General features: G+C 72.0%; 54 protein-coding genes and 4 tRNA genes (1 of these 58 cut by a window edge). 34 read left to right on the forward strand and 24 right to left on the reverse strand.

The genetic code is table 11. The features are described 5' to 3' along the window. Positions 1–179: 179 nt before the first annotated feature. The 6 genes from ACO03V_RS07175 to ACO03V_RS07200 form a co-directional block, all read right to left on the reverse strand. Positions 180–662, reverse strand: coding sequence for a DUF2017 family protein (locus ACO03V_RS07175; RefSeq protein ID WP_367726660.1), 483 nt, complete (start codon positions 660–662; stop codon positions 180–182). Next, on the reverse strand, positions 659–958 hold the full coding sequence (clpS, locus tag ACO03V_RS07180) for an ATP-dependent Clp protease adapter ClpS (RefSeq protein WP_414685758.1): 300 nt from the start codon (positions 956–958) through the stop codon (positions 659–661). The genes ACO03V_RS07175 and clpS overlap by 4 nt, the downstream gene beginning before the upstream one ends. After that, entirely contained in the window at positions 958–1335 is a 378-nt protein-coding gene (locus ACO03V_RS07185) for a metallopeptidase family protein (protein ID WP_423137495.1), read from the reverse strand. The genes clpS and ACO03V_RS07185 overlap by 1 nt, the downstream gene beginning before the upstream one ends. A 150-nt stretch (positions 1336–1485) precedes the next feature. Continuing rightward, positions 1486–1561, reverse strand: a tRNA-His gene (locus tag ACO03V_RS07190). A gap of 36 nt (positions 1562–1597) precedes the next feature. Next, a complete protein-coding gene (gene orn, locus ACO03V_RS07195) occupies positions 1598–2224 on the reverse strand; it encodes an oligoribonuclease (RefSeq protein WP_367726662.1) in 627 nt (208 codons plus the stop codon). A gap of 38 nt (positions 2225–2262) precedes the next feature. After that, positions 2263–2335, reverse strand: a tRNA-Arg gene (locus ACO03V_RS07200). Positions 2336–2438: 103 nt separating this feature from the next. On the opposite strand from ACO03V_RS07200, the gene ACO03V_RS07205 reads away from it, so the two are divergent. Beyond that, positions 2439–2648 carry a methyltransferase gene (locus ACO03V_RS07205; protein WP_367726663.1) on the forward strand — a complete coding sequence of 70 codons (210 nt, stop codon included), beginning with the start codon at positions 2439–2441 and terminating at the stop codon, positions 2646–2648. A gap of 8 nt (positions 2649–2656) precedes the next feature. Here the strand turns inward: ACO03V_RS07205 and ACO03V_RS07210 are convergent, their stop codons facing one another. Continuing rightward, positions 2657–3265 carry a YczE/YyaS/YitT family protein gene (locus tag ACO03V_RS07210; RefSeq protein ID WP_423137135.1) on the reverse strand — a complete coding sequence of 203 codons (609 nt, stop codon included), beginning with the start codon at positions 3263–3265 and terminating at the stop codon, positions 2657–2659. A gap of 61 nt (positions 3266–3326) precedes the next feature. Here ACO03V_RS07210 and ACO03V_RS07215 point away from each other — a divergent pair, with 61 nt between their 5' ends. Beyond that, positions 3327–4751, forward strand: coding sequence for a PLP-dependent aminotransferase family protein (locus ACO03V_RS07215; protein WP_367726665.1), 1425 nt, complete (start codon positions 3327–3329; stop codon positions 4749–4751). Between the two features lie 103 nt (positions 4752–4854). Here the strand turns inward: ACO03V_RS07215 and ACO03V_RS07220 are convergent, their stop codons facing one another. Then, positions 4855–5112: a hypothetical protein gene (locus ACO03V_RS07220; protein WP_367726666.1), complete on the reverse strand. Its 258-nt coding sequence runs from the start codon at positions 5110–5112 to the stop codon at positions 4855–4857. Between the two features lie 204 nt (positions 5113–5316). Here ACO03V_RS07220 and ACO03V_RS07225 point away from each other — a divergent pair, with 204 nt between their 5' ends. The 4 genes from ACO03V_RS07225 (at position 5317) to ACO03V_RS07240 (ending at position 8684) form a co-directional block, all read left to right on the forward strand. Further along, positions 5317–5880 (forward strand): single-stranded DNA-binding protein, encoded by a 564-nt coding sequence (locus tag ACO03V_RS07225; protein ID WP_423137136.1) that lies wholly within the window; start codon positions 5317–5319, stop codon positions 5878–5880. A 32-nt stretch (positions 5881–5912) separates the two neighbouring features. Continuing rightward, complete coding sequence (locus ACO03V_RS07230; RefSeq protein WP_423137137.1) at positions 5913–6398, forward strand: DUF6993 domain-containing protein; 486 nt, start codon at positions 5913–5915, stop codon at positions 6396–6398. A 52-nt stretch (positions 6399–6450) separates the two neighbouring features. Beyond that, a complete protein-coding gene (ettA, locus tag ACO03V_RS07235) occupies positions 6451–8130 on the forward strand; it encodes an energy-dependent translational throttle protein EttA (RefSeq protein WP_367726669.1) in 1680 nt (559 codons plus the stop codon). Between the two features lie 92 nt (positions 8131–8222). Continuing rightward, a complete protein-coding gene (locus ACO03V_RS07240; RefSeq protein WP_423137496.1) occupies positions 8223–8684 on the forward strand; it encodes an acyl-CoA thioesterase in 462 nt (153 codons plus the stop codon). Between the two features lie 49 nt (positions 8685–8733). On the opposite strand, the gene ACO03V_RS07245 is transcribed toward ACO03V_RS07240, so the two are convergent. Beyond that, positions 8734–9573, reverse strand: a complete 840-nt coding sequence (locus ACO03V_RS07245; RefSeq protein ID WP_423137497.1) for an acyl-CoA thioesterase — start codon at positions 9571–9573, stop codon at positions 8734–8736. 83 nt (positions 9574–9656) lie between these two features. Between ACO03V_RS07245 and ACO03V_RS07250 the strand changes: the two genes are divergently transcribed. Then, positions 9657–10328 (forward strand): hypothetical protein, encoded by a 672-nt coding sequence (locus ACO03V_RS07250; protein WP_423137138.1) that lies wholly within the window; start codon positions 9657–9659, stop codon positions 10326–10328. Between the two features lie 183 nt (positions 10329–10511). Then, positions 10512–11369, forward strand: coding sequence for a cation-transporting ATPase (locus ACO03V_RS07255; RefSeq protein ID WP_423137139.1), 858 nt, complete (start codon positions 10512–10514; stop codon positions 11367–11369). Positions 11370–11460: 91 nt separating this feature from the next. Here the strand turns inward: ACO03V_RS07255 and ACO03V_RS07260 are convergent, their stop codons facing one another. The 3 genes from ACO03V_RS07260 to pepN all read right to left on the reverse strand — a co-directional run bounded on the left by ACO03V_RS07260 (position 11461) and on the right by pepN (position 15791). Then, entirely contained in the window at positions 11461–11910 is a 450-nt protein-coding gene (locus tag ACO03V_RS07260; protein ID WP_387054099.1) for a globin, read from the reverse strand. Further along, entirely contained in the window at positions 11907–13142 is a 1236-nt protein-coding gene (locus tag ACO03V_RS07265) for a mechanosensitive ion channel domain-containing protein (RefSeq protein WP_423137140.1), read from the reverse strand. The genes ACO03V_RS07260 and ACO03V_RS07265 overlap by 4 nt, the downstream gene beginning before the upstream one ends. Positions 13143–13244: 102 nt before the next feature. Then, positions 13245–15791, reverse strand: coding sequence for an aminopeptidase N (gene pepN, locus ACO03V_RS07270; protein ID WP_423137141.1), 2547 nt, complete (start codon positions 15789–15791; stop codon positions 13245–13247). A 127-nt stretch (positions 15792–15918) separates the two neighbouring features. Between pepN and ACO03V_RS07275 the strand changes: the two genes are divergently transcribed. From ACO03V_RS07275 to ACO03V_RS07290, 4 genes are all read left to right on the forward strand, one after another. Beyond that, on the forward strand, positions 15919–17106 hold the full coding sequence (locus tag ACO03V_RS07275; RefSeq protein WP_367726674.1) for a ferrochelatase: 1188 nt from the start codon (positions 15919–15921) through the stop codon (positions 17104–17106). 152 nt (positions 17107–17258) lie between these two features. Continuing rightward, positions 17259–17807: a ribose-5-phosphate isomerase gene (locus tag ACO03V_RS07280; RefSeq protein ID WP_367726675.1), complete on the forward strand. Its 549-nt coding sequence runs from the start codon at positions 17259–17261 to the stop codon at positions 17805–17807. Beyond that, positions 17807–18796 carry an Fpg/Nei family DNA glycosylase gene (locus tag ACO03V_RS07285; protein ID WP_423137142.1) on the forward strand — a complete coding sequence of 330 codons (990 nt, stop codon included), beginning with the start codon at positions 17807–17809 and terminating at the stop codon, positions 18794–18796. The genes ACO03V_RS07280 and ACO03V_RS07285 overlap by 1 nt, the downstream gene beginning before the upstream one ends. After that, positions 18784–20289, forward strand: coding sequence for an amidohydrolase (locus ACO03V_RS07290; RefSeq protein WP_423137498.1), 1506 nt, complete (start codon positions 18784–18786; stop codon positions 20287–20289). The genes ACO03V_RS07285 and ACO03V_RS07290 overlap by 13 nt, the downstream gene beginning before the upstream one ends. 85 nt (positions 20290–20374) lie before the next feature. Here the strand turns inward: ACO03V_RS07290 and ACO03V_RS07295 are convergent, their stop codons facing one another. The 5 genes from ACO03V_RS07295 to ACO03V_RS07315 form a co-directional block, all read right to left on the reverse strand. Next, on the reverse strand, positions 20375–20860 hold the full coding sequence (locus ACO03V_RS07295) for a Dps family protein (RefSeq protein WP_367726677.1): 486 nt from the start codon (positions 20858–20860) through the stop codon (positions 20375–20377). 110 nt (positions 20861–20970) lie between these two features. Beyond that, entirely contained in the window at positions 20971–22329 is a 1359-nt protein-coding gene (locus tag ACO03V_RS07300) for a signal peptidase I (RefSeq protein WP_423137143.1), read from the reverse strand. Continuing rightward, the gene (locus ACO03V_RS07305; protein WP_423137144.1) at positions 22326–22817 is read right to left on the reverse strand and encodes a hypothetical protein; all 492 of its coding nucleotides are present in this window, start codon (positions 22815–22817) and stop codon (positions 22326–22328) included. The genes ACO03V_RS07300 and ACO03V_RS07305 overlap by 4 nt, the downstream gene beginning before the upstream one ends. Beyond that, positions 22814–23344 carry a hypothetical protein gene (locus tag ACO03V_RS07310; RefSeq protein ID WP_423137145.1) on the reverse strand — a complete coding sequence of 177 codons (531 nt, stop codon included), beginning with the start codon at positions 23342–23344 and terminating at the stop codon, positions 22814–22816. Before ACO03V_RS07310 ends, ACO03V_RS07305 begins: the two co-directional genes overlap by 4 nt. Before the next feature lie 12 nt (positions 23345–23356). Next, positions 23357–23977 carry an alternate-type signal peptide domain-containing protein gene (locus ACO03V_RS07315; RefSeq protein ID WP_423137146.1) on the reverse strand — a complete coding sequence of 207 codons (621 nt, stop codon included), beginning with the start codon at positions 23975–23977 and terminating at the stop codon, positions 23357–23359. A gap of 179 nt (positions 23978–24156) precedes the next feature. Between ACO03V_RS07315 and ACO03V_RS07320 the strand changes: the two genes are divergently transcribed. From ACO03V_RS07320 to ACO03V_RS07330, 3 genes are read left to right on the forward strand one after another with little or no spacing between them, the layout of a single operon-like run. Continuing rightward, on the forward strand, positions 24157–24726 hold the full coding sequence (locus ACO03V_RS07320; RefSeq protein ID WP_423137147.1) for a gamma carbonic anhydrase family protein: 570 nt from the start codon (positions 24157–24159) through the stop codon (positions 24724–24726). 58 nt (positions 24727–24784) lie between these two features. Beyond that, complete coding sequence (locus ACO03V_RS07325; RefSeq protein WP_423137148.1) at positions 24785–25150, forward strand: A1S_2505 family phage non-structural protein; 366 nt, start codon at positions 24785–24787, stop codon at positions 25148–25150. A gap of 42 nt (positions 25151–25192) precedes the next feature. Beyond that, positions 25193–25825, forward strand: coding sequence for a hypothetical protein (locus tag ACO03V_RS07330; protein WP_423137149.1), 633 nt, complete (start codon positions 25193–25195; stop codon positions 25823–25825). A gap of 227 nt (positions 25826–26052) precedes the next feature. Here ACO03V_RS07330 and ACO03V_RS07335 read toward each other — a convergent pair. Together ACO03V_RS07335 and ACO03V_RS07340 are read right to left on the reverse strand one after the other, a co-directional pair. Beyond that, positions 26053–26126: transfer RNA gene (locus ACO03V_RS07335), tRNA-Gly, on the reverse strand. 100 nt (positions 26127–26226) lie between these two features. Beyond that, positions 26227–27690, reverse strand: coding sequence for a DUF222 domain-containing protein (locus tag ACO03V_RS07340; protein WP_423137150.1), 1464 nt, complete (start codon positions 27688–27690; stop codon positions 26227–26229). 344 nt (positions 27691–28034) lie between these two features. On the opposite strand from ACO03V_RS07340, the gene ACO03V_RS07345 reads away from it, so the two are divergent. From ACO03V_RS07345 to ACO03V_RS07375, 7 genes are all read left to right on the forward strand, one after another. Beyond that, a tRNA-Pro gene (locus tag ACO03V_RS07345) sits at positions 28035–28108 on the forward strand. Positions 28109–28181: 73 nt separating this feature from the next. Continuing rightward, positions 28182–29666, forward strand: coding sequence for a trigger factor (tig, locus tag ACO03V_RS07350; RefSeq protein WP_423137151.1), 1485 nt, complete (start codon positions 28182–28184; stop codon positions 29664–29666). Positions 29667–29820: 154 nt separating this feature from the next. Beyond that, positions 29821–30309 (forward strand): tetratricopeptide repeat protein, encoded by a 489-nt coding sequence (locus tag ACO03V_RS07355; protein ID WP_423137152.1) that lies wholly within the window; start codon positions 29821–29823, stop codon positions 30307–30309. Between the two features lie 78 nt (positions 30310–30387). Next, entirely contained in the window at positions 30388–30975 is a 588-nt protein-coding gene (locus ACO03V_RS07360) for an ATP-dependent Clp protease proteolytic subunit (RefSeq protein ID WP_367726690.1), read from the forward strand. A gap of 23 nt (positions 30976–30998) precedes the next feature. Next, a complete protein-coding gene (locus ACO03V_RS07365; RefSeq protein WP_367726691.1) occupies positions 30999–31661 on the forward strand; it encodes an ATP-dependent Clp protease proteolytic subunit in 663 nt (220 codons plus the stop codon). Between the two features lie 283 nt (positions 31662–31944). Next, positions 31945–33213, forward strand: coding sequence for an ATP-dependent Clp protease ATP-binding subunit ClpX (gene clpX, locus ACO03V_RS07370; protein WP_367726692.1), 1269 nt, complete (start codon positions 31945–31947; stop codon positions 33211–33213). A 31-nt stretch (positions 33214–33244) separates the two neighbouring features. Continuing rightward, positions 33245–33757, forward strand: coding sequence for a GNAT family N-acetyltransferase (locus ACO03V_RS07375; protein ID WP_423137153.1), 513 nt, complete (start codon positions 33245–33247; stop codon positions 33755–33757). Between the two features lie 47 nt (positions 33758–33804). Here ACO03V_RS07375 and ACO03V_RS07380 read toward each other — a convergent pair whose 3' ends face one another. From ACO03V_RS07380 to valS, 3 genes are all read right to left on the reverse strand, one after another. Further along, positions 33805–35862, reverse strand: a complete 2058-nt coding sequence (locus ACO03V_RS07380) for a M3 family metallopeptidase (RefSeq protein ID WP_423137154.1) — start codon at positions 35860–35862, stop codon at positions 33805–33807. Positions 35863–36041: 179 nt separating this feature from the next. Next, positions 36042–36290 carry a hypothetical protein gene (locus ACO03V_RS07385; protein ID WP_423137155.1) on the reverse strand — a complete coding sequence of 83 codons (249 nt, stop codon included), beginning with the start codon at positions 36288–36290 and terminating at the stop codon, positions 36042–36044. Next, complete coding sequence (gene valS, locus ACO03V_RS07390) at positions 36290–38881, reverse strand: valine--tRNA ligase (RefSeq protein WP_423137156.1); 2592 nt, start codon at positions 38879–38881, stop codon at positions 36290–36292. Before valS ends, ACO03V_RS07385 begins: the two co-directional genes overlap by 1 nt. A gap of 158 nt (positions 38882–39039) precedes the next feature. Here valS and ACO03V_RS07395 point away from each other — a divergent pair, with 158 nt between their 5' ends. The 8 genes from ACO03V_RS07395 to ndk all read left to right on the forward strand — a co-directional run bounded on the left by ACO03V_RS07395 (position 39040) and on the right by ndk (position 49911). Beyond that, positions 39040–40653: an ABC transporter substrate-binding protein gene (locus ACO03V_RS07395; RefSeq protein ID WP_423137157.1), complete on the forward strand. Its 1614-nt coding sequence runs from the start codon at positions 39040–39042 to the stop codon at positions 40651–40653. Between the two features lie 13 nt (positions 40654–40666). Then, positions 40667–41650 carry an ABC transporter permease gene (locus ACO03V_RS07400; protein ID WP_423137158.1) on the forward strand — a complete coding sequence of 328 codons (984 nt, stop codon included), beginning with the start codon at positions 40667–40669 and terminating at the stop codon, positions 41648–41650. Between the two features lie 35 nt (positions 41651–41685). Beyond that, positions 41686–42516: an ABC transporter permease gene (locus ACO03V_RS07405; protein ID WP_367726698.1), complete on the forward strand. Its 831-nt coding sequence runs from the start codon at positions 41686–41688 to the stop codon at positions 42514–42516. Beyond that, positions 42513–44150, forward strand: coding sequence for a dipeptide ABC transporter ATP-binding protein (locus ACO03V_RS07410; protein WP_423137159.1), 1638 nt, complete (start codon positions 42513–42515; stop codon positions 44148–44150). The genes ACO03V_RS07405 and ACO03V_RS07410 overlap by 4 nt, the downstream gene beginning before the upstream one ends. Before the next feature lie 198 nt (positions 44151–44348). Continuing rightward, entirely contained in the window at positions 44349–47732 is a 3384-nt protein-coding gene (ileS, locus tag ACO03V_RS07415; protein WP_423137160.1) for an isoleucine--tRNA ligase, read from the forward strand. Next, complete coding sequence (locus ACO03V_RS07420; protein ID WP_423137161.1) at positions 47729–49081, forward strand: bifunctional folylpolyglutamate synthase/dihydrofolate synthase; 1353 nt, start codon at positions 47729–47731, stop codon at positions 49079–49081. The genes ileS and ACO03V_RS07420 overlap by 4 nt, the downstream gene beginning before the upstream one ends. Further along, positions 49078–49491 (forward strand): DUF4233 domain-containing protein, encoded by a 414-nt coding sequence (locus ACO03V_RS07425; RefSeq protein WP_367726702.1) that lies wholly within the window; start codon positions 49078–49080, stop codon positions 49489–49491. Before ACO03V_RS07420 ends, ACO03V_RS07425 begins: the two co-directional genes overlap by 4 nt. A gap of 3 nt (positions 49492–49494) precedes the next feature. Continuing rightward, entirely contained in the window at positions 49495–49911 is a 417-nt protein-coding gene (gene ndk / locus ACO03V_RS07430) for a nucleoside-diphosphate kinase (RefSeq protein WP_367726703.1), read from the forward strand. A 98-nt stretch (positions 49912–50009) separates the two neighbouring features. Here the strand turns inward: ndk and ACO03V_RS07435 are convergent, their stop codons facing one another. After that, positions 50010–50609, reverse strand: a complete 600-nt coding sequence (locus tag ACO03V_RS07435) for a vitamin K epoxide reductase family protein (RefSeq protein ID WP_423137162.1) — start codon at positions 50607–50609, stop codon at positions 50010–50012. Between the two features lie 293 nt (positions 50610–50902). On the opposite strand from ACO03V_RS07435, the gene ACO03V_RS07440 reads away from it, so the two are divergent. Then, positions 50903–53464: an Rne/Rng family ribonuclease gene (locus tag ACO03V_RS07440; protein ID WP_423137163.1), complete on the forward strand. Its 2562-nt coding sequence runs from the start codon at positions 50903–50905 to the stop codon at positions 53462–53464. A gap of 54 nt (positions 53465–53518) precedes the next feature. On the opposite strand, the gene ACO03V_RS07445 is transcribed toward ACO03V_RS07440, so the two are convergent. After that, positions 53519–53794: a DUF4031 domain-containing protein gene (locus ACO03V_RS07445; RefSeq protein ID WP_367726706.1), complete on the reverse strand. Its 276-nt coding sequence runs from the start codon at positions 53792–53794 to the stop codon at positions 53519–53521. A gap of 216 nt (positions 53795–54010) precedes the next feature. Here ACO03V_RS07445 and rplU point away from each other — a divergent pair, with 216 nt between their 5' ends. The 3 genes from rplU to obgE all read left to right on the forward strand — a co-directional run. Beyond that, positions 54011–54319 carry a 50S ribosomal protein L21 gene (gene rplU, locus ACO03V_RS07450; protein WP_138172328.1) on the forward strand — a complete coding sequence of 103 codons (309 nt, stop codon included), beginning with the start codon at positions 54011–54013 and terminating at the stop codon, positions 54317–54319. Positions 54320–54337: 18 nt separating this feature from the next. After that, entirely contained in the window at positions 54338–54598 is a 261-nt protein-coding gene (rpmA, locus tag ACO03V_RS07455; RefSeq protein ID WP_367726707.1) for a 50S ribosomal protein L27, read from the forward strand. Between the two features lie 94 nt (positions 54599–54692). Continuing rightward, positions 54693–54916 carry the start of a GTPase ObgE gene (gene obgE, locus ACO03V_RS07460; RefSeq protein ID WP_423137164.1) on the forward strand. It continues 1321 nt past the right edge of the window, so only the first 224 of its 1545 coding nucleotides appear in the window; its start codon is at positions 54693–54695; its stop codon lies off the right edge, out of view.

Below are 54916 nucleotides of genomic sequence, written 5' to 3' on the forward strand. Positions count from 1 at the left end.
GGGAGGAGATGTCGCGGCGGGAGGATCCCGGGGCCTGGATGCCGCCTCCTCAGGCCGCATCCCCTCCCTTCCCCGACGCGGGTCGGCGTCGGCCGAGGGAGGAGATGTCGCGGCGGGAGGATCCCGGGGCCTGGATGCCGCCTCCTCAGGCCGCATCCCCTCCCTTCCCCGACACGCGTTCAGCGCTCGTCGAGCACGCGGACGAGGCCGTCCAAGCGGTAGCCGACCCAGTCGTAGATCCCGAAGCGGGGGTCGTCCGGACGGTGATCGTCCTCGTCCTGGATGCCGAGCCGCTCGGCCAGCACGAGGCGCACGGCCGAGAGCGTCCGCATCCAGGCCATGGCCTCCAGTTCGCTGAGGGCGACGGCGATCGTCGTGTCCGCATCGCTGTCGGGGTCGACGGCGACCCCGTCCGTCGCGAGCGTGGACAGCAGGGTCCGCGCGTCCTCCGCCCGGCGCGCGAGCATGTCGTCGCCGGTGAGGCGGCGGAACTCGCGGCTCGCCTCCGGGTCGTCGGGGTAGGCGTCGGGGAGCAGGCGCGCGACCGCCGGGTCGTCGGTCTCGCGGGTCGAGCCCACGAGGTCGGCGAACTGGCCGACCAGGCCGGCGAGGTGGAGCGCCTCGAGATGACTGATCTCGAGGACGACGATGCGGTCGTTCATGCGGGGTCCTTCCGGACGGTGGCCCAGAGGCCGTAGTCGTGCATCGCGTGCACGTGCGCCTCCATAACCTCGCGCGGTCCGCGGGCGACGACGGCGTGCCCGTCGTGGTGCACGGCGAGCATCAGCCGCTCGGCCGTGGCGGCGTCGAACCCGAAGTAGGTGCGGAAGACGTGCGAGACGTAGCTCATGAGGTTGACGGGGTCGTTCCAGACGACGGTCTGCCACGAGGAGGGCGGGACGGATGCCAGCTCCTCGAGATCGTCGACCTCGATGTCCGGTGTGGCCAGGCCGGCCATCACGCCCACCCAAGCTCGTGCAGTCGGGCGTCGTCGATGCCGTAGAAGTGGGCGATCTCGTGCACGAGGGTGGTGTGCACCTCGTCGCGCAGCTCGTCCTCGTCGTCGCAGGCGGCGAGATGCGGCTCGCGGTACACGATGATGCGGTCCGGCAGCTCGCCGCCGCCGTAGCGCTCGCGCTCGGTGAGCGCCCACCCGTCGTACAGCCCGAGCAGGTCGAGCGAGCCGTCCTCGGGCCGGTCCTCGACGACGAAGACGACGTTGTCGAGACCGGCGACCATGTCCTCGGGCAGACGGTCCAGCTCGTCCGCGACGAGACGCTCGAACGCATCGGCATCCAGGTCCAGGCCCGGGCGCTCTGCGACCTCGTCGTCCATGCGAGCCCTTTCACGGCCGATCTGCGGGAGGGATGCCACGGCCCCGACGCGGCGGAACACCCTCCTGATTCTACGGGGGTGGGAGGGGGTGGCATCCGGAGACGACGAAGGCCCGGCGAGACGGATCTCGACCGGGCCCTCGTACAAGGTTGGGGTGGCTAACGGGACTTGAACCCGCGACCCCCGCGACCACAACGCGGTGCTCTACCAACTGAGCTATAGCCACCATGTTCCCGCTCGCGCGGACAACTGAACGATTATGTCACACGTTCGAGGAGAACGACGACACGACGGCGCTGGCCGCGGCGCGCGCCTCGTCGCTCGTGGGGCCCGGCTGCGGCACGAACACGGCCTGCCGGTAGTAGGCCAGCTCGCGGATGGACTCGCGGATGTCGGCGAGGGCGCGATGGCCGCCGTTCTTGGCGGGGGCGTGGATGTAGGCGCGGGTGTACCAGCGGCGCGAGAGCTCCTTGATGCTCGACACGTCGATGCTCCGGTAGTGCAGCCACCGGTCGATGCGGGGCATGTACTTGGCCAGGAACATCCGGTCGGTGCCGATCGTGTTGCCCGCCAGCGGCGCCTTGCCCTCGAGCGGGGCGAACCTCTGGATGTACTCCAGCGCCTGGAACTCGGCGTCCGCGAGGCTGACGCCGTGCGGGATCTCGTCGAGGAGTCCGGAGGACCGGTGCATCTCGGTGACGAACTCGCCCATGTTCGCCAGGGCGGAGTCGTCGGGCTTGATGACGATCTGGAAGCCGGGGTCGAGCACGTTCAGCTCGAAATCGGTGACGACGATCGCGATCTCGACGAGCTCGTCGACGTCGAGGTCGAGTCCCGTCATCTCGCAGTCGATCCAGACGAGCCGGTCGTTCTCGGAGGGTCCTACCATCCCGCCATCCTATCGACGGGGGTGCGGCGGGGGATCGGTCCCCCAGACACGATTCGAACGTGTGACCGGCGGATTAGAAGGCCGCTGCTCTATCCACTGAGCTACTGGGGGTCATCGACAGGATATCGCGACCGCGACGCCCGTCCGGGAACGCCCTGGCGGGAGCGCGATCGACGGCGTAGCCTCCGGCCATCACCGAAGGAAGGAGCAATCGATGTCGCAGACCGCCACCTCCCGCGTCTGGGTCGCCTACGGCCCGGCGGGCGTCGTCGGGAAGATCCAGAGGGATGCCGAGGGCTACGCCGTCCACATGGCGGGCAAGCCCGACCGGCTCGGGGTGTACCCGACGATCGAGATCGCGAAGAGCGCCCTGCACGCGCACCTCAAGCCGGGCAGCGACCGGCCGGAGTTCCGCGCGCACTGAGCGCCGCGTCAGACCCGGGCCGGACGGCGAGGACGCCGCGCCGGCTCGGGGATGGCGAGCAGCGGCAGGGCCACGTGCACGAGCGGGCCGATGCCGAGTGCGAACACCACGGTCCCGATCCCGACCGTGCCGCCCAGCAGCCAGCCCAGCGCGAGCACGGACCCCTCGACGACGAGGCGGCACGCCCAGATGGGCCAGCCGAACCGCCCGTGCAGTCCGGTCATCAGCCCGTCGCGCGGCCCCGGCCCGAAGCGTGCGCCGATGTAGAGACCGGATGCCGCCGCCACCAGCACGACCCCGGCGACGAGCATCGCGGCCTGCATCCACAGCTGGTCGGGTCTCGGCAGAACGCCGAGGGCGACCTGCATGCTCGTGCCCACGAGGAGGATGTTGGCGATCGTGCCGACGCCCGGCTTCTGCCGGAGCGGGATCCACAGCAGCAGCACCCCCAGGCCCACGATGTTCGTGATCCACCCCACCCCGACGCCCGTGACGCGCGACAGCCCCTCGGCGAAGACGGTCCAGGGGTCGACGCCGAGTCCGGCGGCGACGGTCAGGGCGCATCCGGTGCCGTGAAGGACGAGTCCGACGACGAGATGCAGGATGCGGCGGGTCATGAGAGAAGCCAATCAGAGGATTGGCTTTCCACATGGATGCCAATTCCCCTAGCGTGGCCGCATGGACTCCCGCATCTCGGCTCGATCGCTCGGCGCGCACCTCGGGGGGTGGCGGGGGAGCGGCCCCGCCTACGAGGCGCTCGCGGACGCGATCCGTCTGCTGTGCCTGGACAACCGCATCGCCCCACGGACCGTGCTGCCCGCGGAGCGGGAGCTCGCCGCAGCCCTCGGCGTGAGCCGCACCACGGTCGCGGCGACCTACCGCAGCCTGCGCGACACGGGCCACATCGAGAGCCTGCGCGGCAGCGGGAGCGTCACGCTTCCCCTCCGGCGGTCCGGGCCGGTCCGCAACACGCCCGGACTGGATGCCACCGCGATCGACCTGCAGCAGGCGAGCCCGGCCGCCTGGCCCGGTCTGCCCGCGGTGATGACGGAGGTCGCGCAGCAGGCGGCGTCGCTGGTCTCGCGCAGCGGCTACGACGTCATCGGCGCCCCCGCCCTGCGGGACGCCGTCGCCGCGCGGTACAGCGCCCGTGGCATCCCGACCTCTCCGGACGAGGTCCTCATCACCACGGGTGCGCAGAGCGCGATCCATCTGCTCGCGTCGGTGCTCGTCGGGCGCGCCGACCGGGTGCTGATGGAGACGCCGACGTATCCCCACGCCGCGGAGGCGTTCCGACAGGGCGGGGCGCGCCTGGTCGGCGTACCCGTGGACGTCGACGCCGGGTGGGACCTGGACCGTGCGACGCAGGCCTTCGCCCGCACCCACCCGACGCTCGCCTACCTGATGCCCGACTTCCAGAACCCCACCGGACGGTCGATGTCGGCGGCGGAGGTCGATGCTTTCGTCGCCGGAGCCGAGGCGTCCGGGACGGTCCTCGTCCTCGATGAGACCACCGCCGATCTCGCGATCGACCGCCCGAGCGCCCCGGTGCCGTTCCCGACCGGGGTCCGGACGGTGCGGATCGGCTCGCTGGGCAAGACCGTGTGGGGCGGGCTCCGCGTCGGGTGGGTGCGCGCGGACGCCGACGTCGTCCGCCGCCTCGCGAGCGGCAGGCCCGTCCACGACCTGGGGACGCCGGAGTTCGAGCAGGCGGTCGCGACGGCGCTGCTGCCCCGCCTCGACGAGATCACCGCCCAGCGCGGGCAGGTGCTGCGCGAGGGCCGCGACGCCCTCCGCTCGGCCCTGCAGCGCCGGTTCCCCGAGTGGACCGTGCCGTCCGCGGCGGGCGGGGTGTCGCTGTGGGTCAACATCGGCGAGCCTGTCAGCGGCCCGCTCGTGATGAACGCCCGCAGCCGCGGCCTGTACCTCTCGGCGGGGTCGCGCTTCGCGATCGACGGCGGCCACGACCGGCGGCTGCGAGTGCCGTTCACCGCCCCCGCCGAGACGCTCGTGCGCGCGGTGGACCTGCTGCGGGACGCGTGGGACGACGTCCGTGCCGGCAGTCGCGCCGGCGCGCCGGACGATCTGGCGGCGGTGGTCTGACGGGCGCGGCGGTGGTCTGACGGGCGCGGCGGTGGTCTGACGGGCGCGGCGGTGGTCTGACGGGCGCCGCGCTGCCGGGTGCCGCGGTGGGTCGTCGCCGCCGTCAGCGTGTGTAGCGCAGGCACTCCAGCGCGTCCGAGGACGACCAGAACTCGCCGAGCGCACGGAACCGTCCGCTGGCCGAGTGGAAGCGCTCGGCGGCGTAGCGCCAGTCGCCGTCGGTGGCGATCGCGCGGATGTGACCGACGACCACTCCCCGCGGATCGGCGATGCGCCAGAGTCCTGCTGCCACGTGCGTCATCCGGCCCCACCCGGACAGGCGCGGAGCCGGTGCGGGGTCGTTCCAGAGTGCGGTGCTCATGCGGAGAACGTAGCGCCGACCTCCGACATCGCCGCGGGTGCGCCGGAGGCCACCTCTCCTCCTCAACCGGCCGATTCGGCGACGCGTCCCCGAAGCGGCCGATCCGGCCCTCTCCGCGGTTCCGCCCCCGCGCATCATGGACGCCACCCCGGCGCTCGGAGGGCACTCGAGCGCCGGGGCATCGACCCGCAGAGAGGACACATCATGAGCGACACCATCACCATCGTCGGCAACATCGTCAGCGACCTGGAGGAGCGGACGACCCGGGGCGGCGACGCGGTCGCGGCCTTCCGCGTCGCGTCGGGCGAGCGCAAGTACGACCGCGACCGCGGCGAGTGGATCGACGTGCACACGAACTTCTACTCGGTCTCGGTCTTCGGCGAGCTCGGCCGTCACGCGCTGGCCTCGCTGCGCAAGGGACAGCGCGTGCTCCTGACGGGGCGGCTCCGTCTGCGCGAGTGGGAGACGGATGCCAAGCGCGGCGTGAGCGCCGACATCACGGCATCCGCGATCGGACATGATCTGCGGTGGGGCGTGACGAGCTTCGACCGCCCGCGGACGGCCGCACCGACGACCTCGGACCCGTCCCCCGAGCGCCAGGAGGACGCATGGGCGGTGCCCGACATCGGCGCGGCCGAGGGGCTCGGCGACGGCGACCTCAGTGCGTCCGCCCCCGGACCGATCGACGGCGCCATCGCGGACGCACCGTCGGAGACGCCGACGGCGGAGCCGGCCCTGGTCGGTCACGCGGACGCGCAGCCGTTCTGAGGAGCGCTCGGGTTGTTCGTAGACTCGAGCGCGTGACGACCACGACCGCTCGCCTCGCCGGCGCCCTGGCGATCGCGGCCACCCTCGCGCTCTCCGGCTGCGCCCCCGAGCCCGCACCGATGCCCACGCCCACCTCCTCCTCGGAGGCGAGCACGGCACCGACGGAGTCAGCGGCGCCGGCAGCGCCGACCCTCGTTCCCGGAGGGTCGGCCGCCGACAACCTGCCCTTCTTCACGCAGATCGTCGCAAGCGTCTGGGCGGGCGACGGCCGCAGCGCCGGCCGGTCCTACATCGACGCGCTCACGGCCGGCGGGTTCGACAAGGCCGCGATGCAGGTCACCGAGGACACCTCGACGGTGGGCAACGCGGCCGAGAGCATCCAGTTCTCGGTCCGCTGGGGCGAGGACTGCCTCATCGGCCAGGTCGGGCCGGCCACGGGGGACCCTGTCACGACGGTCGTCGGGGGGCTGCCCTCCGGCGGGTGCCTGATGGGGCAGACGCGCCCCATCGACTGGTGACCTGACCGGCGGAGGCGGACGACGGGGCGACCCGCCCTAGACTGGACAGGTTATGGCGGAATATATCTACTCCATGGTCCGCGCGCGCAAAGCCGTGGGCGACAAGGTCATCCTCGACGACGTCACGATGGCGTTCCTCCCCGGCGCCAAGATCGGCATGGTCGGGCCCAACGGTGCGGGCAAGTCCACGATCCTGAAGATCATGGCCGGCCTCGACACCCCCTCGAACGGCGAGGCGAAGCTCAGCCCCGGCTTCTCGGTCGGCATCCTCATGCAGGAGCCGGAGCTCGACGACAGCAAGACGGTCCTGGAGAACATCCAGGACGGTGTGGCGATCAAGCCGAAGCTCGACCGGTTCAACGAGATCTCGGCCCTCATGGCCGATCCCGACGCCGACTTCGACGCCCTGCTGGCCGAGATGGGGACGCTGCAGGAGGAGATCGATGCGGCCGACGGCTGGGACCTCGACTCCCAGCTCGAGCAGGCGATGGACGCGCTGCGCACGCCGCCGGCGGACGCCTCGGTCGTCCCGCTCTCGGGTGGTGAGCGCCGCCGCGTCGCACTGGCGAAGCTCCTGCTGCAGAAGCCCGACCTGCTCCTGCTCGACGAGCCGACCAACCACCTCGACGCCGAGAGCGTGCTCTGGCTCGAGCAGCACCTCAAGGCGTACAAGGGCGCGGTCATCGCGATCACGCACGACCGGTACTTCCTCGACAACGTCGCGGAGTGGATCGCCGAGGTCGACCGCGGCCACCTCTACCCGTACGAGGGCAACTACTCGACCTACCTCGAGAAGAAGGAGCAGCGCCTCGAGGTTCAGGGCAAGAAGGACGCCAAGCTCGCCAAGCGCCTCAAGGAGGAGCTGGAGTGGGTGCGGTCCAACGCCAAGGGCCGTCAGGTGAAGTCCAAGGCGCGTCTCGCGCGCTACGAGGAGATGGCGGCGGAGGCCGAGCGCACGCGCAAGCTGGACTTCGACGAGATCCAGATCCCCGCGGGTCCGCGCCTGGGCAGCATCGTCATCGACGCCAAGAAGCTCGAGAAGAGCTTCGGCGACCGCTCGCTCATCAGCAACCTCAGCTTCAACCTCCCGCCGAACGGCATCGTCGGCGTCATCGGCCCGAACGGCGTCGGCAAGACGACGCTCTTCAAGACGATCGTCGGCCTGGAGCCGCTCGACGGCGGCACGCTGAAGATCGGCGAGACGGTCAAGATCAGCTACGTCGACCAGTCGCGCGCCAACATCGACCCGAACAAGACGCTGTGGGAGGTCGTCTCCGACGGTCTCGACATCATCACGGTCGGCAAGACCGAGATCCCCTCGCGCGCCTACGTGTCCAAGTTCGGCTTCAAGGGACCCGACCAGCAGAAGAAGGCCGGCGTGCTCTCCGGTGGTGAGCGCAACCGCCTGAACCTGGCGCTGACGCTCAAGGAGGGCGGCAACCTGCTGCTCCTCGACGAGCCGACCAACGACCTCGACGTGGAGACCCTGAGCTCGCTCGAGAACGCGCTGCTCGAGTTCCCGGGCTGCGCCGTGGTCATCACGCACGACCGGTGGTTCCTGGACCGCATCGCGACCCACATCCTCGCCTACGAGGGCACGGAGGAGAACCCGGACCAGTGGCACTGGTTCGAGGGGAACTTCGAGGCCTACGAGGCGAACAAGATCGAGCGTCTCGGTCCCGACGCCGCCAACCCGTCGCGGTCGAGCTACCGCAAGCTGACGCGCGACTGACGACCGTGTCCGATGAGAACGTCCCGCCCGCCGGCGAGGCGACCCACCGGGAGGGTCCGGCCACCGCCGGGCCCTCCCGTCTCCACGTCCCCATCCCGTTGCGGTGGGGCGATCTCGACGCGCTGGGCCACGTCAACAACACCTCGATGCTCAAGCTCCTCGAGGAGGCCCGTCTGCGCGCGTTCTGGCGCGGCGACGACGACGCGGCGGCCCTGCCCACGGCGGTCTTCGACATGTCGGTGCTCGAGAGCGGCGGGGAGCGGGCGACGCTCATCGCGCGGCAGGAGATCGAGTACCTGCGCCCCGTCCCGTACAGCCAGCGTCCCCTCGACGTGCGCATGTGGATCGGTGCGATGGGCGGCTCCAGCGCCGACATCTGCTTCGAGGTGTTCAGCCCGGTCGGTGCCGGGGAGCCGATGCTCTACGCGCGGGCGACGGCGGTCGTCGTCCTCGTCGACACGGCCAGCGGCCGCCCCATCCGGTGGAGCGCCGCCGAGCGGGACGCCTGGGCGCCCTACGTCGGCGACCCCATCCAGTACCGTCGTCGCGGCTGAGCCCGCGGGCGCTGGTCATCCCCGCGGGTACGGGGCCCGCGGACCCGGGTCAGTCCCGCGGGACGCGGACCATGACCTCCTGCGCGACGCTGGCGACGAGCTCACCGGCGCGCGTGTAGATCCGTCCGGTCGACAGGCCGCGGCCGCCGCGGGCGTTCGGCGACTCCTGCACGTACAGCAGCCAGTCGTCCACACGGGCGAGGCGGTGCCACCACATCGCGTGGTCGAGGCTGGCCACCTTGAGCCCCGGGAGGCTCCAGGCGATGCCGTGGGCCCGCATGATGGGCTCCTGGATCGTCAGGTCGCTCAGGTACGCCAGTGCGGCGCGGTGGACCGCGGGGTCGTCGGGAAGCGCCCGCCGCGCGCGCATCCAGACCGCCTGCCGCGGCACGTGCGCCCCCTCGACCTCGGTGTAGATCGGCGACGGCACGTGCAGCACGTCCACCGGACGGTCGGAGAACATGCGCCGGCTGAGCGGGTGGACGGCGGACGCGTCGAACGGGGGGAGCTCCTCGGGCGTCGGGACGCCCTCCGGCATCGGCTCGTGGTGCTCGAGGCCGGGACCCTCGTCCTGGAACGACGCGATCATCGAGAAGATCGGCACCCCCGCCTGGAACGCCTGCGTCCGGCGCGTCGAGAACGACCGTCCGTCGTGGATGCGGTCGACCGAGAACGTCAGCGCGTCCCGGGGGTCGCCGGGGCGCAGGAAGTACCCGTGCATCGAGTGCACGGCGCGCTCCGGAGGGAGGGTCCGCGATGCCGCGACGATCGACTGGGCGAGCACCTGGCCGCCGTAGACGCGCCCGAACGGCATGGGCTGCGACACGCCCGTGAAGATGTCCTCGGTCGTGCGGGCCCCGGCGTCGCGCAGGTCGAGCACGGTGAGCATCGCAGCGACGGGATCGACGTCGTCCGTCACGTCCCCTCCGGTCCCGGCGGAGCGGGCGTCCACCGCTTGCTAGTTTAGGGCGGGTGTCCGCGCGCCTGTTGTTCCCCGACCCGCAGGCGGCAGCCGACCTGCTCACCTTCTCCTCCCGGGCCGTGCGTCTCGGCGACGGAACCGTCCGGGTCCGCGCCCAGGGCGGCGTCCTGGTGACGACATCCGCCCCGCTGGCCCCGCGCGGGCTGCTCGACGCGACGCCGACCGTCCTGGGTCTGCGCGTCTCCGCCATCGACCCGGAGCTCGAATGCGACCTCGTCGTCGAGGCATCCGGTCTCCTGCCCGCCCCCGACGACGCCTCGGCCGTGGTCCTGCCCGCCACCGCCACGTCGCCGGCCTGGGCGGGGGTGTCCCCGCCCCGTGCGGGCTGGGAGACGGTGGATGCCGTGGATGCCGCGGTCCTGGCGCAGCGCGCGCAGTACGGCGTCGCCGCGGTGGCGGACGCCCTCCCGGCCGATGCGGGCGAGGACGTCGTCCGTGCGGTGCGGGCGCGCGTCTGGGGCGAGGCGGACGAGGCGCTCGGCGGCCTGCCCCTCGGCACCGCGTTCGCGGCCTTCGCGCTCGGATTCATCGCGGGGGCCGAGGAGGCGGTCGTCCGCCGGAGCGGCGCGTGGACGCGGGTCACCCTCCAGCGCGGTCACGTCCTCGTCCGCGGACCGGTGCGCTCCGGTCTGACGGCGGTGCGCGCGACCGGCACGGCCTGACGCGCTCACCGCCCGCACGCAGGTCGCTCATAGGAGCGTCCCCTACTCTCGACGGAAGCAAGGGGAGTACTCCCGTGCGGTGCGCTCGTCATCACGGATCCACGGTTGGGTCCCGGGCGCCCGGCCCGCAGGGCGGAGGAGACCTTGACGTCGCGGCCTCGGCCGCCGTCGAGAGGTACCCCCATGGCTTCGATCTCCCGTCTGTTCGGCATGGCGTCCCGCGCCGTCGAGAAGATGACCTCCGAGCAGAGCGGACAGCGCTCCGCCTCCCGGTCCCACGCCGCCGGCGGAGGGTCCGGTTCCCGCGACTGGCGCGACATGGTCCGCGAGGCGGCGGACGCCGTGACCGGCGACGGTCGCACGCGTCCGGATACCGCGCCTCCCGCGGACCGCTACGCACCTCCGGCGCCGGGGACCACGCCCGGACGGTACGCGCCGCCGAGCGCCGCGGGCTCGACCGCGCCCCTCAGCCCCCAGGACAAGGCCGCGATCGCGCGGTACGACTACCTGCTGCGGACGGCCGACCCCGAGCAGGTCGAGCGCATGCACCGCGAGGCCTTCGAGCGACTGACGCCCGAGCAGCGTGCGCACGTCCGGGCCCGCATGGACGCCGAGCTGAGCCCGCACGAGCGTCCCCGATCCGACGCAGCCGGCGACCTCGCACTCACGGCCGCACGCACCGAGGCGCGCCAGCCGGGGCGGATGTCGACGCTGCTCGCCCGCGCAGGACGCGGCGGGCTCATCGGCGCCGGTGTGGTCGGTGCGGGCGGTCTGCTCGCCGCCGTGGCCGGCGGCGCGATCGTCAGCGCGGTCGCCGCGCCGCTGCTCGCGCAGGCCGGGCAGATGGGCGTCGACTTCGCGGGGATGGCCGAGGGCGTCGACCTCGAGGCGCTCGCCTCCGGTGCGGACCTCGGTGCCGTCGGCGACTGGGCCGGCGGCGCGCAGGACGCCGTCTCCGGCGTCGGCGACCAGGTCAGCGGGTTCGGCGAGCAGCTGTCGAACTTCGAGATCCCCGGACTGGGCGACTTCTTCGGCCGGTGACCCGGGCGCGTCGGGCGCCTGTCAGGCCCGGCGGTCGGAACCGAGACCGTGACCCGCGGGGCGTCGCGACGACGCCCCGCGGGTCGCTCTCTCAGTCCGCGCGGTGGACGGACAGGCCGGGACCCGGCCGTCCGGTCTGCTGCGGACCGCCGCCGCGCGGCTCGAACGTGTTGACCATCGCGAAGGCGGCGCGCTCGAGGTAGTCCCACAGCGTCGCCTCCAGCACCGGCGGCAGGGCGATCTCGTCGACGGCGGCGCGCATGTGCGCCAGCCACCGGTCGCGCGCGTCGGGATCGACGTGGAACGGCATGTGGCGCATCCGCAGACGCGGGTGGCCACGCGTCTCGCCGTACGTGGTCGGCCCGCCCCAGTACTGCGCGAGGAAGAGCGTCAGCCGCTCCGCAGCCGGACCGAGGTCCTCCTCGGGGTACATCGGCTTGAGGACCTCGTCCTCGGCGACGCCGCGGTAGAACGCGTCGACCAGCCGGCGGAAGGTGTCCATGCCGCCGACCTGCTCGTAGAAGGTCACGGGCTCGGTCACGGGGTTCCTTCGGGGTCGGTCTCGTCCGCGCGGACGGCGGGCGGGGTGGGCTTCGGCGTGCCGGCGCCCGGCGCCGGCGGGGTCGGGACGGCCGTCGCGCCGGGGACGTCACCGGTGGAGGACGGGGATGCCGCGGTCTCCGTGCCGTCGTCCGCGTCGGAGAGCTTCACCTTACGCCGCCGCGGACGCCACACCGGCCGCTCCGGCGGGGCGGGCACGGGGGTGGGCTTGGTCTTCGGCGGGTTGGCGCCGCGGACGCGCTGCGCCCCTTCGAGGCCGGTGAGGATGATCGAGTTCAGGTGGGGGAGCGTCAGCCCCATCTCGTCGATGGCGCGCTTGAGCCGGACGCGCAGCTCGCGCGCGACGTCGTCCTTCGCGTTGGCCCGCGTCTTCATGACCAGACGGATGACGAGCGCATCGCCGCTGACCGACTCGAGCCCCCACACCTCGGGCTGCTCGATGATGCGGGTGCGCCACTTGGCATCCTTCGCCAGGCCCTTCGCCGCGGTGAGCATGGCCTTCTCGACCTCGTCGATGTCGGCGTCCACGGGGACCGCGAGGTCGATGATGACGCGGGACCAGCCCTGCGACATGTTGCCGATGCGGGTGATCTCGCCGTTGCGGACGTACCAGAGCGTGCCGTTGACGTCGCGGACATGCGTCACCCGGACGCTGACGTACTCGACGATGCCGGTCGCCAGACCCAGGTCCACGACGTCGCCGATGCCGATCTGGTCCTCGGCGACGATGAAGATGCCGTTGAGCACGTCCTTGACGATGTTCTGCGCGCCGAAGCCGAGTCCGGCGCCGACGGCCGCGGTCAGCAGCGTGAGGGATGCCAGGGCATTGGGCGCGACGATCCCGGCGATCCAGACGAGCGCCACGACGACGAGGACGACGTTGACGATGTTCTGCAGGATCGTGCCGAGCGTGCGCGTGCGCTGCACCAGCCGCACGGCGGCCAGGGGCGATCGGTCCAGCGCCTGGGTGTCGTCGACGTTGGCCTTGTTCTTGGCGCCGTTGACGACACGGTCGACGACGCGGCGGATGATGCCGCGCAGGATCCAGGCGACGATGACCGTCCCGAGGACGACGCCGAGCACCTGCAGGAGGACGCCGCCGGCGGCGAGGAAGCGGTCGAGCAGCCAGGACCAGGCGGCGGAGTCGGCGAAGTCGCCGATGTCCTCCGGCGCGGTCGGCGTGGGGGAGGGGATGGTGGCGAGGGAAAGCATCCCTTGAATGCTAGCCAGCGGATCTTCGGTGACCGCTGAACGGGCGCGGAACGATGATGGCGGGCACCCCCTCCGGGGCGCCCGCCATCGCACGGGGGACGACTACTGCGCGTCGCGCTCCTGGACCGCCAGGGCCCGCTCGACGCCGGCCAGATTCTCGCCGACGAGGCGGCGGAGCGCCGGTGCCGCGTCGGTGTGGGCCGCCAGCCAGGCCCGCGTGGCGTCGCGCAGGGCGGTGTTGGCCAGCGCCGCCGGGTAGAGCCCGACGATGAGGTACTGCGCGATCTGGTAGCTGCGCGACTCCCAGACGGGCAGCAGCATCGCGAAGTACGGCTCGACGAACTCGGCGAGCACGTCGACGGTCGCCGGGTGCGTGAAACCGAGCGCGGCGGAGCGCACGATGGTGTTCGGGGCGTCGGTGCGCTCCACGAGGGCGTCCCAGGACTCCTGCTTCGCCTCGCGGGAGGGGAGCGCCGCCTTCGCCTGCGCGGCGAACTCGCCTCCCTTGGCCGTGTTGTCGGCCGCGCGTGCGGCGTCGATGTCGGCGGCGGTCACCGCACCGGCCGCGGCGAGCGACACGAGCAGCTGCCAGCTGAGGTCGGTGTCGATCTGCAGGCCGTCGAGCGTCGTGTCGCCGTCGCGCAGCGCGCGCACCGTCTCGGCGTGGGCGGGGGTGGACGCCGCCGACGCGAAGGCCGTCACGAACTGCAGCTGGCTGTCGCTGCCCGCCTCGGCGTTCCGCGCCAGCTCCCACAGGCCGTCGGCGACGCGGGTCCGCGCCGCGTCCCGCGTCTCGGGGGCGACGTAGGCGTTGGCGGCCAGCTGCAGCTGGGCCAGCGTCGTCCGCACCGTGGTCGACTCGGTCTCGGAGCCGATGTTCCGCAGGACCAGGTCGATGTAATCGGTCGCCGAGGCCTCGGCATCCCGGGTCTGGTCCCAGGCAGCGCCCCAGACGAGGGAGCGGGCCAGCGGGTCGGAGATGTCCTTGAGGTGGGCGATGGCCGTCGCGAGCGACCGCTCGTCGAGACGGATCTTCGCGTAGGCGAGGTCGTCGTCGTTGAGCAGGACGAGGTCGGGACGACGGATGCCGCGGAGCTCGGCGACCTCGGTCCGGTCGCCGTCGACGTCGAGCTCGACCTGGTGCACGCGCTCCAGCGCGCCGGACTCGGTCAGCGCGTAGAAGCCGACCCCCAGGCGGTGGGGACGGATGGTGGGGTAGTCGGCCGGCGCGGTCTGCACGATCGCGAAGCGCGAGAGCGTGCCGTCCGCCGCCTCCTCGATCAGGGGGGACAGGGTGTTGACGCCCGCGGTCTCCAGCCACTTCTTCGACCAGTCCCCGAGGTCGCGGCCGCTGGTGGCCTCGAGCTCCGAGAGCAGGTCGGTCAGCTCGGTGTTGGACCACTCGTGCTTCTGGAAGTACGCGGCGACACCGGCGAAGAACTGCTCGATCCCGACCCACGCGGCGAGCTGCTTCAGCACCGACCCGCCCTTGGCGTAGGTGATGCCGTCGAAGTTGACCTGCACGTCCTCGAGGTCGTTGATCTCGGCGATGACCGGGTGCGTGGAGGGGAGCTGGTCCTGGCGGTAGGCCCAGGTCTTCTCCATGGCGTTGAACGTCGTCCACGCCTCGGTCCACTCGGTGGCCTCGGCCGTGGCGATCGTGGACGCCCACTCGGCGAAGGACTCGTTGAGCCAGAGGCCGTTCCACCACTTCATGGTGACGAGGTCGCCGAACCACATGTGGGCCAGCTCGTGCAGGATCGTCACGACGCGGCGCTCCTTGACCGCGTCGGTGACCTTGCTGCGGAAGACGTACGTCTCGGTGAAGGTGACCGCTCCCGCGTTCTCCATCGCGCCCGCGTTGAACTCCGGCACGAACAGCTGGTCGTACTTGGCGAACGGGTAGGGGTAGCCGAACTTCTCCTCGAAGTAGGCGAAGCCCTGCCGGGTCTTGTCGAAGACGTAGTCCGCGTCGAGGTACTGCCAGAGGCTCTTGCGGGCGTACACGCCGAGCGGGATCGTGCGACCGTCGGCGCTGGTGAGCTCCGACGTGGTCGAGGCGTACGGGCCGGCCACCAGCGCGGTGATGTACGACGAGATGCGCGGGGTGGGCGCGAAGGTCCAGGTCGCGGCGCCGTCCCCGTGCACCTGCGGCTCGGGCGTCGGGGAGTTCGACACGACCGCCCACGCGGCGTCGGCGGTGACGGTGAACTGGAACGTCGCCTTCAGGTCGGGCTGCTCGAAGACCGCGAAGACGCGGCGGGAGTCGGGCACCTCGAACTGCGTGTACAGGTACACCTCGCCGTCGACCGGGTCGACGAAGCGGTGCAGGCCCTCACCGGTGTTGGTGTACTCGCAGTCGGCGTCGACGACGAGCTCGTTCTCGGCCTCGAGGCCCTCGAGCGCGATGCGCGAGTCGGCGAAGGCGTCCACGGAGATGTCGCGGCCGTTCAGCCGGATCGAGCGGACCTCGCGGGCGATCAGGTCGATGAAGGTCGAGGCGCCGGGCGTCGCGGAGAAGCGCACGACCGCGCGGGACCCGAACACCTCGGCGCCGCGGCGCAGGTCGAGGGCGATCTCGTACGCGTGGGTGTCGACGATCGCGCGGCGCTCCTGCGCTTCGCTGCGGGTGAGGTTCTCTCCTGGCACTGGCGTTCTCCCGGGGATGTGGGTGGGATGGTCGCGGATGACGCTGCTGGCGCCGACGACAACCAGATAAGCCTAGTCATGAGACAACCCGGGTCCAGGCTCCCCCCGCAGGTGCGAAAATCATGACGTGACTTCGAGCGACACGGACACCAGCACCGACACCGTCCTCTTCGCGTCGCCCGCGGCGGCCTCCGGTCCCAAGTGGGTCGAGACGCCCGTGGCGTACGACGGCATCCTCCTGGCCGGCTTCGGCGGCCCCGAGGGGCAAGAGGACGTCATCCCCTTCCTGCGCAACGTCACGCGCGGACGCGGGATCCCCGACGAGCGCCTCGAGGAGGTCGCTCACCACTACCGTCACTTCGGCGGCGTCAGCCCCATCAACCAGCACAACCGCGAGCTCAAGGCCGCCCTGCAGGCGGAGATCGACAAGCGCGGCCTCGGCCTGCCCGTGTACTGGGGCAATCGCAACTGGGCCCCGTACCTGGAGGAGGCGGTCACCGAGGCCGCCGAGGCCGGGCACACGACGCTGCTCGCCATCGCGACGAGCGCGTACAGCTCGTTCTCCAGCTGCCGGCAGTACCGCGAGGACTACGCGCGGGTGCTCGAGGCCACGAACCTGGGCGACACGGTCACCATCGACAAGGTGCGGCAGTTCTTCGACCACCCCGGTTTCGTCTCGACGTTCGTCGAGGGCGTCCGGGATGCCGTCAAGGCCTTCGTCGCGGACGGGATCGCCCCCGAGAAGATCCGCGTGCTGTTCTCGACGCACTCCATCCCGACGGCGGACGCGCAGCGGTCCGGCCCGCGTGACGTCGACTTCGGCGAGGGCGGCGCCTACGCGGCCCAGCACAAGGCCGTCGCGGCGTTCGTGATGGCCGAGGTCGCCGCGGCCGTCGCCGACGTCGAGTGGGAGCTCGTCTACCAGTCGCGTTCGGGTCCGCCCACGCAGCCCTGGCTCGAGCCCGACGTCAACGACGTCATCGCCGAACTGCCCGGCCGCGGCGCCGAGGCGGTCGTCATCGTGCCGCTCGGCTTCGTCAGCGACCACATGGAGGTGCTCTGGGACCTCGACACCGAGGCCATGGAGGCGGCCGAGGAGGCGGGCATCCGCGCCGTCCGCACCCCGACGCCCGGGATCGACCCCGCCTACGTGTCGGGTCTGATCGACCTCGTCGAGGAGCGTCTGAAGGGCACGCCCAAGTCGGAGCGCCCCCACCTGACGGACCTCGGCCCCTGGTACGACGTCTGCCGTCCGGGGTGCTGCGAGAACGTGCGCGCGGGTTTCAAGCCCGTGGCCGCCGGCATCCTCCCCTGACGATCGCCATCTGCTGCGCCGCCCGGAGCCTCGTGCCCGGGCGGCGCGGTCGTGTCCACGCCCCGACGCGGGACGAGCCCGTGTCCGGGCGGACGCGGCAGCGTCCCCGTCACGTCCGCCCGGGGCCGGACGCTTCTCAATAGGATTCCCGTATGCGCATTCACATCGGCACCGATCACGCCGGTCTCGAGTTCTCCACCCAGCTCCAGCACCACCTCGCCGGACAAGGCCACGACGTCGTGGACCACGGCCCGATCGAGTACGACCCGCTCGACGACTACCCCGCGTTCTGCATCCGCGCGGCGGAGGCGGTCGTCCGCGACCAGGCCGCGGGCGTCGAGGCGCTCGGCGTCGTGTTCGGCGGTTCCGGCAACGGCGAGCAGATCGCCGCGAACAAGGTCCTGGGCGTCCGTGCGGCGCTCGTGTGGAGCATCGCCACCGCCGAACTCGCCCGCGAGCACAACGACGCGAACGTCATCGCCATCGGCGCCCGCCAGCACACGTTCGACGAGGCCGTGTCGTTCATCGACCGGTTCCTCGCCACCCCGTTCTCGGGCGAGGAGCGTCACGCGCGCCGCATCGGCCAGCTCGCCGCCTACGAGCAGGACGGCAGCCTCCTGCCCGACCCGCGCGAGCAGGACGGCCCGGGCCGCCCCGACGTCCTCGACGCGAGCGACGCGTTCGACCCCGAGGCAGGCTGATGCCCGAAGGGCATTCCGTCCACCGCATCGCGCGCCAGTTCGACCGGAACATCGTGGGGCGTGTCGTCGCGGCATCCAGTCCCCAGGGACGCTTCGCCGAGGGTGCGGCCGTCCTCGACGGGCGCGAGGCGGTCGAGGTGCGCGCGGTCGCGAAGCAGATGTTCCTGCGCTTCGACGGCGACGTGTGGCTGCGGGTCCACCTCGGCATGTACGGGGCGTGGGACTTCGCCGGCGACGTCGTGGTCGACGCGACGATCGCGTCCTCCAACGGGCGCATGGGGCAGACCAACCAGCGCGGCACGGTGCTGGACGAGGAGATCCTGGATGCCGCCGGCGAGAACTCGCTGACCTCGATCGGCGCCCCGCGGCGCGCGCGCGTCCGCATGTCGGAGCAGACGACCGGCCTCGACGAGCAGGTCGAGTGGCCACCGCCGGTCGTCGGACAGGTCCGGCTCCGACTACTGACCGAGACGACCTGCGCGGACCTGCGCGGACCCACCGCCTGCGTGCTGCAGACCCCGGACGAGGTCGCCGCGACGATCGCCAAGCTCGGCCCCGACCCGCTCGTGGACGACGCGGCCGAGGGCGAGGAGCGGTTCACCGCCACCGTCCGGCGCAAGCCCACGCCCATCGGCCTCCTGCTGATGGACCAGGCGGTCGTGAGCGGCATCGGCAACGTGTACCGCGCGGAGCTGCTCTTCCGGGCCCGGCAGAACCCGCACACCCCGGGGCGCGACGTCCCGGAGGAGGTCGTCCGCGGGATCTGGCGCGACTGGGTCCGGCTGCTCGCGATCGGCGTCGAGACCGGCCAGATGATGACGATGGACGACCTCGATCCCGAGGCCTATCGCCGCGCGATGGCGCACCGGGACGACCGGCACTGGGTCTACCACCGCGCCGGCCTGCCGTGCCGCGTCTGCGGGACGACGGTGCTGATGGAGGAGGCCGCCGGGCGCAAGCTCTACTGGTGCCCGCGGTGCCAGGCGTGATCGGCGATCAGGCGGCCTTCGTCCGGGCGGTGCGCGTCGCCGGACCCGGGCGCGAGCTGCTGCCCACGCCGGAGCCCGTCGACGTCGTCCTCGCGGACGGTCGCATCGTCGACATCGCCCCGACCGGCAACCTCCGTCCGCGCGGCGGCGCCGTGGTCGAGGGCGCCGGCGCCTGGCTGGTGCCGGGCCTCTGGGACCACCACGTCCACGTCCTGCAGTGGGCCCTCGCGGCGGAGCGCGTCCCCCTCGGAGACGTCGCGACGGCGCACGACGCCGCGGTCATCATGGGGCTGGCCCCCGTGGTGGAGGGACGGCGCGTCGGCTCGGGCTTCCGCGACGGGCTCTGGCCCGACGTCCCGAGCCTGCAGATCCTGGATGCCGCCACCGGCGAGGTCCCGACCTACCTGATCAACGCCGACGTGCACAGTGTGTGGCTGAACTCGGCGGCGTTCCGCCGGGAGGGGTTCGCACCCGTGGCATCCGGTCTCCTGAAGGAGGAGGACGCCTTCGAGATCTCGCGGCGCCTCAACGCGGTGGACCCGGCGCACGCCGACGCCGCCGTGGCGCGGATGGCCCGGGCGGCGGCGTCCCGGGGCGTGGTCGGCATCGTGGACCTGGACATGACGTGGAACGACGAGCCGTGGCAGCGGCGGGTGGCCGGGGGCTTCGACACGCTGCGCGTGTCGTACGGGACGTACCCGCAGCACCTCGACCGGGCGATCGCGGAGGGGCTGCGGACGGGCGATCCCGTGCGAGGGAGCACCCACGGACTGGTGCGGGTCGGACCGCTGAAGGCCATCACCGACGGGTCGCTGGGCACGCGCACCGCGGCGTGCGGCCACCACTACCCCGGGGAGCCGGGCAACACGGGGCTGCTGACGATCGGGCCCGACGAGCTGCTCGACATGATGACGCGCGCCACGGCCGCCGGTCTCGAGTGCGCCATTCACGCGATCGGCGACGTCGCCAACGCGCACGCGCTCGACGCCTACGCCCGGACGGGCGCGACGGGCACCATCGAGCACGCGCAGCTCGTCAACCACACCGACATCCCGCGGTTCGCCCGTCTCGGCGTGGCCGCGAGCGTGCAGCCCGAGCATGCGCTGGACGACCGGGACATGACCGACACGATCTGGGCGGAGCAGTCCGCCCAGCCGTACCCGCTGCGCGCGCTGGCCGACAGCGGCGTGAACCTCCGGTTCGGATCCGACGCCCCGGTGGCGCCGCTGGACCCGTGGGCCGCGATGGCCTCGGCCGTCTACCGCACGCGGGACGGGCGGGACGCCTGGCAGCCGCACCAGCGCGTGGACATCGACACCGCCATCGCGGCATCCACGGCGGGCGGCTCGACAACGCCGGCCGAGATCGCCCCCGGCGCGGTGGCCGACCTGGTGATCGTCGGCGCCGATCCGCGCACCGCGGACGAGCGCGGGCTGCGGGCGATGCCGGTGCTGACGACGCTGCTGGCGGGCCGGGTCACGCACGGCGCCTGAGCAGCGATCCCACGAGGAGGCCCGGGAGACGCCAAGAGGGGGCGACGCCGACGCGTCGCCCCCTCTTGGTACGGGGATGCCGTGATCAGGCCGCGAGGTGTGCGAAGAGGAACCAGCGGTCCTTGTCGAGGCCGCGCTTGATCTCGATCGCGACGTCCTGGCTGGACATGTCGATCTCGTCGAGGCCCTCGATGGCGGTCTCGATGTCGATGAGGACGGCGTCAATGTCGGCGATGACCGCACGGATCATGACGTCGGACTGGGCGAAGCCGGCGGGCACCTCGGTCGCCTTGGCCTTGGCGGTGACCGTCGACAGACGCGAGTCGATGGGCAGGCCGAGGGCGACGATGCGCTCCGCGGCCAGGTCGGCCCACTCCTGCGCGTGGGCGACGACGGTGTCGAGGAGCTCGTGCACGCCGATGAAGTTCGAGCCGCGCACGTGCCAGTGGGCCTGCTTGCCGTTGACGACGAGGGCCTCGAGGCCGTGGACGACGGGGGAGAGGAACTGGGCGGTGCCGGCGGCCATCGTCGGGTCGACGGTGGTGGCGGCGGGGGTCTGGACGGTGCTCATGAGGTCTCCTGCAAAGTGGGCGTCTGTCGTGTTGGCTGCAACGCTACTCGGCTGAGATCATTCCGCAAGCAAGATGAGGCTGGGCTAAACCCCCGGTGGGAAGGGAATCCTCACCTTCCTCCGTCGGGGGTGCGCCGGTGCCGCCGCAGGGCCAGGCCGAGGGCCGTCAGCGCCGCGGCGACGAGGAGCAGCGCGGGAAGAGTCGCGAGGTCCGGGCCGGTGCGGGGCAGGGCGGTCGGGTCGGAAGCCGCCTCTCCCGGGGCGCTGCCCGTCAGACGTACCCACGGGACGACGTCGGCGCGGGAGCGCCGTGTGTCATTGGCGGCCGCGGCATCCATCCGCATGCCCACCTCGACACGGACGGATTCACCCGGATCGAGCAGCCGGCTGCGCCATTCGTCCCCTGCGCCGAGGGCGGTGCCGTCGACGACGAGGGCGAGGGATGCCGCCAGGGCGCTGCCCGCGGAACCGGTGTCGAGGCGCAGGGCGGCGACGGCGGGGTCGGGTCCGGCGTTGCGGATCCACAGGTCGACGGCGACGGTCCGCCCGGGGACGAACGCGCCGGCGTCGGAGAAGACGGGGAACACCGGGCCGCTCGTGTAGGTCGCGCCGTCGGTGCTCAGCTGCAGGGACGCGGTTGCGGGGGCGGGGTCGGCGCGCGGCGCGGAGGCGGCTGCGAGCCCGGCGGAAAAGGCGCGTGCGGGGTCGGCGGCTGCGGGGTCGGCGGGGGAGGCGCTCGCGGGGTCGGCGGGGGAGGCGCTCGCGGGGTCCGCGGGGGAGGCGGCGGCCGCGGGCGGCGGCGGTGCGGCGAGGAGGGGACCGGCGCCGAGCGCCACGGCGACCAGGGCGGACAGGGCGCGTCGACGTCCCCGCCCGCGGACGGCGTCGACGACGAGAAGGGCGACGCCGTACCCCACGATCGCGACCCCGGCCGCGACGATGAGCGTGCCGCGCTCCTGTCCGCCCAGGAGGACGCCCGGGTAGCCGAGCCACGGGACGGCGTAGACGACAATCCCCCGGATCTGCTCCGCCTGGACCGGGGGATCCTCTACGTCGTTCGCATCGCCGCGGGTGAGGAGGAGGCGGTCGCCGCCGGTGCTGCTGGTCGTACCGACGACCCGGTGCGTCACGACGGTCGGCTCGCCGGACCGCAGCTGGAAGGTGATGACGTCGCCGATGCGGATGTCGTCGACGGGGGTCTCGCGGACCGCGACGAGTGAGCCCGGCGGCATCCCGGGTCTCATACTGCCGGTGAGCACCGTGTACGTGTGGGCGCCCAGGAGGAACGGCAGGACGATCGTCAGCAGGGCGAACGCGGACAGGGCGAGCAGAAGGGTCCAGCCGGCGATGCTGCGCGCCCGCGCCCAGGCGCGGCGGGCGAGACGTCGGCGACCGCTCCGTCGGGTCGCGCCGTCCGCCGCGGACCGGAGCGGGACGGCGCCGCCGGGGGCGGTCCGCGGGGCGCTCATACGCACCGGACGCTTCCCACGACGGTGCCCACGACCCCGGTCAGGCCGATGGTCCGGGTGTCGCTCTCGGGTGAGCGCCATTCGCCCGTCCGCGCCACGACGGAGACGATCGGTGTCCCCGTCGACAGGAGGGTGCCCAGCAAGAGGGTCAGAAGCCCGCCGCGCACCTCGAAGGCCGTCCCCGTCGTCGTGCCGATCCGCTCGCGCGCGGCTCCGGACGTGCTGCCGACGAGGACGTCGTAGGAGGTCGCGTGGTCGACCGCCAGCCACGACACGTAGGCGTAGCTGACGCCGAGCAAACCGTCCGCACGGGTCTCGCAGCCGATCGCCGGCGCGGTCAGCCGGCCCGCCGAGAGCGCGGCGGTCGGGGTGGGGACGCTCGCGCGCCAGGCGGCGTCGGCGGAGGAGGGGATGCCGCCGAGCACGAGCGCGAGGACGGCGGCGAGCACCGGGGCGGCGGCGCGGGGGCGCGGGGAGGTGGGGCTCATGAGGTGACCTGGTCGGCGACGACGTGGATGGTGGGCACCAGCGCCCGCCCCTGCAGGTCGCTGGGGGCGGTGGGGGCGAGCGTCATGCGGAGGCACAGGTCCACGGTGTCGGTCGGCCCGTACCCGCCCGCCGGGGCATAGCCGGCGGACGGGAGGGCGGTGCCGCCGCACGCGCCGCGGTACAGCTGCGTGGTGACGTGGCCGGCGAAGCCGTCGCCGAAGGTGACGGTGGCCGAGACCTTCCACCGCAGGGTGGCACCGGCGCCGGTGCCGCTGACGCGCAGGAGCCCGGTGTCGCGGGTCTCGCCGGGGAAGATCGGGGTCCACGTCGGCGGCGTCCCGACCCAGGCCGTCGTGATGACGAGCGAGCCTGCCGTCACGGGGGTGACGGCGACGTCGACGCGGCGTTCCCACAGGCCGTGGGCGGCTGCGGTCCCCGTCGCGAGGACGAGGACCGCAGCCAGGGGTGCCGCCCACCGGAGGCGATGTCCGACGCCGCTGCCGCCGTCGGTGTCGCGGGCGGGCATGCGGGCGCGACCTCAGTCCGCGACCTGGGTCAGTGAGAAGACGAGGTTGCTGAGGTCGAGGGTGGTGTTCGCGCCGAGCTGGCCCGTGGTGGCCGGGTCGAAGGTGATGGTCACCTGCGCCGTGAGCTCCCCGTCGGTGTCCGGGGTGATGCGGTACGTGTCGTCGACGGCGGACCCGAGGCCGGTGACCGCGAGGTCCACGTCCACGTAGGGCGCGAGCGCTCCGCCCACGACGTCGGTCGAGCTGAGCGAGAGGTCGCCGGCGAGGGTGTCGCCCTCCAGGACGACCTCGAGCGGCTGCGTGAGCGTCAGGACGTCGCCGGGCACGATGCGCACGGCGGAGATGGTGGCCGGGTCGAGGGTGAGCAGGCCGCCGACGAGACCCTGCAGGGTCCAGACGCCCTCGGTGGTGTCGAGCAGGAGGTCGAGGTTGCCCGACTCGATCGGGCCGGCGGTGAGGGCGGTCTGGGTTGACCAGACGGCGAGGGTGCCGGTGCCGCCCAGCAGGAGGGCCGTTCCGGCGGCGATGGCGGCGATCGCCGTGCCCTTCGTGCGGCGCCGGGTCTGCGGGCGGGCCTCCGGGCGGTCGCGGCGGCGGGAGGGGGCGGGTGTCGGGGCGAGATCGACGGACATGGATGCTCCTGGGTGTGTGTGCTGCGGGATTCCTGCCCGGAATCTATGAGCGGGCTGAGGAAACGCGAGTACTGATCCAGTGGCATCCCGTAATCCACCCGTGCGGGCCGGTAGCTCCGGGCGTTCCCGGACGACTACCGAGGGGGTCGACGGGCGCCCGGCTTCGGTAGTGTCGGCGCATGCCGATCGCTCCGGACGCCTCCGTGCTCGCCCTGCCCGACGCCGTTCCGGTCGTCGACGCGTCGGCGTTCGTCGCCGCCGGGGCACGCATCATCGGGGCGGTCACCCTGCGGGAGGGGGCGAGCGTCTGGTACAACGCCGTGGTGCGCGGCGACAGCGCGTCCATCGAGCTCGGCGCGGGGAGCAACCTGCAGGACAACGTCGCCGTCCACGTCGACCAGGGGCTGCCGGTCGTCATCGGCGAGAACGTGTCGGTCGGGCACAACGCTGTCGTGCACGGGTGCACCATCGGCGACGGCTCGCTCATCGGCATGGGCAGCGTCGTCCTGTCGGGTGCGGAGATCGGACCCGGATGCCTCGTGGCCGGGGGTGCGGTCGTGCTCGAGGGGAGCGTCATCCCGGCAGGGTCGCTGGTGGCCGGCGTGCCCGCGAAGGTGCGGCGGGCCCTCACCGATGAGGAGCGCGAGAAGATCCTGCGGAACGCCGAGATCTACCGGGCCCATTCGGCGCGGCACGCGGGTGCCGTCGCCGTCGAGCCGGGTGTGCGTCTGGACCGTCCGATCGACTGACGCGTCCGCATTGTCAACGTCGGTGTCGCCGGAGCGATGCCGGTCCTACCGTCGAGTCATGCACATCGACTCTCTCGCGCCGCATGAGGTGTTCGTCTTCGGCTCCAACAGCGCCGGCGCCCACGGCGGGGGAGCGGCGAAGTTCGCCCTCGACCGCTTCGGCGCCGTCTGGGGGCAGGCGGAGGGGCTGCAGGGGCAGTCCTACGGCATCGACACGATGTCGGGTCTCGGCGTGTTCGAAGAGCAGGCAGGACGGTTCGTCGCGTTCGCCGCGGAGCACCCCGAGCTGCGGTTCCTGGTGACAGAGGTCGGCTGCGGGATCGCCGGATACCGGCCGGCTCAGGTCGCCGGATTCTTCGCCGGGGCGGGCGAGAACGTCGTCCTGCCGGCGTCGTTCGCGCAGGAGCTGTCCGACCGGGGCTGAGGGCGACCACGCGTCGACTCCCCGCCCGCCATACTGAGTGCCGTGACGGGATCGTGGGCGGTGGGCGAGACGCCTGAGGAGCGCGCGTCCCGCCGCGAGCAGGTCGGGCGGCTGAAGTTCACCCTGCAGCGGAACCCCGAGGACGCGGTGACCCGCAAGCTGCTCGTCGACGCGTATCGCGCCGGCGGGCATCCGGATCAGGCCGCCCGCTTCGCGATCGGCCTGGATGAGCCGCTCGACCCGGCGGAGGAGTGTGCATACATCGACATGCTCCGTGGGATCGGCGCTGACGAAGAGACCGCCCGTCGGCTGAGTTTTCTTCCCGCGGGGGTGGAGCTACCGCCGCGGATTCCCGCGGGGCTCGCCGCGGAGCGGCTGCCGGACCAGTGGCTCGACTGGGGCGGTCGTGTCCTGGCCGTGTGGTTCTGCTCCGTCGGGCTAGGGATCCTCACGATGTTCGTCACGTACGGCTTCACCGCATTCGGCTCTCCCGATGCGCGCGTGGTCGCCCTCCGGTGGACGTTCGCGACGGGGCTGGCGACCACGATCGCGCTCGCCGCGACGACGTTGTGGGCCACCGCGTCCCGGAGACGCGGACCCGCCATCGTCTGGGGGCTGATCACCGCGGCCGTCGCGTCCGGCACCCTCGCGGCGTTCGTGCGCTTCTGGGGGTGAGCGCCGATGCGGCCCTCGAGGCGGCCGCGGGCGTCGGCGACGCGGGAGCGGTGCACGACGGGGAATGTCGACGCGCGGCCGTGCCGGGTGGCCGAGAGACCTCCTATGACGACGGGTGGAGGGCGGTGCTCCCGTCGACGACCGTGGACGCGTGGCCGTACTTCGAGCGGCTGGCCCGGAAGGGACGTCTGGCCCTTGGCCCGGGAGGTGCTCACCGGCGGAAGAAGTGGAGGGGATGACGGGAATCGAACCCGCGTAATCAGTTTGGAAGACTGAGGCTCTACCATTGAGCTACATCCCCGTAGCGGCGGACCGCAACGGCATCCACTCTACTTCACGCGCGACGCTGTGATGAACGCGGGCCGTCAAGCGGGCACGGCGGCGGTCGCCCCGCCGTGATCTCACGGACTCGAGCCGCGCGCTCGCCGCCGACGGTCGAGCTCGTCCCGCGTCCGCGTCGAGGAGGACGTCGTCGGTCGCCAGCGTCCGAGGGGGTCCCACCAGGACGGACCGCGCACCTCCGGGACGCCGTGCCGCATCCGGATCGCCCAGCCGTTCACGTCGATCGTCCGGTGATGGTGCCAGCACAGCAGCACCCCGTTGCCGGTGTGCGTCGCCCCGCCGCGCGCATGGGGCGTTACGTGGTGGATCTCGCACCAGGCGGCCGGGACGTCGCAGCCCGGAATGACGCAGCCGCCGTCCCGCACCGTGATCGCCCTCCGCTGCGCGGGGGTGAACACGCGATCGGCGACCTCGATGCGCTCGACGCGACCGTTGCCCCCGACGAAGACCCGATGGATGCCGCCGGCGCACGCGATCTGCCGAGCCACCGCGAGCGGGACGACGGCGTCCGACCCGTCGATGTGCGCCACGCCCCGGTCCGACGCCAGATCCTCGGCCCGCACGGAGACCAGCAACGTCGGCGCGGCACCCCCGAGCGTCGGCAGCGCGCCGGATCTGGTCGCCGTCGTGACGATGGTCGCCAGGGCGTCATGCATCTTCTGCGTGCGAGTGCGCTGGTCCACCATGGAGACGTCGTCGCCGAACGCGTCCGCCCCTTCGCCGGACGGCCCCTCCGCGCCACCCCCGTCATCGGGGCGGAACGCCGACCCCTCGACGCGGGGATTGAGAATGCTGTCCGTCGCTCTCTGCAGCGCGCCGGCGACATCGGGCAGCAGCATCCCGCGGATGGGGACGAGCCCGTCGCGCGCCCGGCCGAGCGAAAGTCCCCGCTTCCGCTGGGCCAGGTCGTCGCGCGGCTCCGCACCGTCGGGGTCGAGCCAGACGGCCCAGACCTGCGCCTGCAGCCGGAGCTCGTCCGCGGTGGGGAGACCCCCGCCCGTCGGGCCGTCGCCGCTCGCCGAGGCGGCCAGCTCGACGTCCGCCGCCGCCAGCTGCTCGGCCCCGACGGCCGCACGGTCCAGCTCGCGGGCGACGGCCGCGACGGCGTCCGCACCGAGAACGCCCTCGGCGATGGCCGAGCGGAGCGCCGGATAGGCGGGCGGTAGCAGGTCGCCGCTCAGGGCTCCGTACCTCGGGCCGACGGCGCCGGCCGCCCGGACGATCTCCGCGGCGCGCGCTCCGGACAGCCGCGTCGCCCGCTGCACCAGGTCGCGGACGTTCCGCGCCCCCAACGCGGTCGTCATCCGGTCGGCCACGACGGCGGTCTGCGACCGTTCCTGCGCGACCGCCGCACCCTCGACCAGAAGAGCCTCGGCATGACGCAGAAGAGCGGCGGCGGCATCCATCACCTGCATCACCGACGCATCGTCCATCGCTCCCAACCCGTCCGGAGCGAGAGCCACGGGTACGACCGCGGACAGGCGCGCGACGATGTCGTGCAGGGTGTCCAGGATCTCGGTCATGCGAGCAGACTGCCACGAACCTCCGACATCGAAAGTAACGTTGATCGGGGAAAACCTGTGGAGGAGAGGTTCATCCACAGGTCCGAGACCGTCGTCCCGCGCGAAGAACTTCCGTGAGGTACTTCGAGCCGACTGTGGAGGAAAGGTCGTTCACAGCCCTCCGCATCGCGCGCGCGGGCGCCTGAGCCGGAGGGATGCCACGACCACATAACCCCGTCACCGCCTCTCCACCGCAGCGGCATCCGGACACCCCTCCACAATCCGCCCAGGGCGAACTCGGCGCGCACACCCCGATCGTCTAGACTTCACGAGGCCGTTTCGTCGATGCGCATCGCGCGTCGCCCCGGGGCGTAGCTCAGCTTGGTAGAGCGCCCGCTTTGGGAGCGGGAGGCCGCAGGTTCAAATCCTGTCGCCCCGACGTGACGGCCCCACAGACCACAGGCCTAGCCGGCCCCCGCGTGCGCGCGGGCCACAGGAGGAGAACGAACCGCATGGTCAACAGCACCGTCGAGCAGCTCAGCCCCACCCGGGTGAAGCTCCACATCACGGTCTCGCCGGAGGAGCTCAAGCCGAGCATCGCCCACGCCTACGAGCACATCGCCCGTGACGTCCAGATCCCCGGCTTCCGCAAGGGCAAGGTGCCCGCGCCGATCATCGACCAGCGCATGGGGCGCGGTGCCGTCATCGAGCACGCCGTCAACGAGGGCCTGGACGGGTTCTACCGTCAGGCCGTCGAGGCCCAGGAGCTCCGTGTCATCGGCCGCCCGAGCGCCGAGATCGTCGAGCTGCCCGAGCTCAAGGACTTCTCGGGCGACCTCGTCGTCGACGTCGAGGTGGACGTCCGCCCCGAGTTCGACCTCCCCGCCTACGACTCGATCACCGTGACCGTGGACGCGGTCGAGGTCGACGAGGCGGGCATCGACGCCGAGCTCGACCGCCTGCGCGCCCGCTTCGGCACGCTCGTGACCGTCGACCGTCCCGCCGCCACCGGCGACTTCGTGGAGCTCGACCTCGTCGCCACCATCGACGGCGCCGAGATCGACCGTGCCGAGGGCGTCTCGTACGAGGTCGGCTCCGGCGAGCTGCTCGAGGGCATCGACGAGGCCATCGACTCGCTCACCGCCGGTGAGGAGACCACCTTCCGCTCGAAGCTCGTCGGTGGCGACCACGCCGGCGAGGAGGCCGAGGTGGCCGTCAAGATCACCGCCGTCAAGGAGCGCGAGCTCCCCGAGGCCGACGACGACTTCGCGCAGATGGCGTCCGAGTTCGACACCATCGACGAGCTCCGCGCGTCGCTCTCGGAGCGCGTCTCGCAGCAGTCGGTGTTCACGCAGGGCTCCGCCGCGCGCGACAAGTTCATCGAGGCGCTGCTCGAGGCCGTCGAGATCCCCGTCCCGCCGCAGCTCATCGAGGACGAGGTGCACCAGCACCTCGAGGGCGAGAACCGTCTCGAGGACGACGAGCACCGCGCCGAGGTCACCGAGGCGAGCGAGAAGCAGTTCCGCACCCAGATGATCCTCGACAAGGTCGCCGAAGAGGCGAACGTCCAGGTCTCGCAGGACGAGCTGACCCAGTACCTCATCCAGTCGGCCGCGCAGTACAACATGGCGCCGCAGGACTTCGTCAACGCGCTGCAGCAGGGCAACCAGCTGCCGGCGCTCGTCGGTGAGGTCGCCCGCAACAAGGCCCTCGCGATCGCGCTCGGCAAGGTCACCGTCGTCGACACCGACGGCAAGCCCGTCGACCTGACCGGCTTCGTGGCCGTCGAGGGCGAGGAGCCCACCGACGCCGAGGACGAGACCTCCGAGGAGGCCACGGAGGAGGCCGCCGCCGAGGCCCCCGCCGCTGACGAGGCGCCCGCCGAGGAGCCCGCTGCCGAGGAGCCCGCCGCCGAGGAGGCCCCCAAGAAGGCCCCCGCCAAGAAGCGCGCCCCGGCCAAGAAGAAGACCGAGGACAAGGCCGCCGACAGCGAGTGACGCACCCCGCTGACAGCGACCACGACACGGCCGCCGACAGCGAGTGACGCACCCCGCTGAGAGCGACCGTCACACGGCCGCCGACAGCGACAGCACACGACGAGGGGGCGGATGCCACGGCATCCGCCCCCTTCGGCATCCCCGGGAGGAAGACATGGACGACTGGCAGCACAGGATCGACGCCGTCTGGGCCGACGAGACGATCGACCCGCTCGAGGTCGTCGCGCGGATCGACGCCTTGGCGGGGGAGCGGCCCGCGGACGACCCCGTCGCCCTGTTCGAGCGCGCCGGCGCCCGCGACTCCGCCGGGCTGGAGGCGGAGGCCGAGGAGCTGTACCGCCGCGCGCTGGCGCTCGGCCTCGACGACGAGCGTCGGACACGCGCCACCATCCAGCTCGCGAGCACGATCCGCAACCTCGGCAAGAGCGACGAGGCCCGACAGATGCTCCGAGCTGAATACGAGCGCGAGCCCCGCGGTCCGCTGCACGACGCCGCCGCGGCGTTCTACGCGCTGGCCCTGGTCTCGTCCGGGGAGCCCGAGCGGGCGGCATCCACCGCCCTCCAGGCGCTGGCCCCGCACCTTCCGCGCTATACCCGTTCCGTGACCGGATACGCGCGAGAAATCGCCGAACGACTCGACTGATCCGCCCGCGGCGAACACGGCGACCCCGCCCACAGCCCGCCGGTAGATTCGTTGCAGATCACCGGAAGAGGAGCACACATGCCCGAACCCCTTATGGCAACGAGCGTCTTCGACAGGCTGCTGAAGGACCGCATCATCTGGCTCGGTTCGGAGGTGCGCGACGAGAACGCCAACGAGATCTGCGCCAAGATCCTGCTGCTCGCCGCCGAGGATGCCGAGCGCGACATCTACCTGTACATCAACTCGCCCGGCGGCTCGATCACGGCCGGCATGGCGATCTACGACACGATGCAGTTCGTCCCGAACGACATCGTCACCGTCGGCATCGGCATGGCCGCATCGATGGGCCAGCTGCTGCTCACCAGCGGGACGAAGGGCAAGCGCTACATCACGCCCAACGCGCGCGTCCTTCTGCACCAGCCGCACGGCGGCTTCGGCGGCACCGCGAGCGACATCCAGACGCAGGCGCAGCTCATCCTCGACATGAAGAAGCGCCTCGCCGAGATCACCGCGTCGCAGACCGGCAAGAGCGTCGAGCAGATCAACGCCGACGGCGACCGCGACCGCTGGTTCTCCGCGCAGGAAGCGCTGGAGTACGGCTTCGTCGACCACATGCGCGAGCACGCCACCGACGTCACCGGCGGCGGCGGAACCGCAGCGGCCTGAGGCGAGAGGAAAAGGACACCCACATGAACATCCCCACCTTCGGCGGCGCCGCGGCGCACATGCCTTCGAGCCGCTACGTCCTTCCTCAGTTCGAGGAGCGCACCGCCTACGGCTACAAGCGCCAGGACCCGTACAACAAGCTGTTCGAGGACCGCGTCATCTTCCTCGGCGTCCAGGTCGACGACGCCTCGGCCGACGACGTGATGGCCCAGCTGCTCGTCCTCGAGTCGCAGGACCCCGACCGCGACATCATCATGTACATCAACTCGCCCGGCGGCTCGTTCACGGCCATGACGGCGATCTACGACACGATGCAGTACGTCTCGCCGCAGATCCAGACGGTCGTTCTCGGACAGGCCGCCTCGGCGGCATCCGTCCTGCTCGCCGCCGGCGCCCCCGGCAAGCGACTCGCCCTGCCGAACGCCCGCATCCTGATCCACCAGCCCGCCATGGGCGAGGCCGGTCACGGGCAGGCGTCCGACATCGAGATCCAGGCGCAGGAGATCCTCCGCATGCGCACCTGGCTCGAGGAGACGATGGCCCGCCACACCGGCCAGGACGTCGCCAAGGTCAACAAGGACATCGACCGCGACAAGATCCTCTCGGCCCAGGAGGCCATGGACTACGGCATCGTCGACCAGGTCCTCACGACGCGCAAGCGCACCCCGGCGGCCCTCACCGCCTGACGCACTCGCGCCGCCCGACGCCCCGCAGACCCGCCCGGTCTGCGGGGCGTCGTCGTGCGCGCCCCGTCCCCCCGACGCTGACTTGTCGCAGATGTACATCCCCCGCCCGCCCCGGCGTGCATTCGCGCCATGTCAGCGCCCCCGGAAGAGGGGAGGAGGGATGCCGACTTCGCCGACGGCGATCATGGACAGGGCGCGGCCGCAAATGCCCGCCGATGTCGCGGGCACGGGTTAGGCTCGGGTAACGCCGGTGACGGACCGGTGTCGAGGGTGAGGACCGGACATGGCACGCATCGGTGAGAGCGCCGACTTGTTCAAGTGCTCCTTCTGCGGCAAGAGCCAGAAGCAGGTGCAGCAGCTCATCGCCGGTCCCGGCGTCTACATCTGCGACGAGTGCGTCGAGCTGTGCAACGAGATCATCGAAGAGCGCATGGCCGAGTCGAGCTCCGGCGAGGTCGCCGAGTTCGACCTGCCGAAGCCGCGCGAGATCTTCTCGTTCCTCGAGGAGTACGTCGTCGGCCAGGAGCCCGCCAAGCGCGCTCTCGCGGTCGCCGTCTACAACCACTACAAGCGCGTGCGCTCGCACGGCACCCTGCAGTCCGCTGAGCAGCGCGCCGAAGAGATCGACATCGCCAAGAGCAACATCCTGCTCCTCGGTCCGACCGGCTGTGGCAAGACCTACCTCGCGCAGACGCTCGCGAAGCGGCTCAACGTGCCGTTCGCCGTCGCGGACGCCACCGCCCTCACCGAGGCCGGCTACGTCGGCGAGGACGTCGAGAACATCCTCCTCAAGCTGCTGCAGGCCGCCGACTTCGACGTCAAGCGCGCCGAGACCGGCATCATCTACATCGACGAGGTCGACAAGATCGCCCGCAAGGCCGAGAACCCGTCGATCACGCGCGACGTGTCCGGTGAGGGCGTCCAGCAGGCCTTGCTGAAGATCCTGGAGGGCACGGTCGCCTCGGTCCCGCCGCAGGGCGGACGCAAGCACCCGCACCAGGAGTTCATCCAGATCGACACGACGAACGTCCTGTTCATCGTCGCCGGGGCCTTCGCGGGCCTCGAGGAGATCATCTCGTCGCGCGTCGGCAAGCACGGCGTCGGCTTCGGCGCTCCGCTGCACAACAAGGGCGACGACCTCAACCTCTTCAGCGACGTCCTCCCCGAAGACCTCCACAAGTTCGGGCTCATCCCCGAGTTCATTGGTCGTCTGCCGGTCGTGGCATCCGTCTCGCCCCTCGACCAGGACGCGCTGATGGAGATCCTCACGGCGCCGCGCAACGCGCTCGTCAAGCAGTACCAGCGCATGTTCGAGATCGATGGCGTGCAGCTCGAGTTCGACGAGGACGCCCTCCGCGCGATCGCCGACCTCGCCGTCGCCCGCAAGACCGGCGCCCGCGGCCTGCGCGCGATCCTCGAGGACGTGCTCGGCCCCGTCATGTTCGACGTCCCGTCGGCCGATGACGTGGCGAAGGTCATCATCACGCGCGCCGCCGTCGAGGACCGCGCCGCGCCGACGATCGTGCTCGCGCAGAAGCGCCGCACCGCCTGACCCCCGTCGCCGCGCGCGACACAATGGGGGCATGCTCGCCGCCCTCTCCCTTCCCGCCTGCCTGGACACGAGCCCGGGGGGCCTGACCGTCCGCCGTGCCGACCCCGCGGATCTTCCCGCGATCGTGAGCCTGTTGGCCGACGACCCGATCAGCGCAGCGCGCGGAGACCGTGCGACGGCAGCGGACACCGACGCCTACCGCGCCGGCCTCGACGCGGTGCTGACCAGCCCGGAAAACGATCTCGTCGTGGTGATCGACGGTGACGAGGCCGTCGTCGGAACGCTGCAGCTGACGGTGATCCCCGGTATGGCGCGCCGCGGCGCCACCCGGCTCCTCGTCGAGGCGGTCCGCGTGTCCTCCGCCCGGCGCTCGGCCGGCATCGGCGGCGCCCTCATGACGTGGGTGGTGAACGTGGCCGCACCGGCGCTCGGCGTGGGTCTCGTGCAACTCACCTCCGATGCTGCGCGCGTCGACGCCCACCGCTTCTACACGCGGCTCGGCTTCGCCGACTCCCACGTCGGCTTCAAATACACGATCGGCTGACGGATAGGGCCCGATCGCCAGGGAGCGACCGGGCCCGCCGCCACACCTCAGCCCGTGAGGCCGCGACGCTCGAGGAGCGGCTGGATCTCGGCATCCCGGCCCCGGAAGTCGCGGTACGCCGCCAGCGGATCGGACGAGCCCCCCACGCCGAGCAGACGCTGACGGAACCGGTCGCCGTTCTCACGGACCAGTCCGCCGTTCTCGCCGAACCACTCGACGGTGTCCGCGTCGAGCACCTCGCTCCAGATGTACGAGTAGTAGCCCGCGCTGTACCCGCCCGAGAAGACATGCGCGAAGTACGTCGACGAGTACCGCGTCGGCACCGCCGGGTTGTCCAGTCCGATCTCGGCGAGGGCGGCCGCCTCGAAGGCGGCGACATCGATCTCCGCCGACGCCTCCTCGACCGACAGCGCGTGCCACGCCTGATCGATCCAGGATGCCGCCAGGTACTCGCTCGTCGCGAAGCCCTGGTTGAACGCCTCCGAGGCGTGCAGCCGCTCGACGACGTCGGCGGGCAGGGGCTCGTCGGTGTCAATGTGCCGGGCGTAGTTGGCCAGGATCTCGGGCCAGAAGATCCACATCTCGTTGACCTGACTGGGGAACTCGACGAAGTCGCGGTGCACGGCGGTTCCCGCGAAGTGCGGGTAGGTGACGGTCGCGAACAGCCCGTGCAGCGCGTGCCCGAACTCGTGGAACAGCGTCGTCACCTCGTCCAGCGTCAGCAGCGTCGGCTTGCCGCGCGCGGGCTTGGGCACGTTGAGGTTGTTCACCACGACGGGCGCCGTGCCCCGCAGACGCGACTGGGTGACGATGGAATTCATCCACGCGCCGCCCCGCTTCGTGTCGCGCGTGTAAAGGTCGAGGAGGAACAGGCCGAGCTCGGACCCGTCCTCGTTGTGCACCTCGAACACGCGCACCTCGGGGTGGTACCCCTGCAGGTCGTGGCGCTCGGAGATCCGGATGCCGTAGAGCCGCTCCGCCGCGAAGAAGACGCCGTCGCGCAGCACCCGCTCCGCCTCGAACCACGGCCGCAGCGCGGCACGGTCGAGGTCGTACTTCTCCGCCCGCACCTTCTCGGTGAGGAACGCCCAGTCGTGCGCGTCGACGGCGAAGGGGTCCTGCTCCGCGTCGACGATGCGCTGGAGGGCCTCCTGCTCCGCGCGGGCATTGGCCGCCGCGGGTACCGCGAGACGACGGAGGAGGTCCGTCGCGGCCTCGGGCGTCCCCGCCGTCTGATCGGCCAGCACCGCGGCGGCGTGCGAGGGATAGCCGAGGAGGGCCGCGCGCTCCGCCCGGAGCCGGACGATCTCACGCAGCACCTCGCGGTTGTCGAACGCGTTGCCGCGCGAGCCGCGGGAACGGGAGGCCTCGAGCAGTCGCCGACGGCTGTCCCTGTTCGTCAGCGAGGCGAGGTAGGGGTGGCCGGTGTAGAGGGTGAGGGTGACGACGTACTTGCCCTCCAGGCCGCGATCGGCGGCAGCCTGCGCCGCCGCGGAGAGCTCGCCCTCGCCCAGCCCGTCGAGCTCCGCGACGTCGTCGAAGACCACGGCGAGATCGTTCGTGTCGGCGAGGAGGTTCTTCTCGAACGTCGTGGTCAGGACCGAGAGGCGCTGATTCAGCCCGGTGAGCTGCTCCTTCTGCGCCTCGTCGAGGCCGGCGCCGGCGAGCGACATCTCGCGGTGGTGACGCTCCACGAGGTAGCGGCTCTCGGCATCCAGGTCCGTCTGCGCCAGCGTCGCGTGCACCGCGGAGATCCGCGCGAACAGCGCCGCGTCGAGCTGAATGGCGTCGCGGTGCGCGGCCATGAGCGGCGCGAGCTCCTCCTCGATCGCCTGGATCTCGGGCGTGCCGTCGGCGCCGGTCACGGTGTAGAACGTCCGTGCGACGCGATCGAGCAGCTCACCGCTCCGCTCCAGGGCGACCACCGTGTTCTCGAACGTGGCGGGCTCCGTCTGCGCGGTGATCGCGTCGATCTCGGCGCGCTGCTGTGCGAACGCCTCGTGGAAGGCGGGCAGGTAGTGCGCGGGCCGGATGCTGCCGTACGGCGGCAGACCGTAGGGGAGGGGCGTCGGAGCGAGGAGGGGGGAGGTCGAGGCTTCCGTCATCACCTCAGCCTATGCGCGACCCGCCCCGCGGACCGCGTTCCAAGCGCCTGTCACCGCCGACGACGCGCGCACGACGAGCCGGCCGCCCGCCCGTGACATCGGGCGACCCCCGACGACGCGCGCACGACGAGCCGGCCGTCCGCCCGTGACATCGGGGGACGGCCGGCTCGGTCGGCGACTCAGGCGAACTCGTCGTCGTCGTCGTAGCGCACGACGACCTCGCCCGAGGGGTCCTGCGTGACGATCACACCGGTGTCGAGCTCGGCGACGGGGCGCCCCTCGAGCCAGGTGAGCGTCCAGCGGGGAGCCGGGGCGCTCAGCCCGTCGGGCGTGAGCGCGTTCTCGACGGCGGCGATCTGCGCGTGCAGCGCCTCGGGAACGGCCTTCGGCGGCTGCTCACCGGCGGTCCAGCGGGTTCCGAGCTGCATCAGTCCTCCTGGGGTGCGAACACGATGTCGGTGACGGCGGCGGTGTCGGCGTCGACGAACGTCAGGGTCTCGATGCGACCCACGGCGCGCAGGTCGCCCTCGGCGAGACGGAGCGCCTCGACGCGGGGACCGGCGATCGTCAACGACGAGACGGGCGTCTTCTGCGAGGCCTTCGCCTCGGTCTTCGCGCGACGGATGCCGATGAGCGCCTCGCTCACGGCCGTGAGCACGGCGGGGTCGCCCTCGATGCCGAGGGGCTCGGGCCACGCGGCCGCGTGCACGGAGCCGGCCTCGAACCACGACCAGGTCTCCTCGGCCGCGAACGAGAGCACCGGCGCGAACAGGCGCACGAGCGTCGACAGCGCGGTCCGCAGCGCCAGCGCGGCCGAGGCCTGTCCGACGTCGGACCGGTCGTAGGCGCGCTCCTTGACCAGCTCGAGATAGTCGTCGCAGAACGTCCAGAAGAACGATTCGGTGATCTCCAGCGCCCGGGCGTGGTCGTAGGCCTCGAGCGCGGCCGTCGCGTCGGCGACGACGCGGTCGAGGGTCGCCAGCATCGACGCGTCCAGGGCGTGGGTCACCTCGGCGCCCTCGGGCACCGGGAACGACAGCACGAACTTCGCCGCGTTCAGCAGCTTGATCGCCAGTCGACGACCGATCTTGATCTGCGTCGGGTTCTGCGGGTCGAACGCGGCGTCGGTGCCGAGCCGGCTCGAGGCCGCCCAGTACCGCACCGCGTCGGAGCCGTGCTGCTTGAGGATGTCCGCGGGCGTGACGACGTTGCCCTTCGACTTCGACATCTTCTTGCGGTCGGGGTCGACGATGAAGCCGGAGATCGCGGCATCCGACCAGGGGCTGCGGTCGTCCTCGAGGGCGCTGCGCAGCATCGTCGAGAAGAGCCAGGTGCGGATGATGTCCTGCCCCTGCGGCCGCAGGTCGAACGGCGAGACGAGGTTCCACAGCTCCTCGTCGCGCTGCCAGCCGCCGGCCAGCTGCGGCGTGAGCGAGGAGGTCGCCCAGGTGTCGAGGATGTCGCGCTCGGCGTCGAATCCGCCCGGCACGCCGCGCTGGTCCTCCGTGTAGCCCGGGGGCACGTCGGTGGTGGGGTCGACGGGCAGCGTCGCGAGGTCGGGGGTGAGCACGCGGCCGTAGTCCCGCTCGCCGTCCTCGTCGAGGCCGTACCAGACCGGGATGGGCACGCCGAAGAAGCGCTGACGCGAGACCAGCCAGTCGCCGGTGAGACCGTTCGTCCAGTTCTCGAAGCGCACGCGCATGAAGTCCGGATGCCACGACATCTCGCGACCGAGGGCCACGAGGCGCTCGCGCAGGTCGGCGTCCCGCGCGCCGTTGCGGATGTACCACTGGCGCGTCGACACGATCTCGAGCGGGCGGTCGCCCTTCTCGAAGAACTTCACCGGGTGGGTGAAGGGCTTCGGCGCGCCCTCCATGTCGCCCGACTCCTGGAGCAGCTCGACGATGCGCTTCTTGGCGCTGAACACCGTCTTGCCCGCGAGCTCGGCGTACGCGCTCTTGGCGGCATCCGTCACGATCACGTCCGGGGCCTCGGCGACGATGCGGCCGTCCTTGCCGATGATCGTCCGGTTGGGGAGGTCGAGCTCGCGCCACCAGATGATGTCGGTCACGTCGCCGAAGGTGCAGATCATGGCGATGCCCGACCCCTTGTCCTTCTGCGCGAGCGGGTGCGCCAGCACCGGCACCTCGACGTCGAACAGCGGGGTGCGGACGGTGGTGCCGAACAGCGGCTGGTAGCGCTCGTCGTCGGGGTTGGCGACGAGGGCGACGCAGGCGGGCAGCAGCTCGGGACGGGTGGTCTCGATGAACACGTCGCCGGAGCCGTCGGTCTTGATGAAGCCCACGCGGTGGTACGCCGCGGGCTGGTCGCGGTCCTCGAGCTCCGCCTGCGCGATCGCGGAGCGGAAGTCGACGTCCCACAGCGTCGGCGCGAGCGCCTGGTAGGCCTCGCCGCGCTCGACGTTGCGCAGGAACGCGAGCTGGCTCGTCCGCATCGCATCGTCGGAGATGGTCCGGTAGGTCTGCGTCCAGTCCACGCTGAGCCCGAGGTCGCGCCAGAGCGCCTCGAACGCCTTCTCGTCCTCGACCGTCAGCTGCTCGCAGAGCTCGATGAAGTTGCGGCGGCTGATGGGCACCTGGTCGGCGGCCTTGCTGCTCTTGTTGTCGCCGCCTGCGAACGGGGGAGTGAAGTCGGGGTCGTAGGCCAGCGACGGGTCGCAGCGCACCCCGTAGTAGTTCTGCACGCGGCGTTCGGTCGGCAGGCCGTTGTCGTCCCAGCCCATCGGGTAGAAGACCGTCTTGCCGCGCATGCGCTCGAAGCGCACCTTGACGTCCGTGTGCGTGTAGCTGAACACGTGCCCGATGTGCAGGCTCCCGGATGCCGTGGGCGGCGGGGTGTCGATGGAGTACACCCCGGCCCGGCCGACCTCGGCGGCGCGCGCGCGGTCGAACACGTACGTCCCATCCGCGGTCCAGGCGGCATCCCACTTCTGCTCGAGTCCCTCGAGGGCCGGCTTGTCCGGGATCTGGGCCCCGTCGGGGCGGCGGTCGTCGGCCATGGTTACTCCTCGAGCGATATGGGCGGCACTGTGTGAGCGTGCCTGATGGTGGGTGCACCCAGCCTAGCGACTGCGGCGGGCGCCCCGTCTTTCTCCACCCCGTCCAGGAACGGCGTAGGGTGGGAGCCATCCCCCTTCATCGACTCCGAGGTCGTTCCATGCCGTCTGCGCCAACCCGTCGCCTGCTCGCCGCCACCGCCCTGGCCGCCGTCTCCGCCCTCGCGCTGTCCTCCTGCGCGGCGTCGGACTCCTCCGCGTCCGGCGACGGCGAGATCGTCTGGGCGATCGAGGGGGCCAACCTCTCCGCCGGGCACATGGACCCGCAGACGAGCCAGCTCGACGTGTCGAGCATGGTGCAGCGCGCCGTGCTCGACTCGCTGGTCTTCCAGGAGGCCGACGGCTCCTTCTCGCCGTGGCTCGCCGAGTCCTGGGACGTCGAGGACGACGGCGCGACCTACGTCTTCCGCCTGCGCGACGACGTCACCTTCCACGACGGCACGCCGTTCGACGCCGCCGCCGTCAAGGCGAACTTCGATCGCATCGCCGACCCCGAGACGGCCTCGGCCCAGGCCGCCAGCATGCTCGGGGGCGACGCGTACACCGGCACGGAGGTCGTCGACGACCACACCGTGCGGGTGACCTTCAGCCGGCCCTACGTGCCGTTCCTCCAGGCCGCGAGCACCTCGCTGCTGGGGTTCTGGTCGCCCGCCGTCCTCGAGTCCTCGGCGGACCAGCTCAAGGCCGGCGGCCCCGACGTCAACGTCGGCACCGGTCCGTTCGAGCTCACCTCGTACACGCCCGACCAGGAGATCGTGTACACCCGCAACGACGACTACACGTGGGGCCCGGACGGCGGCACCGCCCCGGCGTTCGAGACGCTTCGCGTCGAGATCCTGCCGGAGGCGTCCGTGCGCCTCGGGGTGATCTCCAGCGGCGAGGCCGACGTCGCCACCAACCTCCCGCCGAACCTCGTCAGCGAGGTGCCCGACGACGTGACCGTCGAGGCGCTCGAGTACCCGGGCCTGCCCTACTCGCTCTACCTCAACGAGAAGTACGGCGTCTTCGCCGACCAGCGGGTGCGCCAGGCGTTCTCGCGCGCGATCGACGTCGACACCGCCGTGCAGGAGATCTTCTTCGGTCAGTTCCCGCGCGCCTGGAGCATCCTCGGCGCGACGACCCCCGGCTACGACGCGAGCCTCGAGGACACCTGGGCGTTCGACCCGGATGCCGCGAACGCGCTGCTCGATGAGGCCGGATGGACCGGCCGCGACGCCGACGGGTTCCGCACGAAGGACGGCCAGCGCCTGACGGCGCGCTGGATCGCGTGGACGCCGGTGCCCGACGACCGCGCCGCCCTCGCGAACGCCATCCAGTCCGACCTCCGTGCGGTCGGCTTCGACCTGCAGCGCGAGGTGCTGGAGCCCGGCGCCTACAACGAGCAGTACGGACCGAAGACCTTCGACCTCACCGACTGGGGCTTCTCGGGCGTCGACCCCGACCTGCTCCGCAGCCACCTGCAGACCGACGGCTTCCAGAACGCGTCGCAGGTGAGCGATCCGGCCCTCGACGCGCTGCTCGACGAGGGCACCGCCACCACCGACACCGAGGCGCGCAACGAGGTGTACCGCGAGGTGCAGCAGTGGAACGCCGACCAGGTCGCGATCGTGCCGCTCTACAGCCCCGCTCTGATCAGCGCGGTCCGCTCCGACGTCACGGGCCTCACGTTCGACCTGTACGGGCGCCCGCTCTTCGCCACCGCCTCCGTCGGCTGACCCCGGACTCCGGATGCCACGCCCTCGCGGTTCCGCGCGCCGTCTGCTCGGGCGGCTCGGAGGGATCGCGGCATCCGTCGTCCTCGTCCTGTGGGGAGCGGCGACGCTCGCCTTCGTCGCGTTCCGCATCATCCCCGGCGACCCCGTCGAGGTGATGCTCGGGCCGCAGGCCCAGGTGAGCGACGCCGTCAAGGCGGGCATCCGCAGCGACCTCGGTCTGGACCGGCCGCTGCTCGAGCAGTACGGCGCGTTCCTCGGACAGCTCGTCCGCGGCGATCTCGGCGAGTCGTACCAGCTGCGCCTCCCGGTGGTCGAGGTCATCGGCCGGCAGCTCGGCTCCACGCTGCAGCTGACCGGCGCCGCCCTGGCCGTCGCGCTCGTCCTCGCTCTGGCATCCGTCCTCTTTGCCCGGGGCCGCACGGCCCGCACGGTGCTCGCCGGCGTCGAGCTGGTCGTGCTGTCGTCACCGGTGTTCTGGACGGGGCTCGTCCTGCTGTCGGTGTTCTCGTTCCAGCTCGGCTGGTTCCCCGTCTCGGGCGCGCGCGACCCCGCCGCGATCGTGCTGCCGGCCGTGACGCTCGCCCTCCCGGTCGCCGCCCTGCTCGCGCAGGTCCTCCGCGACGGGGTGGAGGCCGCCGAGCGGGAGCCCTTCCTGACGACCGTCCGGGCGCGCGGCGCCACGCCCCTGCGCGAGAGCGTGCACCACACACTGCGGCACGCGAGCGTCGGCGGCCTGACCCTCGCGGCCTACCTCGTCGGCTCGCTGCTGGGCGGGGCGGTGCTCGTCGAGACGGTCTTCGCCCGCCCGGGGATCGGACGCGTCACCCTCGCGGCGATCAGCGACCGCGACCTGCCGGTCATCACGGGCGTCATCCTGTTCAGCGCCCTCGTCTTCGTGGTGGTCAACACCGTGGTGGACCTCGTCGTCCCGGTCCTGGATCCGCGTCTGCGACGCGCGCCCTCGGCGGTCGACCGGCGTGCGGCGGTGCCGGCATGACCGCGCCGGGGCGCCCGCACCCAGGGGGCACCTCTATGCCGCCGCGACGCCGCCGGATCACCGGACGCGCCGTCGCCCTGTCGCTGGCCGGCGCCGTCCTGGCAGTCCTCGCCGTCGCCGCGATCGCCCCGGGGCTGCTCGCCACCCACGACCCGCTCCTCACGGACGTCCGCGGCGCCCTCCAGGCGCCGTCGTCCGCCCACTGGTTCGGCACGGACCAGAGCGGGCGTGACGTCTACTCCCGCGTGGTCCACGGTGCGGGCCGGTCGATCGGCATCGGCCTGCTGGCCACCGGGCTCGCTCTCGTCGTCGGGCTGATCGCCGGTTCCGCCTCGGCCGTGGCCCCGCGCCCCGTCGACGCCGCCGCGATGCGCGTGGTCGACGTCCTGCTGGCCTTCCCCGAGTTCCTCGTCGCGCTCCTCGTGGTCGCGGTCCTCGGTCCCGGACCGGCCAACGTCGCCGTCGCCGTGACGATCGCCGCCGTGCCCGTGTACATCCGCCTGGCCCGCGCGCAGACGCGCGCCCTGGCCGCGGCCGAGCACGTGGAGGCGGCGCGCATCATCGGCATCCCGGGTCCCCTCGTGCACCTGCGCCACGTCCTGCCGGGGGTGCTCGGCGCGGTGAGCGTGCTCGCAACGATCGGGATCGGCACGAGCATCCTCGCCGCCGCCGGTCTCAGCTTCCTCGGTCTCGGACCCACCGAGCCGACCCCCGAGTGGGGGCTGATGCTGTCCGCGGGACGCAACCTGCTGCTGCAGGCGCCCTGGGTCGCGCTGTTCCCGGGGCTGGCCATCACGGCGACCGTGGTGAGCGTGAGCGTCGTCGGGCGCGTCCTGCGCGCCCGGGCCGAGGAGCGCGGCGCATGAGCGACGTCAGGTCTCCCGCCGCCGCGGAGCGCCCGGACGGCGGCATCCGAGTGTCCGGTCTCCGCATCGACGGGCGGTCCGGGCCGCTGGTCCGCGGCGTCGACCTCGACGTGCGTCCCGGGGAGTGCGTCGCGATCGTGGGGGAGTCCGGCGCGGGCAAGTCGCTGACCGCGCGGGCGCTGCTCGGGCTGACGCCGCGCGGGCTGTCCACCCGCGCCGACGTGCTGGAGGTCGACGGGGTCGACGCCCGAGACCTCGGCGAGCCCGGATGGCGCCGGCTGCGCGGCGCGCGCATCGCCCTCGTCTCGCAGGACGCGCTCGTCTCCCTCGACCCGCTGCGCCGCGTCGGCGCCGAGGTGGCCGAGCCGGTGCGCATCCACGAGCCGTCCGTGCGCGGCACCGCCCTGAGGGAGCGCGTCCGGGCGACGCTCGCCCGGGTGGCGCTGCCCGACCCTGAGGTCCGCGCTCGCCAGTACCCGCACGAGCTGTCCGGCGGTCTGCGTCAGCGGGCCCTCATCGCCTCCGCGCTGGCCGCGCACCCCGCGGTGCTCGTCGCCGACGAGCCGACGACGGCCCTGGATGCCACCGTGCAGGTGCGCGTGCTCGACCTGCTCCGCCGCATCGCCGACGAGGGCGTGGCGGTCGTCTTCATCAGCCACGACCTCGGCGCCGTCAGCCGCGTCGCCGATCGCGTCGTCGTCATGCACGACGGACGCGTCATCGAGACGGGCGACACCGCCACGGTGCTCGCCGCACCGCGCGACCCGCAGACGCGCGCCCTCGTCGCGGCCGTCTCGCACGACCCGCTCGACCGCACGGCGCGCGGCGGACCCCCGTTGCTGGCGGCATCCGGTCTCTCGAAATCCTTCGGCGAGAGGGTCGCCGTCGACGACGTCTCCCTCACGCTGCACCGCGGCCGCACGCTCGCGGTCGTGGGGGAGTCCGGATCGGGGAAGACGACGCTCGCGCGAATGGTCGTCGGGGTGACCTCCCCGGACGCCGGGACGCTCCGCTTCGACGACGCGCCGTGGGACGCGGCCCGCGCCGCCGGCGCGGCCCGGCGGCGGGTGCAGCTGGTGCAGCAGAACCCGTGGGGCGCCCTCGATCCGCGCTGGACCGTCGGCCGCACCCTCGCCGAAGCGGTCGCGAGCGCCGGCGTGCCGCGGGCCGGTCGACGCGCCCGCGTGGCCGGACTCCTCGACGAGGTCGGCCTCGACGCCGGGTTCGCCGGACGGCGTCCCGCGCAGCTGTCCGGCGGGCAGCGTCAGCGGGTGGCCATCGCCCGCGCCCTCGCCGTCGCGCCGGACCTCCTCGTGCTCGACGAGCCCGTGTCCGCCCTGGATGCCTCCGTCCGCGCGCGCATCCTCGACCGGCTCCGCCGTCTGCAGGCCGACCGGGACCTCGCGATGCTCTTCGTCACGCACGACCTCGACGTCGTCGCGCAGATCGCGGACGACGTCCTCGTCATGCAGGACGGACGCGTCGTCGAGTCCGGTGCCGTCCGCTGCGTCTTCACCGAGCCGCGGCATCCGTTCACCCGGGAGCTGCTCGCCGCAGCCGGGATCGCGGCGCACCCCGGCGGCGCGGTGGAGGACCCCCGTGACACGGCGGCGCACCCCGGTGACACCGCGTAGACTGGAGCGATCAGCATCGATCCGGCCATCACCGGGGAGCTCTCGGAAGAAACGGGTCCTGGACCCGCGGTAGAACCGAGCGGGGCAGGCCCGTCACAGCCGCGGTGAGAGAGGCTCCCGGCATCCGGGGGCAAGGCGGGGTGGTACCGCGGTCCGAACGGATCGTCCCTGCAGGCGGACCCTGACCTGCGGAGTGACATGACCTACCCACGCCCCTCATCCTTCGGCCCGGCGGCGGACGCGGCATCCGTCGTCCCCAGCCCCCGCTTCCCCCGGATCGAGGACGACACCCTCGCCTTCTGGGCGGAGGACGACACCTTCCGCGCCTCGATCGCGAACCGCGAGGGCGCCGAGGAGTGGGTGTTCTACGACGGCCCGCCGTTCGCCAACGGCCTGCCGCACTACGGGCACCTGCTGACCGGCTACGCCAAGGACGTCTTCCCGCGCTTCCAGACCATGCGCGGCAAGAAGGTCGACCGCGTCTTCGGCTGGGACACCCACGGCCTCCCGGCAGAGCTCGAGGCCATGAAGCAGCTCGGGATCACCGAGAAGGACGAGATCGAGCGCATGGGCGTGGCGACCTTCAACGCCAAGGCCCGGGAGTCGGTGCTCGAGTACACGCGCGAGTGGCAGGACTACGTCACCCGCCAGGCCCGCTGGGTCGACTTCGAGCGCGGCTACAAGACACTCGACACGACCTACATGGAGAGCGTCCTGTGGGCGTTCAAGACCCTGCACGACAAGGGTCTCGCATACGAGGGCTACCGCGTCCTGCCGTACTGCTGGCGCGACGAGACCCCGCTCTCCACGCACGAGCTGCGCATGGACGACGACGTCTACAAGATGCGCCAGGACCCCTCGGTCACCGTCACCTTCCCGCTCGTCGGAGCGAAGGCCGAGGCGCTCGGCCTCACCGGCGTCCGTGCGCTCGCGTGGACGACGACACCGTGGACGCTGCCGACCAACCTCGCGCTGGCCGTGGGTCCCGGCATCCGGTACGCCGTCGTCGAGGGCGGCCCGCACGGCGCCGCCGACGTCCACCGCGCCCCCGACGGCACCCCCGACGAGGCCATCGAGGCGACCGCGCACCGCTACCTCCTCGCCGAGGACCTCCTGCCGAACTACGCGAAGGACCTCGGATACGAGACCCCGGATGCCGCCCGCCAGGCCGTCCAGACCACGATCCTGGGCTCCGAGCTGGAGGGCGTCTCGTACGACCGGCTCTTCGACTACTACGCCGAGGCGTCGGTGTGGGGGACGCAGGACGCCTGGAAGATCCTCGTCGACGACTACGTCACCGTCAGCGACGGTACGGGCATCGTGCACCAGGCCCCCGCGTACGGTGAGGACGACAAGCGCCTCGCCGACGCCGCCGGCCTGCCGACGATCATCTCCCTCGACGACGGCGGCCGCTTCCTGTCGGCCGTCACCGACGTGGCGGGGGAGCTGTGGCTGGATGCCAACCGCCCCCTCATCCGCCTGCTCAAGCAGGGTGGGCGTCTGCTGCGCGAGGCCTCCTACGAGCACTCCTACCCGCACTGCTGGCGCTGCCGGAACCCCCTCATCTACAAGGCCGTGTCGAGCTGGTTCGTGCGCGTGACCGACATCAAGGACGACCTGCTGGCGAACAACCAGCAGATCACCTGGGTGCCCGAGAACGTCAAGGAGGGCCAGTTCGGCAAGTGGCTCGAGGGCGCGCGCGACTGGTCGATCAGCCGCAACCGCTACTGGGGCTCGCCGATCCCGGTGTGGAAGAGCGATGACCCGAACCACCCGCGCGTGGACGTGTACGGCTCGCTCGCCGAGATGGAGGCCGACTTCGGCCGTCTGCCGCGAAACGCCGACGGCGAGGTCGACCTGCACCGCCCGTACATCGACGACCTCACGCGCCCCAACCCCGACGACCCGACGGGGCAGTCGACGATGCGCCGCATCGAGGACGTGCTCGACGTGTGGTTCGACTCGGGCTCGATGCCGTTCGCGCAGGTGCACTACCCGTTCGAGAACCACGACTGGTTCGACGAGCACGCCCCGGCCGACTTCATCGTCGAGTACATCGGGCAGACCCGCGGCTGGTTCTACGTCATGCACGTGCTCTCCACCGCGCTGTTCGACCGCCCCGCCTTCACGGGTGTCTCGTGCCACGGCATCGTCCTCGGCAACGACGGGCAGAAGATGTCGAAGTCGCTGCGCAACTACCCCGATGTGCGCGAGGTGTTCGACCGCGACGGCTCGGATGCCATGCGCTGGTTCCTCATGTCTTCGAGCGTTCTGCGGGGTGGGAACCTCGTCGTCACCGAGGAGGGCATCCGCGCGGGCGTCCGCGAGTTCCTGCTGCCGCTGTGGAACGCGTGGTACTTCTTCGCCACGTACGCCAACGCCTCGGGCGACGGCTACACCGCCGAGTGGCGCACCGACTCCGCGGACGTTCTCGACCGGTACATCCTCGCCCTCACCGGCGACCTCGTCCGGGACGTCGCCGCGGACCTCGAGGGCCTGGACTCCACGACCGCGGCCGAGCGCCTGCGCGACTTCGCCGAGGTGCTGACCAACTGGTACATCCGCCGTTCGCGCGACCGCTTCTGGGTGGGCGTGACCGACGACCCGTCCAGCCGCGAGGCCTTCGACACGCTCTACACGGTCCTCGAGACCCTCACCCGCGTCGCCGCGCCCCTGCTGCCGCTCGTCACCGAGCGCGTCTGGCAGGGCCTGACCGGCGGGCGCAGCGTCCACCTGGAGGACTGGCCGGATGCCGCGGCGTTCCCCGCGGCCGAAGACATCCGCACCGCGATGGACACCGTCCGGGAGGTCTCCAGCGTCGCCAACGCGCTGCGCAAGCGCGAGGGCAAGCGCGTGCGCCTGCCGCTCCCGCGTCTGACGGTGGTGACCCCGGATGCCGCCGGCCTGGCCCAGTTCGACGACATCCTCCGCGAGGAGCTCAACGTCAAGACCGTCGAGCAGGTCGCCCTGCAGGAGGGGACGGCGGGCGAGTACGGCATCACGCACCGCCTGTCCGTCAACGCCCGCGCCGCGGGCCCGCGCCTCGGCAAGCAGGTGCAGCAGGCGATCAAGGCCGCCCGGGAGGGCGACTGGAGCGAGATCGACGGCCGGGTGGTCGCCGGCGGCATCCCGCTGGAGCCCGCCGAGTACGACCTCGTCGTGGAGACCGCCGGACGCCCCGAGGGCGAGGCGCTGGCCGTCCTGTCCTCGGGCGGGTTCGTGCTGCTCGACACCGTCACCACGCCGGAGCTCGAGGCCGAAGGCCTGGCGCGCGACATGATCCGCGGCATCCAGGACACCCGCAAGGCTGCCGGGTTCGACGTGAGCGACCGGATCTTCCTGTCTCTGACGTTCGTCGAGGACGCCGACGCCCGCGCCGTCGCGCAGGCGTTCGACGTCGCCGGCGTCGCGTCGGAGACCCTCGCGGAGAGTGTCGTCCTCGCGGGACCGAGCGGACGCCTCGTCGAGCGCGGGGCCATCCTCGCCGCCGAGCACGAGACCGTCATCGCCGCGAAGACCTACGCGAACACCGGGGCCGTCACCGTGGCGGTCGCCCGCATCTCGACCGGAGGCACCGCATGAGCGACCGCACGAGAGCCGATGCCGTCTACAGCGCCCTCCTGGAGCGCCAGGGCGAGCAGTGGGTGCAGCCGCGCGTGGAGCGCACCCGCCGCGTCCTGGAGCTGCTCGACGACCCGCAGCGGACGTATCGCGTGGTCCACGTGACCGGGACGAACGGCAAGACCTCGACCAGCCGCATCATCGAGAGCCTCCTGCGGGCCCTCGGACTGCGCACGGGACTGTTCACCAGCCCCCATCTGGAGCGCTTCACCGAGCGCATCCTCATCGACGGGGAGCCCGTGGCGGATGCCGCTGTCGCCGACGCGTGGGACGAGATCCAGCCGTTCGTCGAGATGGTGGATGCCGAGCTGACCGCCGCCGGCGACGCGCCGCTGACGTTCTTCGAGCTGCTCACGGTGCTGGCCTTCGTGGCCTGCGCCGACGCGCCGATCGACGTGCTGGTCCTCGAGGTCGGCATGGGCGGGGCATGGGACTCCACGAACACCGCCGACGGCGACGTCGCGGTCTTCACCCCGATCGACCTCGACCACACCGACCGCCTGGGCTCGACGATCCGTGAGATCGCGACCGTCAAGGCCGGCATCATCAAGGACGGCGCCGCCGTCGTGTCGGCCGCGCAGGCGCCCGAGGCCGCCGCCGTGCTGCGCGAGGCCGCGGCCGCCCGCGGAGCCTCGATCGCCTTCGCGGGAGACGAGTTCGGCCTCGAGGTGCAGACGCTCGCCGTCGGCGGCCAGCTCATCTCGGTCCGGGGCGTGGCGGGGACCTATCCCGAGCTCTACCTGCCCCTGTACGGCGCGCACCAGGGCGCCAACGCGGCGCTCGCGGTCGCCGCCGTCGAGTCGCTCATCGGGGGCGGCTCGCAGCCGCTGAACGCGGACGTCGTCGCGGACGGCCTCGGCAACGCCACCTCGCCCGGACGCCTGCAGCTCGTCGGCACCGCCCCGACGGTCCTCGTCGACGCCGCGCACAACCCCCACGGCGCCCGCGCGCTCGTGGCCGCGCTCGACGAGGCGTTCGACATCGACGAGTGGGGCGCCGTCGTCGGCATCCTCGACGGCAAGGACGCGGTGGGCATCGTCGACGCCCTCGCGGGCGGTGTGGCGCGCGTGTTCGCCACCGCGCCCGACAGCGATCGCGCGACCGACCCCGACGCGGTGGCCGACATCGCCGAGGAGCGGGACCTGCCCGTCACCGTCCACCCGAGCCTGGAGGACGCCGCCGACGCCGCACGGGAGTGGGCGTCCGCCTCCGACCGCCGGGCCGTCGTCATCGCCGGGTCGGTCGTCCTCGCGGGCGAGGCGCTGCGGCTGTCGGAGCTGGAGGACTGGAAGGCGGGGTGGCAGGCGTGAGCCCGCGCGAGCCCCGCGCTCCGCGGGCACGCCGTCAGCGGGGCGCTCAGGAGTCGCTGGGCGCCGTCGTCCTCGGCTTCGAGTCCGTCATCGTCTTCCTCGGCGGTCTCGTGGTGTTCGGCCTGAGGGCGCTGCCCGCCGCGATCGAGCCGTGGTGGGGCATCGTCGGCGGCGCGCTGCTCGCCCTCGCGATGGTCGCCGTCTCGGGCCTGCTGCGCCACCGGTGGGCGATCGTCGTCGGCTGGGCGCTGCAGGTGGTGCTCGCCCTCGGCGCCTTCCTCGTCCCCGCGCTCCTGTTCGTCGCCCTCGTTTTCGGCGGCATGTGGGCGTATGCCACCATCAAGGGAGCGGCACTGGACCGGCAGAACGCCCGCCGTGCCGCCGACCCCGACCTCTCGAACGGAGAATGACCCATGGCCACCGAAGAGACCCTCGTCCTGGTGAAGCCCGACGGCGTCGCCCGCGGCCTGACCGGCGCGATCCTGGCCCGCATCGAGGCGAAGGGGTACGCCCTCGTCGACATCCGCCTCGTGGAGCCCGACCGCGAGCTCCTCGCCCAGCACTACGCCGAGCACGAGGGCAAGCCGTTCTACGAGCCGCTGCTGGACTTCATGCTCTCCGGCCCGTCCGTCGCGATCCGTCTGGCCGGCAACCGCGTCATCGAGGGCTTCCGCTCCCTCGCCGGCACGACCGACCCGACGACGGCGGCGCCCGGCACGATCCGCGGCGACTTCGGCCGCGACTGGGGTCTGAAGGTGCAGCAGAACCTCGTCCACGGCAGCGACAGCCCCGAGTCCGCCGCGCGCGAGCTCGGCATCTGGTTCGACTGAGCCCGGTCCGTACGACGGCCGTCGCCCCCAGGGGGCGGCGGCCGTCGTCGTTCCCGGCGGGGGTCTTCGTCGTCCCGGCGACGGCGGAGCGGGGAGGGTCAGGCGAAGGATGCCAGGACGTCGAGCCGCACCTGGGCGAGGACGGCGATGACGACGTAGCTGGCCAGCGCCATGAGCGGGACCCACGCCATCAGGCGATCCGCGATCTCGCGCCCGCGTTCCCCCACGGGGACGACGCCCGTGCGCAGGAGGTGCAGCGTCACGGCGTAGAAGGACGGGATGACGACCGACCAGGTCACCATGCACCACGGGCAGAGCGTCCCCAGCACGAAGATGCTCTGCGAGATCAGCCAGCAGACGAAGCCGAACGCGAACAGCATCCCGGCCCAGAAGGCCACCCAGAACCAGCGTGCGAAGCGGGCCCCGGCGAGCAGCGCGAACCCCACCACGACGGGGGCGATCCATGCCGCCAGGCCGATGATCGGGTTCGGGAAGCCGAAGACGCTGCCCTGCGCCGAGGTGAGGTTCGCCGAGCACTGCACGAGGATGTTGATGTCGCACGACGCCGACGCGGTCGGGTCCGCGAGCAGCGTGAAACGGTCCATCGTCAACGAGAACGCCGCGTACCACCCGATGATCCCGGCGATGATGAGCCAGACCGCGAGCACGGACGGACGACGGGGGGCGTTGTCGGTCATGGTCCGATTCTTCCACCGCCGCCCATGGGGGCGCTGTGTCCGCGCGGGCGGCCGCGACCGCGCCGTCGACGTGCCTTCCCGATCCGGGACCGGTCCGTGCGATACTGGAGTCTCGATGAGCCGCGGCCGCGCCGCAGGATCATCACCAGAAGACTTCGGGCGATGACCGCCCTCGCAGCACGAGCCACCGGGCCTGCTGCAGACCGAGTGAGTTCGCGGCCCCGCCGGGTGCGGCGCCGCACGAGATTTCGCCGGGCGACGCGCGGTGTCGCCGGCCGAGGAGTTTGCCAGAGATGGCCGATGCAACGGACGAACAGAACAGCACCGACGACACGACCGCGGTGACCGACGACACGCAGCTCGCCGACGCGCAGAGCGCGGAGGCCCAGAGCCCCGACGCCCCCGCGGCCGACGCGCAGGACGCGGAAGCGACCGACGCCGTCGACGCGGCCCCCGCCGCCGGCGCGCCCGCCGACGTCGTCGACGCCGAGGAGGAGGTCGCGGACGTGCAGGAGGCCGAGGAGGCCGCCGCGACCGACACCGCACCGCCCGCGGTGCTGGCCGACGACACCGTCGCGGAGACGACGCCGGCGGAGCCGCAGGACGCCCCCGCGGCCGCGGAGCCCGGGACCCCGGACGCCGACGCGGCCGCGACGCCGGCGGCATCCGGTCCCTCCGCCCCGGCGAAGCCGGAGCGCCCCACGGCCGTCTCGCTCGGCCTGCTGCCCGAGGTCTTCGTGTCGGCCGTGTCGACGCAGCTGCACTTCTACGCCCCCGAGCTCCCGCCGCTGCCCGCGCGGGACGAGGAGGAAGAGGACGACGACCGCGGCGAGGACCGCGCCGAGCGCGGCTCCGCCAACGCCCGCCGCCGCAACCGCCGCCGTGGCGGACAGAGCGCGACCGCCGACGAGCCCGAGGAGAACGAGGCCCCGCCCGCGCGCCAGCGCGCCGTCGAGCTCATCACCGAGCCGCAGCGCATCAAGGGCTCCACCCGCCTCGAGGCGAAGAAGCAGCGCCGTCGCGACGGTCGCGAGGCCGGCCGCCGCCGCCCCGTCGTCACCGAGGCCGAGTTCCTCGCCCGCCGCGAGGCCGTCGACCGCGTCATGGTCGTGCGCTCGAAGGCCGGACGCATCCAGATCGGCGTGCTCGAGGACAACGTCCTCGTCGAGCACTACGTCGCGCGCAACCAGGACGCCTCGCTCATCGGCAACGTCTACCTCGGTCGCGTGCAGAACGTGCTGCCGAGCATGGAGGCGGCCTTCGTCGACATCGGGCGCGGACGCAACGCCGTGCTGTACTCCGGCGAGGTCGACTGGGATGCCGTGGAGACCGGCAACCAGCCGCGTCGCATCGAGCTGGCGCTGAAGTCCGGCGACCGCGTGCTCGTCCAGGTGACCAAGGATCCCGTGGGGCACAAGGGCGCGCGTCTGACGAGCCAGATCTCGCTCCCCGGCCGCTACCTCGTGTACGTCCCGGGCGGCGCCATGAACGGCATCTCCCGCAAGCTCCCCGACACCGAGCGCGCCCGCCTGAAGAAGATCCTCAAGGAGGTCCTCCCGGAGTCGTCCGGCGTCATCGTGCGTACGGCCGCCGAGGGCGCGACCGAAGACCAGCTGACCCGCGACGTGCAGCGCCTCACCTCGCAGTGGGAGCACATCAGCTCGCAGGTGCAGAGCATCCAGGCCCCTGCGCTCCTGCACTCCGAGCCCGACCTGCTCGTCAAGATCGTCCGCGACGTCTTCAACGAGGACTTCACGCGCATGCTCATCCAGGGCGACGAGGCGCTCACCACCATCTCGAACTACCTCGCCAGCGTCGCCCCCGACCTGCTGGACCGCGTCGAGAAGTACGAGGGCGACCACGACCCGTTCGACGAGTTCCGCATCACCGAGCAGATCGAGAAGGCCCTCGACCGCAAGGTGTGGCTGCCCTCCGGCGGCTCGCTGGTCATCGACCGCACCGAGGCCATGACCGTCGTCGACGTCAACACCGGCAAGTTCGTCGGCTCGGGCGGCAACCTCGAGGAGACGGTCACCAAGAACAACCTCGAGGCCGCCGAGGAGATCGTCCGTCAGCTGCGTCTGCGCGACATCGGCGGCATCATCGTCGTCGACTTCATCGACATGGTGCTGGAGTCCAACCGCGACCTCGTGCTGCGCCGCCTCATCGAATGCCTGAGCCGCGACCGGACGAAGCACCAGGTCGCCGAGGTCACCTCGCTGGGTCTCGTGCAGATGACCCGCAAGAAGCTCGGCCTCGGTCTGCTCGAGACGTTCAGCGAGGCGTGCGAGGTGTGCGCCGGTCGCGGCGTCATCGTCCACCACGACCCGGTGGTCAAGCACCGCCCCGCCGGCGGCAACGGAAACGGCAACCGCAACGGAGACGGGTCGAACAACCGCCGCGGGCGCGGCGGCAACGGCAACGGGAACGGCGGTTCTGGGAACGGCAACGCGAACGGCGGCAACGGCACCAACGGCGCCGGCAACGGCGGGGGAGCGGCGGCGCCCGCCGGCGGCACGCACGTCATCACCGAGGGCGTGAAGTCCGCGCTCGCGCAGATCGCGGCATCCACGATCCACCCGACCGTCGACGACCCCGCCGTCGTCGAGGCGGCGGTCGTGGCGTCGGTCGAGGCCGTGATGGAGGCGGCGCCCGAGGCGCCCGTCCGCGAGAAGCGCCCGCGCAAGAAGCGCGAGCCCAAGACGCCGCGTACGGAGAAGGACCTGCTGCTCGAGTCCGTCCTGGAGGCGCTGCCCGAGCCGAAGGCTCCCGGTCAGGGCCGCTCGCGCCGCCGCGTGACGACCGCGGCCCTCACGGGCACCCCGGTCAACGCGCAGCCGTCCGACGAGTCCTGACGACCTCCGCGGTCCGGGTCCGCCGTCCCCGTCGGGGCGGCGGATCCGGCCGTCTCAGGAGCGTCCGCGTCGCTCCCGCGCCGTGATCCGCAATCCGGAGGCGCGCAGTCGGCGCACGAGCTCCTTGCCGCCGACGTGCTCCGCACCCGCGCGCACGAGATCGGCGTGCCGCTCGTCGGGCACGTCGTAGTGGTCGAGGTCGAAGGCCCGACGCGGGATCCCCGCGGCGGCGGCGAAGGCGTGCAGCTCGGCGAGATCGCTGTCGCTCACGAGGTGCGCCCACAGGCGACCGTGCGCGGGCCACTGCGGGTCGTCGATCAGGATCGCCATTCCGGAATCCTACGGTCGACACGCGGGTCGGATGCTTTTGCCGGATGCCGCCCGGTGAGCTAAACTCGACCCTTGGTGCGTCGCGTCCGCTTCTGATAGGAGCGAGACCCCCCGGGCTCCGCCCGCCGGATCGCACCGAGACTTGGGTCCGCAAGGGCCCTCCCAACGTCATCAGACAACCGGAGCTCCGCGCTCCCGAACGAAAACAGGTGTGAAGTGGTTTACGCAGTTGTGCGCGCCGGCGGCCGCCAGGAGAAGGTCCAGGTCGGCACCATCGTCGTGCTCGACCGCCAGAAGGCGAAGATCGGCGAGAGCATCCAGCTGCCCGCCGTCCTGTTCGTCGACGGCGACGCGGTCACGACCGACGCCGACAAGCTCGCGAAGGTCTCGGTCACGGCCGAGGTCCTCGGCGAGGAGCGCGGCCCCAAGATCGTGATCCAGAAGTTCAAGAACAAGACCGGCTACAAGAAGCGCCAGGGCCACCGCCAGGACCTCACGCGCGTCAAGATCACCGGCATCAAGTAAGAGCCAGGAGACGCAGAGATGGCACACAAAAAGGGCGCAAGCTCCACCCGTAACGGTCGTGACTCCAACGCACAGCGCCTCGGCGTGAAGCGCTTCGGCGGTCAGGTCGTCCTCGCCGGCGAGATCATCGTCCGCCAGCGCGGCACGCACTTCCACCCCGGCGCCAACGTCGGCCGCGGTGGCGACGACACCCTCTTCGCCCTCGCCCCCGGCGCGGTCGAGTTCGGCACCAAGGGCGGCCGCAAGGTCGTCAACATCGTCGCCGCAGCTGCGGAGTGATTCCCGCGCTTCGGCGCTCGAGGGGGTGGGCGCTGCCCACCCCCTCTTCGTTTTCCCGCGTCGGCTCCGCCGGCCCCATCCGGAAGGACCCGCCATGGTCACCTTCGTCGACCGCGTGACCCTGCACCTGCGTGCGGGAAAGGGCGGCAACGGCTGCGTCTCGGTGCGCCGTGAGAAGTTCAAGCCGCTGGCCGGTCCCGACGGGGGCAACGGCGGGAGCGGCGGCGACGTCGTCCTCGTCGCCGACCCGCAGACGACGACGCTGCTGTCGTACCACCACTCGCCGCACCGCGCGGCGGGCAACGGCGGGTTCGGCAT

It is taken from the genome of Microbacterium sp. HMH0099 (assembly GCF_049384025.1).
GTDB lineage: Bacteria > Actinomycetota > Actinomycetes > Actinomycetales > Microbacteriaceae > Microbacterium.

What these genes read in the sequence shown, in the direction of transcription:
- ACO03V_RS07175 (WP_367726660.1), bottom strand. Translation starts at nt 662, where the DNA reads ATGAACGACCGCATCGTCGTCCTCGAGATCAGTCATCTCGAGGCGCTC.
- clpS (WP_414685758.1), bottom strand. Translation starts at nt 958, where the DNA reads ATGGCCGGCCTGGCCACACCGGACATCGAGGTCGACGATCTCGAGGAG.
- ACO03V_RS07185 (WP_423137495.1), bottom strand. Translation starts at nt 1,335, where the DNA reads ATGGACGACGAGGTCGCAGAGCGCCCGGGCCTGGACCTGGATGCCGAT.
- orn (WP_367726662.1), bottom strand. Translation starts at nt 2,224, where the DNA reads ATGGTAGGACCCTCCGAGAACGACCGGCTCGTCTGGATCGACTGCGAG.
- ACO03V_RS07205 (WP_367726663.1), top strand. Translation starts at nt 2,439, where the DNA reads ATGTCGCAGACCGCCACCTCCCGCGTCTGGGTCGCCTACGGCCCGGCG.
- ACO03V_RS07210 (WP_423137135.1), bottom strand. Translation starts at nt 3,265, where the DNA reads ATGACCCGCCGCATCCTGCATCTCGTCGTCGGACTCGTCCTTCACGGC.
- ACO03V_RS07215 (WP_367726665.1), top strand. Translation starts at nt 3,327, where the DNA reads ATGGACTCCCGCATCTCGGCTCGATCGCTCGGCGCGCACCTCGGGGGG.
- ACO03V_RS07220 (WP_367726666.1), bottom strand. Translation starts at nt 5,112, where the DNA reads ATGAGCACCGCACTCTGGAACGACCCCGCACCGGCTCCGCGCCTGTCC.
- ACO03V_RS07225 (WP_423137136.1), top strand. Translation starts at nt 5,317, where the DNA reads ATGAGCGACACCATCACCATCGTCGGCAACATCGTCAGCGACCTGGAG.
- ettA (WP_367726669.1), top strand. Translation starts at nt 6,451, where the DNA reads ATGGCGGAATATATCTACTCCATGGTCCGCGCGCGCAAAGCCGTGGGC.
- ACO03V_RS07245 (WP_423137497.1), bottom strand. Translation starts at nt 9,573, where the DNA reads ATGCTCACCGTGCTCGACCTGCGCGACGCCGGGGCCCGCACGACCGAG.
- ACO03V_RS07255 (WP_423137139.1), top strand. Translation starts at nt 10,512, where the DNA reads ATGGCTTCGATCTCCCGTCTGTTCGGCATGGCGTCCCGCGCCGTCGAG.
- ACO03V_RS07265 (WP_423137140.1), bottom strand. Translation starts at nt 13,142, where the DNA reads ATGCTTTCCCTCGCCACCATCCCCTCCCCCACGCCGACCGCGCCGGAG.
- ACO03V_RS07280 (WP_367726675.1), top strand. Translation starts at nt 17,259, where the DNA reads ATGCGCATTCACATCGGCACCGATCACGCCGGTCTCGAGTTCTCCACC.
- ACO03V_RS07285 (WP_423137142.1), top strand. Translation starts at nt 17,807, where the DNA reads ATGCCCGAAGGGCATTCCGTCCACCGCATCGCGCGCCAGTTCGACCGG.
- ACO03V_RS07295 (WP_367726677.1), bottom strand. Translation starts at nt 20,860, where the DNA reads ATGAGCACCGTCCAGACCCCCGCCGCCACCACCGTCGACCCGACGATG.
- ACO03V_RS07300 (WP_423137143.1), bottom strand. Translation starts at nt 22,329, where the DNA reads ATGAGCGCCCCGCGGACCGCCCCCGGCGGCGCCGTCCCGCTCCGGTCC.
- ACO03V_RS07305 (WP_423137144.1), bottom strand. Translation starts at nt 22,817, where the DNA reads ATGAGCCCCACCTCCCCGCGCCCCCGCGCCGCCGCCCCGGTGCTCGCC.
- ACO03V_RS07310 (WP_423137145.1), bottom strand. Translation starts at nt 23,344, where the DNA reads ATGCCCGCCCGCGACACCGACGGCGGCAGCGGCGTCGGACATCGCCTC.
- ACO03V_RS07315 (WP_423137146.1), bottom strand. Translation starts at nt 23,977, where the DNA reads ATGTCCGTCGATCTCGCCCCGACACCCGCCCCCTCCCGCCGCCGCGAC.
- ACO03V_RS07320 (WP_423137147.1), top strand. Translation starts at nt 24,157, where the DNA reads ATGCCGATCGCTCCGGACGCCTCCGTGCTCGCCCTGCCCGACGCCGTT.
- ACO03V_RS07325 (WP_423137148.1), top strand. Translation starts at nt 24,785, where the DNA reads ATGCACATCGACTCTCTCGCGCCGCATGAGGTGTTCGTCTTCGGCTCC.
- ACO03V_RS07340 (WP_423137150.1), bottom strand. Translation starts at nt 27,690, where the DNA reads ATGACCGAGATCCTGGACACCCTGCACGACATCGTCGCGCGCCTGTCC.
- tig (WP_423137151.1), top strand. Translation starts at nt 28,182, where the DNA reads ATGGTCAACAGCACCGTCGAGCAGCTCAGCCCCACCCGGGTGAAGCTC.
- ACO03V_RS07355 (WP_423137152.1), top strand. Translation starts at nt 29,821, where the DNA reads ATGGACGACTGGCAGCACAGGATCGACGCCGTCTGGGCCGACGAGACG.
- ACO03V_RS07360 (WP_367726690.1), top strand. Translation starts at nt 30,388, where the DNA reads ATGCCCGAACCCCTTATGGCAACGAGCGTCTTCGACAGGCTGCTGAAG.
- ACO03V_RS07365 (WP_367726691.1), top strand. Translation starts at nt 30,999, where the DNA reads ATGAACATCCCCACCTTCGGCGGCGCCGCGGCGCACATGCCTTCGAGC.
- clpX (WP_367726692.1), top strand. Translation starts at nt 31,945, where the DNA reads ATGGCACGCATCGGTGAGAGCGCCGACTTGTTCAAGTGCTCCTTCTGC.
- ACO03V_RS07375 (WP_423137153.1), top strand. Translation starts at nt 33,245, where the DNA reads ATGCTCGCCGCCCTCTCCCTTCCCGCCTGCCTGGACACGAGCCCGGGG.
- ACO03V_RS07380 (WP_423137154.1), bottom strand. Translation starts at nt 35,862, where the DNA reads ATGACGGAAGCCTCGACCTCCCCCCTCCTCGCTCCGACGCCCCTCCCC.
- ACO03V_RS07385 (WP_423137155.1), bottom strand. Translation starts at nt 36,290, where the DNA reads ATGCAGCTCGGAACCCGCTGGACCGCCGGTGAGCAGCCGCCGAAGGCC.
- valS (WP_423137156.1), bottom strand. Translation starts at nt 38,881, where the DNA reads ATGGCCGACGACCGCCGCCCCGACGGGGCCCAGATCCCGGACAAGCCG.
- ACO03V_RS07395 (WP_423137157.1), top strand. Translation starts at nt 39,040, where the DNA reads ATGCCGTCTGCGCCAACCCGTCGCCTGCTCGCCGCCACCGCCCTGGCC.
- ACO03V_RS07400 (WP_423137158.1), top strand. Translation starts at nt 40,667, where the DNA reads ATGCCACGCCCTCGCGGTTCCGCGCGCCGTCTGCTCGGGCGGCTCGGA.
- ACO03V_RS07405 (WP_367726698.1), top strand. Translation starts at nt 41,686, where the DNA reads ATGCCGCCGCGACGCCGCCGGATCACCGGACGCGCCGTCGCCCTGTCG.
- ACO03V_RS07410 (WP_423137159.1), top strand. Translation starts at nt 42,513, where the DNA reads ATGAGCGACGTCAGGTCTCCCGCCGCCGCGGAGCGCCCGGACGGCGGC.
- ileS (WP_423137160.1), top strand. Translation starts at nt 44,349, where the DNA reads ATGACCTACCCACGCCCCTCATCCTTCGGCCCGGCGGCGGACGCGGCA.
- ACO03V_RS07420 (WP_423137161.1), top strand. Translation starts at nt 47,729, where the DNA reads ATGAGCGACCGCACGAGAGCCGATGCCGTCTACAGCGCCCTCCTGGAG.
- ndk (WP_367726703.1), top strand. Translation starts at nt 49,495, where the DNA reads ATGGCCACCGAAGAGACCCTCGTCCTGGTGAAGCCCGACGGCGTCGCC.
- ACO03V_RS07435 (WP_423137162.1), bottom strand. Translation starts at nt 50,609, where the DNA reads ATGACCGACAACGCCCCCCGTCGTCCGTCCGTGCTCGCGGTCTGGCTC.
- ACO03V_RS07440 (WP_423137163.1), top strand. Translation starts at nt 50,903, where the DNA reads ATGGCCGATGCAACGGACGAACAGAACAGCACCGACGACACGACCGCG.
- ACO03V_RS07445 (WP_367726706.1), bottom strand. Translation starts at nt 53,794, where the DNA reads ATGGCGATCCTGATCGACGACCCGCAGTGGCCCGCGCACGGTCGCCTG.
- rpmA (WP_367726707.1), top strand. Translation starts at nt 54,338, where the DNA reads ATGGCACACAAAAAGGGCGCAAGCTCCACCCGTAACGGTCGTGACTCC.